This window comes from Neotabrizicola sp. VNH66 (assembly GCF_049445895.1).
GTDB lineage: Bacteria > Pseudomonadota > Alphaproteobacteria > Rhodobacterales > Rhodobacteraceae > Pseudogemmobacter.
This window is the reverse complement of record NZ_JBMSDW010000007.1, coordinates 56089-111697: the sequence shown is the minus strand read 5'-3', so window position 1 is coordinate 111697 and position 55609 is coordinate 56089. Positions and strand designations below refer to the sequence as shown.

Sequence of the window (55609 nt, the reverse complement as noted above, 5' to 3'; positions counted from 1 at the left end):
GGCGGATTTCGCGCTGATCGCCCATGATGCCCAGACCGAGAATTACGAGGCGCTGATCGAGCGTCTCCGCGCAGGCGACAGCGTCGGTCCGCTGGTGGATCAGCTGACGCTGGCCTGGGCCGAGGTGGGGGCCGGACGGATGTCCGAAGCTCTGGCTCATTTCGACGAAATGGCGCGCAACCGCGGGTTCGAGGCCTATGCGCTTTATCACAAGGCGCTGGCGCTGGCGCTGGCCGGCGATTTCGAAGGGGCGGAACATATCCTCTCGGGCAAGGCGGCCGGCCCGATCAACCTGAACCGCCGTGGCGTCATCGCGCTGGTGCAGATCCTGTCGCAGCTGGAGCGGAACGACGAGGCTTTGGCCCTGCTGGACAAGGCCTTCGGCAATGATCCCGAACCCCAGGCCGAGGCGCTGCGGGCAAGGCTGCGCGCCGGGGAGTCCATTCCCTTCGACACCGCGCGATCGGCCCGCGAAGGCATTGCCGAGGTGTTCTTCACGCTGGCAACCCTGCTGAACGGCGAAAGCGACCCGGCGCTGGTGCTGATGAACAGCCGCACCGCGCTGGTGCTGAAGCCCGACCATACCGAGGCGCTTTTGCTGACGGCGGCAACGCTGGAGCAATTGCAGCAATACGATCTTGCGGTCGAGGTCTATGCGACGCTGCCCGCCGACAATCCCGCCTATTACAGCGCGGAACTGGGCCGGGCCGATGCGCTTTATGCCGCGGGCCGCAAGGATGCCGCGGTCGAGGTGCTGCAATCCCTTGTCCGCAGCCACGGCAATCTGATCGGCGTGCAGGCCGCGCTGGCCGATATGCTGCGGCGTGAAGACCGCTGGCAGGAGGCGCTGTCGGCCTATGATGCCGCGCTGGCGCTGGCACCGCAGCCTGCGCGCGAACACTGGCTGCTGTTCTTCAGCCGCGGCATCTGTGCCGAACGTCTGGGCCGGTTCGACGCATCGGACGCCGATTTCCGCCGCGCGCTGGAACTGAACCCCGGACAGCCGCAGGTGCTGAACTATCTGGGCTACAGCCTTGTGGAACGCGGGCGCGATCTGGACGAGGCGCTGAAGATGATCGAACAGGCCGTCGCGGCGCAGCCGGATGCGGGCTATATCATCGACAGTCTGGCCTGGGCCTATTTCCAGCTGGGCCGCTATCAGGATGCGCTGGCGCCGATGGAAAAGGCCTCGCTCCTTGAACCGGTGGACCCGGTGGTGACGGACCATCTGGGCGATGTCTACTGGATGAACGGCCGCCAGCGCGAGGCCGAGTTCCAGTGGCACCGCGCCCTGTCCTTCGGGCCGGAAGAAAAGGATGCCGTCCGCATCCGCAAAAAGCTGGATCAGGGGCTGGAGGCCGTTCTGGCGGCCGAAGGCACCAGCAAACCGCCCGCCGTATCCTCGGCCGAGAATGGCAACTGAACCGATTACAGAATTCGCACCTGCCAAGATCAACCTTTGCCTGCATGTGACCGGGCGGCGGGCGGATGGCTATCACCTGCTGGATTCGCTGGTGGTGTTTGCCGGTGTGGGCGACCGGGTGACGGTGGCCCCCGGCGCCGGCTTTCGCGTCACCGGCCCACAGGCCGTGGCGCTGGCAGCTGAGGGGGACAACCTGTGCCTGCGCGCCGCCCGGGCCATGGGGGCCGAGGCCGCGATCACGCTGGAAAAAGTGCTGCCCGTCGCCTCGGGCATCGGGGGCGGGTCGGCAGATGCCGCAGCCGTGCTGCGGGCGCTGGCTCGGATGGGACATGCCCTGCCCGCCCCGGCGGCGGTGCTGGCGCTTGGGGCCGATGTGCCGGTCTGTCTGGCCGGGCGGCCGGTGCGGATGCGCGGCGTGGGCGAGGTGCTGGAGCCCGTCCGGCTGCCGCCGGTCTGGGCGGTTCTGGTGAACCCCGGCGTCGCCGTGTCGACGCCTGCGATCTTTCGCGCGCTGGCCCGGCGGGACAACCCGCCGCTGCCTGTCACGCTCCCCCCCCTGCCCGATGCCGCGGCACTGGCAGTTTTTCTGGCCAGTCAGCGCAATGATCTGGCCCCTGCGGCCGAGGGGCTGGCCCCCCTCATCGCCGAGGTCCGCACGGCGCTTGCCGCCACACCCGGTTGCCTGCTGGCCCGCATGTCGGGCAGCGGCGCCACCTGTTTCGGGCTTTACCGCGCCGAGAGGTCCGCGCGGGACGCGGCGACCGCCCTGCGCGCGGCCCGGCACGGCTGGTGGGTGGAACCTGCGCTTCTGGCCGGGTCAGACTGACCGCGCGCGCCAGCGGTCCAGAATGAAGGCCGCCGTCATCAGGTCCAGATGCGCCCCGCCGCCGTTCTTGGCAATGGTGATTTCGTCTTCGGAAGTCCGCGCGAACCGGCCCGAGGGGATATCGTAGTAATCCGCCAGAACATCGGCTTCCGTGATCGCCCCGGCGGCAAGCGGCCTCATCAGCTCTCCGATATGATGGACCGTGGTCGCGCGGGCGTCGACGAACAGCCGGCCGCGGGCGATGGCGGCGTCATCCACCTCACGCATGTCGGGGCGATAGGCGCCGATCAGGTCCAGATGCTGGCCCGGACGCAGCCAGTCGCCGCGGATCAGCGGATCTGTTGCCAGAGTGCAGGTGCAGATCACATCGGCCCCAGCCACCGCCGCCGCCAGATCAGTGGTGGACTTCAGGCCCAGCGGCCCGGCCAAAGCCTCGGCCGAGGCAAGGTTGCGCGACCAGACGGTGAATACCGCATCGGGGAAGATCGTCCGGTAGGCCTCGACCATGGACCGCGCCACATTCCCCGCCCCCACCAGAAGGATGCGGCGGCTGTCCTTCCGCGCCAGCTTCGAAGCGGCGAGCAGGCTGTCCCCGGCGGTTTTCCACTTGGTCACAAGATGGAAATCCACCAGCGCCGACAGCTCTCCCGTCACGTCATCATACAGCGTCACCGCGCCGTTCACCGTGGGCTTGCCGCGCTTCGCATTGCCCGGGACCACGGTCGCCACCTTCACAAGGGCGCCTATACCGTCGATCCATGTGGCGCGGTCCAGAATGGTATCCGGGCCCCGGTAGCAGAACAGGTCCTTGATATCCGGCTGCGGGCGGCGGTGGCCGTCCTCGAACGCCTGCATCAGGCCGCGCCAGTCCAGATGCGCCTCGGCCGCGAAGGGGATCAATTCGGGGGTCACAGCCCGGCCTCCTGTTTGGTCAGGAACCCATCCTCGACCAGCCGCCGGGCCCATCCCTGCCAGCCGGTGAACAGATGCGTTTGCCAGCCACGGGCCGCCGCGGCCTGAATGTTTTCGGCCTTGTCGTCGGTAAAGATCAGATCGGGACCGGACAGCCCGCTGTCCGTCTCAAGGATCTGATAAATGCGGGGATCGGGCTTCATCACCCGCAGATCGGCCGAAACCCAGGCCCGGTCGAACTCCCGCAGGAAGGGAAACACCTCCTGCGCGGTCACAAAGGTTTCGCTCCCGAAATTGGTCAGCGCGAAGACCGGCACACCCTTGGCCTTGAGCGCGCGCAACAGCGCGACCGAACCGTCGATGACCGGCAGCACCAGATCGGTCCAGCGGTCGCGCCACAGCATCAGCTCCGCCTCCCATTGCGGATGCCGCCGGGCCAGCCCCTCGACCGAGGCACGGAACGGCGCGCCATTGTCGATCTCTTCATTCAGCAGCAGGATGCCGGTTTCGGAAAACATCGCAACGCGACGATCCGCGCCGATCTCCCGGTCGAAGAACGCCTCGGGCTGCCATGTCACCAGCACATTCCCGATGTCGAAGACCACCGCCTTTGCCGTCATGCCCGCCCCTTCCGCCTGAGCTTTGCCTCGCGCCAGACGACATAGAGCCCCGATCCGCAGATCAGCGCAATCCCTGCCCATGAGGTCAGGTCCGGCCATGTGCCAAAGATCAGCACACCCCAGAAAATGGCCATCGGCATGCCTGAATATTCAAAAGGAGCGATCAGCCCGGCCTCGGTCGTCCGGTAGGCCTGCGCCACCATCAGCCCGCCGATCGACACCGAAAGCCCGGTCGCCAGAAGCCAGGGCCAGTCCTCGGCCGGGGGCCAGAACCACGGGCGCACCAGAAAGGACCAGAGCGGGTCGTCCGTCGCCAGATGACCGTCGCCCGCCACCAGCCCCATGGTGCCGGAGGCGAGGATAAATCCGGCCTGGACCCAGAACGACAGCGTCAGCGCGCTTTCCGTGCCGCCCATCCGGCGCGTCAGGAGGTTGCCCACGGCATAGAGAATGGCCGAGATCAGCACCAGAACCGCCGCCGGCTGCACCACCCCCGCCCCGGGCCGCAGCATGACGATCACCCCCGTCAGACCCAGCAGAATGGCGGTCCAGCGCCGCGGCCCCACCTTCTCGCCCAGAACGGCCATGGACAGCACCGTGATCACCAGCGGGCTGACATAGGCCACCGCCACCGCATCGGCGATCTCCATATAGGCCAGCCCGGTGAAATAGGTGACGTTCGAGATCAGGATCACCGCCACCCGCAGCGCATGCAGGCCGGGCCGCCCTGTGCGCACCTGACGAAATCCGCGCGGCGACCGGGCCAGCAGAACCATCAGGAAGGCCATGCCGATCAGCGCCCGGATCAGGATGATCTGATGCAGCGCATAGGCGCCGGACAGATGCTTGACCGCCATGTCATTGACGGAAAAGATCAGCGCGCCGCCGGTGATCAGCAGGATGCCCGTCAGGGCGGTGCCATTCTCGACAAGGCTGTTCTGGGCAGACGGATGCGCCATGGTGGCAGATCACCCGGGCCGCGGGGTCCTGTCTTGTCCGCCCGCGACATGAACACGCCGCAGAACGCGATCCAGCACATCCAGAAACCGCGACCGGTCCGCCTTGGAAAAGCTGCGCCCGCCGCCCTGCCGGAACGGATCGGCGCTGCGCAGATCGGCCATCAGGTCGCGCGTGGCCAGAACCTGCCCGATGTTGCGCGGCGTCAGTTCCTCGCCATCCGGCTTCACCACCGCCGCGCCCGCTTCGATGGCGCGGGCGGCCAGCGGAATGTCCGAAGTCACCACCACATCGCCGGGGCCGGTGTGGTCGGCGATATAGCGGTCCGCCTCATCCAGCCCCGCGCCGACATAGACCGACCGGACCAGGGGATTGGCCGAAGGCCGGATGCCGCCGTTCGAGACCAGCACCATCTCCACCCCCTGCCGGGTGGCGACCCGCTCTGCCTCGGCCTTCACCGGGCAGGCATCGGCATCAATCCACAGGGTCACGACCTTGCCTCCACGGGACCACCTGCCCCTTTCCAGTTTGCCCAAATATCCCGGGGGGTGCGGGGGGCTGGCCCCCCGCCTCCGCCCTCAGCCCATCAGCGCCGCGGCATGGAATCCGATGTGATCCTCGATGAAGGACGAGACGAAGAAATAGCTGTGGTCATAGCCCTTCTGCATCCGGAGCGTGCCGCCCTGCCGCCGCTCGGTCATCGCCGCGGCCAGTGCCTCGGGCTTCAGCAGGTCGATGAACTGGTCCGACGTGCCCTGATCGATCAGCACCGGCCCGTCGAAGCCCAGCCTGCGCATCAGGATGGAACTATCATAGCCCGCCCAGGTGCTCTCATCCCGGCCCAGATAGGCGCGGAACTGTTTGCGCCCCCAGTCCGAAGCCGTGGGGTTGCAGATCGGCGCAAAGGCCGAGACCGAGCGGAAGCGCCCCGGAAAGCTCATGGCGATGGTCAGCGCGCCATGGCCGCCCATCGAATGGCCGGTGATCGCCTGCGCTTCTTCCTCGACCGGAAAGGTGTTGAACAACAGACGCGGCAGTTCCTCGGTCACATAGTCCCACATGCGGAAATGCGGCGCCCAGGGCTTTTCGGTGGCATTGACGTAGAACCCTGCCCCCTGCCCCAGATCATAGGCGGCGTCATTCGCCACGCCCTCGCCACGCGGGCTGGTGTCGGGAAAGACCAGCGCGATTCCCGCCTCGGCCGCCCAGCGTTGCGCGCCCGCCTTCACCATCGCATTCTCATGCGTGCAGGTCAGGCCGGACAGATACCACAGCACCGGCACATGGTTGTCTTCCGCCCCGTCGGGAAGGAACAGGCCAAAGGTCATGTCGGTGCCGGTGGTCTGCGACGGATGGGTATAGACCCCCTGCACGCCCCCGAAGCAGCGGTTTTCTGACACGGTTTTCATGGCGGTCGTCCCTTCTCGGTTCAGGCTCCGGTCACCCATGCGATGACCAGGGGCACCGTCAGGATACTGAAAGCCGTGGAAATCAGGATCGCCGCTGACACGCGCTGCGGCGCGACCCCGTAATGCTGCGCCAGAATATAGATGTTTCCGGCAACCGGAAGAGCGGCCGCCGCGATCATCACCCCGGCATCGGCCGGGTTTACCGGAAACAACACCAGCGCGGCCAGCGCCACCGCGGCGGGATGCAGCACGAGCTTCGAGAACGACAGCCAGCCCGCCACCGCCAGCCGCTCGGCCGACCGCCCCGCCAGCGAGGCACCGATGGCAAAAAGGGCGCAGGGTGTGGCGGAACTGCCCAAAAGTACCAGCGTCTCATCCATCGCGGCCGGCACGGGAAGGCCGATGCCCGCCCAGAGGAATCCGGCGATCATCGACACGATCATCGGGTTCTTCACCAGCCCCAGGAGCAAGGGCCCCGCCACGGCCAATCCCGGCCGCCCGCCCCGCGCCGCCGTGATCAAGAGCGTGACGAGAGACGAGAAGACGATCATATCGATGGTCAGCACCGCCAGCAGCGGCGCAGCGGCGGCAGGCCCCAGCAGGACGCCCAGCATCGGAATGCCCAGAAAGCCTGTGTTGCCGATGGTGCCGACCTGCGCCTCGATCGTGGCCTCGGCCATCGACACCCCGCGCAGCCGCGACAATATGAACTGCACCGCGTAAAGGCCGCCCGTTGCCGTCAGATAGGCGGCAATGAAGACCGGGTCCCAGATCTCGGACAAGGGCAGGTTCACCGTCAGCCGGAACAGCATCGCCGACAAGGCGAAGTAGAAGACGAATTTCGTCAGCCAGCCCGTCGCCTCGGCCGGGAAGGCGCGCAGCCGCCCGGCGCCATAACCAAGCGCGATGACGGCAAAGAACGGCAGGGTCTTCAGAAAGATCGGCAGCATGGCATTCCGGCGGGCTCTTCCTGTTGCTTTCACGCGGCAGGGGCGGATGCAACCCGGAGCCTTGGCTTATCCGCCGCCAATCAGCGCCCCTGCCGCGAAAACCAGCGCCCCGCCCAGCACCACCTGCAACGTGGCCCGCAGGAAGGGTGTCTGCATATACCGGTTCTGGATCCAGACGATGGCCCAAAGCTCGATAAACACCACGGCGATGGCAAGGATCGTGGCGGTCCAGAAATCCGCGATCAGATAGGGCAGCGCATGGCCCAGCCCGCCCAATGTCGTCATCAGGCCCGAGGCGATACCCCGCTTCCACGGGCTGCCGCGGCCAGACAGCACACCATCGTCATGCGCGGCTTCGGTGAAGCCCATCGAAATGCCTGCCCCCACCGCGGCGGCCAGACCCACCGTCAGCGTGGTGGCGCTGTTCTGCGTGGCAAAGGCGGTGGCAAAGATCGGTGCAAGGGTCGAGACCGATCCGTCCATCAGCCCCGCCAGACCGGGCTGCACCCATGTCAGGATGAACTGCCGCCGTTCGGTAAAGCTCTCGGTCTCGGCCGCCTCCCCGCCCAGATGATCGGCGGTCAGGGATTCGGCTTTCCGCTCATGCCCGGCCTCGGCCGCGGCCAGATCGCCCAGCAACTGCCGCGTTGCGGCATCCGAAGTGCGCGTCGCAGCCTGCAGGTAGAAGCGCTCCGCCTCTTTTTCCATCGCCGCCGCCTCCCCCCTGATTGTCTCAAGGGGCAGGTTGGCGGTCAGCCAGACCGGGCGGCGGGCATAATATCCGGCAACATGTTCGCGCCGGATCAGCGGGATCACCTCGCCAAACCGGATGCGGTGCAGGTCAATCAGCCGCTGGCGGTGGCCATCTTCCTCGGCCGCCATACCTTCGAAAACCGCCGCAGTAGCAGGATAATCCGCCCGTAACCGCGCGGCATAGCTGCGGTAGATGCGGGCGTCATCCTCTTCGGACGAAATGGCCAGCGCCAGAATTTCCTGCTCGGTCAGGTCCGAGAAGCGGCGGCGGGAGGACAGGGAGGAAATCACGGCAGCCCCTCAATCTGGAATGATTCTAAAATAGCAGGGCGATTGGCGGCCGCAAGAGGGCTGCGCCGCGTTGCAATGCCGCGCCGTCACGGGCAGTATGATCACATGTCAGTGACCGAAGCCCCCGAAATCCGCCGCGGCCGCAAATATGATCAGGTGCTGGACGGCGCCCGCAGGGTTTTTGCCCGCGACGGGTATGAAGGCGCCTCGGTCGATGACATCGCGCGCGAGGCGGGCGTCAGCAAGGCCACGCTCTATTCCTATTTCCCCGACAAGCGGCTGCTGTTCACGGAGATCTGGCAGAGCGAGTGCCGCAATTCGGCCGAAGCCGCCGAATCGGACATGAACCCCGAGGCCTGCGCGCGGGAGTTTCTGACCTTCGCGGGCCACCGGATCGCTGCCTTCCTGATGTCCGAAACCGGGCGCAGCCTGTTCCGGCTGGTGGTGGCCGAGGTGTCGCGCTTCCCGGAACTGGCGCGCACCTTCCACGCCAATGGCCCGGCGCTGATGCGCGAACGGCTGGCGGGCCATCTGCGCATGCTGGTCGACCGCGGAGAGCTGCAGATCGGTGATTTCGGTCTGGCGGCGGAACAATTCGTGCAACTCTGCAAGGCCGGGTTCTATGACCGGCTGATCCTTGGCCTTGTGGATGACATCACCCCCGGAGAGGTGGACAGCTCCGTCTCCGCCGCGGCGGAGATGTTTCTGGCGCGCTACGGAAAAGCGCGTCCCTAGCCGTTTTCCCGCAGCACCTGCCCCGCAAGGTAAAGCGAGCCGCAGATCAGGACGCGGGCCTGCGGATTTCCGGCGGCGATGTCAGACAACGCCGCAGCAACCGAGGCGGCGGTGTCGGCGGGCAGACCTGCGGCACGGGCGGCATCGCGGGTCACCTCGGCGGGCAGGGTGTTCTTTTCGCCGGGGATTTCCACCGCATGCAGATGCACCGCATGGGCAGCCAGCGGGCGCATGTAGCCCGCCACATCCTTGGTGTTCAGCATGCCGCAGATCAGATGCGTCTCACGCGCGGGCATCCGGGCCAATGTGGCGGCCACCGCCTCGCCCCCGGCGGGATTGTGCCCGCCGTCCAGCCAAAGCTCCACCTGCGGGGCGCTTTCGGCCAAGGGGCCGGTTCGCAGCCGCTGCATCCTTGCGGGCCAGAAGGCGCGGGTCACAGCCGCCTCACAGGCGGCCTCATCCGCGCCCAGATGGCGCAGCGCGGCCAGCGCGGCCCCGGCATTCTGGATCTGATGCGGCCCGGGCAGGTTGGGCAGGGGCAGGTCCAACAGGCCGTTCTCGTCCTGAAACACCATGCGGCCGCGGTCTTCAAAGCAATGCCAGTGCTGCCCGAAGGCCAGAACCGGGGCGCCCAGCCGGGCGGCGCGCGCCTCGATGACCTCCAGCCCCTCGGGCGCCTGCGGGCCTATGATGACGGGAACGCCGCGCTTCAGGATCCCGGCCTTTTCGCCCGCGATTTCGGGCAGCGTCTCGCCCAGATATTGCTGATGGTCGATCGAGACCGGGGTGATGATGGTCAGCCGCGGCTGATCCACCACATTGGTGGCATCCAGCCGCCCGCCCAGCCCCACCTCAAGCAAGGTCCAGTCCGCCGGGGTGCGGGCAAAGGCCAGAAAGGCCGCCGCAGTGGTGATTTCGAAAAACGTGATCGATTCGCCGCCGTTCGCCGCCACGCATTCATCCAGCAATGCGGTCAGCGCAGGTTCGGAAATCAGCTCTCCCGCAAGCCGGATACGCTCATGGAACCGCGCCAGATGCGGCGAGGTATAGGCGTGGACCTTCGCGCCGCCCGCCTCCAGCCCCGCGCGGATCATCGCCTGCGTGCTGCCCTTGCCATTGGTCCCGGCAATATGGATCACCGGCGGCAGGCGCCGTTCGGGGTGGTCCAGCGCCGCCAGAAGGCGATGCATCCGGTCCAGCGTCAGGTCGATGATCTTCGGATGAAGCGTCATCATCCGTTCAAGAACGGCGTCCGACCCCGCGGCCATGGTTCAACCCTCGGCCGGGGCCTGCTCCGGCTCGGCCGGTGGAGGCGGCGCGGCCAGATCACCCTTGATGGCCGGCGGCTGGCCGGTCAGCATCCGCAGCACGGTGATCAGCTCATCCCGCATCTGCTTGCGGTGGGTCACCCGGTCCAGCATGCCGTGGTCCAGCAGATATTCGGCGCGCTGGAACCCTTCGGGCAGCTTTTCGCGGATGGTCTGCTCGATCACCCGCGGCCCGGCAAAGCAGATCAGCGCATTCGGCTCGGCAATCTGGACATCGCCCAGCATGGCATAGCTGGCCGTCACACCGCCCGTCGTCGGGTGTGTCAGCACACAGATATAGGGCAGCCGCGCCTCTTTCAGCATCTGGATCGCCACCGTGGTGCGCGGCATCTGCATCAGGGCCAGAATCCCCTCCTGCATCCGGGCGCCGCCGGCGGCGGAGAAGACGACGAAGGGCCGCTTCAGCTCCACCGCACGCTGCGCACCGGCAATGAAGGCATTGCCGACATACATCGACAGCGATCCGCCGATGAAACCGAAATCCTGCGCGGCGGCCACGATGGGGGTGCGGCCCATCTCGCCCTCAGCCACCAGCATGGCCTCTTTCTCGCCGCTGGCCTTCTGCGCCGCGCGCAGGCGGTCGGGATATTTCTTCTGGTCGCGGAAATGCAGCGGGTCGGCAATGGGTTCGGGCACCTTCACCTCGGTGAATATCCCGCCATCAAACAGCGCCGAAAACCTGTCCCGGGGGGTGATCGCCATGTGGTGATCACAGTTCGAGCACACGTTCAGATTCTGCGCCAGTTCGCGGTGGAACAGCATGGTCCCGCATTCGGGGCACTTGGTCCACAGGTTCTCCGGCACCTCACGCCGCGAGAAGAGCGAGTTGATCTTCGGGCGGACGTAATTGGTGATCCAGTTCATGCGCGTGCCTTTCGGGCGGGTCCTCGGGTCGGTCCTGAGATAATCCGCAGGGACCGCAAATGCAATGCAAGGGCGCGGACAGGGCGGTCAACCGGCGGGCCGGTCCGGCGTCTGCATTGCACTGGCCCCGATCAAAGCTAAAATCCTGCGGGTCCGAAGGTCCGGCCATGCGGCCTTCTTAAGGGATATGAAAGGTCTGGTGCCCAGTCTCGCGTCAGACGGAGGTGAAGGCATGCAGGGACCAGAGGCGATGAAAGATCCGGCACAGATCGCCGCGGGCGGGCGCATCCGGATACGCGACCTGCTGCCGGCGGGGGGCTTGCTCTGCGCCGGGCTGGCCGGGCTGGCAGCGGCCTCGCTGCAGGGGGTTGCGGGCAATGGCGCCTGGCTGGTCGTCGCGCCACCGGGATACAGCCTGCCCGAAACCATCGGCATGGTCGGTGCAGCCGATGGCGGCCTGATCGACACCGGACGCTTCGGCAATATCGTTATCGCCGCTTCCGCAGAACCCGGGTTCTCGGACCGTCTGCGCGCGGCGGGGGCATGGCTGGTCGTGCCCGCCCCCGTCACGCTTGGTTGCGGCGCCGCCCCTGCGGAAGGACAGACGTCATGACTTCGGAACTCGACCTTCTGCGCCTGCGCTTCGGGCAATTTCTGGTGGTGCTTCTGTGGTGCCATGTGCCCCTGCTGGCGATGGTGGCCTATTGGACCGGACATTCCATCGCGGGGGCCGCACTGTCGGGCGGCCTGTTGGCCACGGCCTATCATCTGACCTTCGCCCGGACCGGGATTGCGCCCGCCACCCGCTACCTCTCTGCCGTCGCTTTGGTGGGGGAGCCTGCGCTTCTGCTCTATCTGCTGCGGGGCCATCCGTGGCAGATGGACATGCATATGTATTTCTTCGCGCTGCTGGCGTTGATGATCGCATGGTTCGACCGGCGGGTGCTTCTGGTGGCCGCCGTCACCATCGCGCTGCATCACCTCTTGCTGCTGTATCTTCTGCCCTATGCGGTGTTTCCCAATCAGGCCAATGTGATGCGTGTGCTGCTGCACGCGGTCATCGTGGCCTTTCAGGCCGCTGTCCTCGTCTGGCTCAGCGACCGGGTGGTGCAAAGCTTTGAGCGCATCGGCAGGATGAGCGCCGAGATCGCACTGCAGAACGACGCACTGGAAACCCGCACCCACGAGGCGGAAGAGGCGAGCCGCGCGAAAAGTATGTTCCTTGCAAACATGAGCCACGAGATCCGCACGCCCATGAATGCGATTCTCGGCTTCTGCCATCTTTTGCAGCGCACCACGCTGGATTCGCGGCAGCAGGATTATATCTCGAAGATCAACGGCGCGGGCGTCTCGCTTCTGCGGCTGATCAATGACATCCTCGATTTTTCCAAGAACGAGGCCGGCAAGCTGAAGCTGGAGTCGCGGGCCTTCGATCTGCGCAGTTCGGTGGAAAGCCAGATCCAGATGGTGGCCTCGGATGCCACGGCCAAAGGGCTGCGGGTCGAGGCGCGGATTGACCCGCGCGTCCCCGCCCAGCTTCTGGGGGATGAGCTGCGCTTCAATCAGGTGCTGCTGAACCTGCTCAGTAATGCGGTGAAATTCACCGATACCGGCACCGTCGGCGTTGCAGTCCGGCTGATCTCGCAAGAGGGTCAGGGCGCCGACGAACGTGCCACGGTGGAAATTGAGGTACGCGACAGCGGCATCGGCATGACCGCAGCCCAGCAGGCCAGCCTGTTCAGCTCGTTCACCCAGGCCGACAGCTCCACCACGCGCCGCTTCGGCGGCACCGGGCTGGGGCTGGCGATCTGCCGCCAGATTGTCGAACTGATGGGCGGCCGGATCGGGCTGGAAAGCGAACCCGGAAAGGGCAGCACCTTCCGCTTCGCCGTCACCCTTCCGGTGGACCACGGGCCGGGCGCTGCGGCGCGCATGGCATCGCCGGCGCTGCGCGGGCTGCGGGTGCTGGCGGCCGATGACAACCCTGCCGCGCGCCAGATCATCGAAGAGATTTTTCGCGCCTGGGGCATTCCGGTCGATCTGGTGGCCTCGGGGACCGAGGCCGTCAGCGCTGTCACCACGGCGGCCCGGCAGGGCCAGCCCTATGACCTGATGCTGCTGGACTGGAAAATGCCCGGGCTGGACGGGATGGAGACGGTGCGCACCCTGCGCGCCGATCCGCAACTGCCGAAGATGCCGGTCACGCTGATGGTTACCGCCTATGGCACGGATGAATTCATGTCCGAAGTCGGGCGAACCGAAGTCGCCGCCTTCCTGACAAAACCGCTGGAGCCGCGGGCTCTGTATGACACGGTGGCGGAACTGTTCTCGGAAACGGCCCCCGGCCGCCCCTCTGCCGCACCCGAGGCCGCAGCCCTGCCGCGGCTGACCCCGGCACTGCAGGGGCTGCGGGTGCTTCTGGTCGAGGACAACGACATCAACCGCGAAATTGCGCTGGAACTGCTGGGCGATGCCGGGCTGGTGGTGGATTCGGCCGAGAATGGTGCCGTGGCCTGCGACCGCATGGCCCGCGACGGGGCCGGATATGCCGCAGTGCTGATGGATGTGCAGATGCCCGTGATGGACGGGATCGAAGCGACGCGGCGTATCCGCCAGACCTGGCCCGCAAGCCGCCTGCCGATCATCGCCATGACCGCCCATGCCTATGAAGAGGAACGGCAGCGCTGTCTTGATGCCGGGATGAACGATCATGTGTCGAAGCCGGTCGATCCCGACGCGCTGATCCGCACCCTTGGCAAATGGCTGATCCGGAACGTTCCCGCCGCGGCGCGGGTTACCCCACCGGCCGAGGCGACGCCTGAAGGCGAACTGGTCCTTCCCGGCAGCCTGCCCCCGTTCGACCTGCCATCGGCCCTTGCCCGGGTGAACGGCAAGACGCGGCTGCTGCGCAAGCTGATCATTTCCTTTGGCGAAACGCAGGCCGGCGCCGCGGAGGAGCTGACCGGGCTTCTGGCCGCAGGCCGTGTGACCGAGGCACGGCGGCTGGCCCATACGCTGAAAGGTGTGGCAGGCGCGCTGGCGCTGACAGAGGTCGAGGCCGTTTCTGCCGGAATCGAACGGCAGCTTGCAGAGGGCAGTCCCGACGGGCTGGAGCAGGAGATCAAGGCCCTGGCAGAGGCGCTGGCCCCCGCGGTGAAGGCCGCGCAGGACCTTGCGCATTCAACGCTGCCGCCGTCTTCCGCCCGACCGCCCCTTCCGCCCGAGGGAGAGCGCCTCGCCTCGCTGAACCGGCTGCGCGACGACCTGCGCCGCAACAGCCTGCGCGCCCGTGCCAGCTTTGACGCGCTTGGCGCCGCCTGTGGCCTGTCACGCGGCGAAATCGACCGTCATCCGCTGCGCGAAGCGCTGGAGCATCTTGACTATGCCCGCGCGCTGACCCTGCTTGAGAGCATGCCGCTCCTGCCGCCGGGCGGCACCGACGGGCTGAGGGAAGTGTCATGACGGAGCGGCCGACCATTCTGATCGTGGATGATGAAATCTCGAACATCGAGATCATGAATGCCATTCTGGAGGACGATTATGAGGTGTGCTTTGCCACCTCGGGCCATCAGGCGCTGGAAACCGCGCGCAATGCGCTTCCGGATCTGATCCTTCTGGACATCCTGATGCCCGGGATGGACGGCTACGAGCTTTGCGGCCATCTGAAACGCGAGGCGATGCTGGCCGATGTGCCGGTGATCTTCACCACCGGCCTGGGCGACACCGAGGATGAGGTGCGCGGCCTTTCGCTCGGCGCCATCGACTATGTGACGAAACCGGTGCAACCCGTGGCGCTGCGGGCGCGGGTGGGCAATCACATCCAACTGAAGCGGATGCGCGACCGGCTGGCCGAAATGGCGGTGACCGATGCGCTGACCGGCCTCAGCAACCGGCGCCGGATGGAAGAGGTGCTGCGGCTTGAAACGGCCCGACTCGCCCGTGGCAGTGACTGGCTGTCGGTCATCCTGCTGGATATCGACTTCTTCAAACAGTTCAACGACACCTACGGCCATCCTGCCGGGGACCGCTGCATTACCATGATCGCGGCCGCGCTGAACCGCGCGCTGCGGCGCAGTTCGGATCTGTCGGCCCGTTACGGCGGCGAGGAATTCGCCTGCATCCTGCCCGGCACTGACGAGGCGGGCGCCATGGTTGTGGCCCGCGAAATAGGCGAACAGGTGCGCAAACTTGCCATCCCGCATGAAAGATCCGGGGTGGCCCCCGTCGTCACCATCAGCATGGGGGTGGCCACAGCCCGCTGCCTGCCGGGCATGGCGGCCGATCTCTGGGTGCGCGAGGCGGACCGGCAGCTCTATCTCAGCAAGGCGCAGGGCCGGAACCGGATCAATGCCATGGCCTTCTGACCCCTGAAGGCTGCGCGACAAGCGCAAGGCCCTTTGCTAAGCTGTCCGCATCCTTAGCCAGCAGATGGTCATGCCCGGTCTTCTTCTGCGGATCTGCCTGTGGATTGCGCTTTGCGCCCTGCCGGGGCTTGCCGCGGGCGAAGGGCGCTATGCGCTGGTCATCGGGATTGAAACCTATGATTCGGCCCGGGATCTGGTCAATCCTGTGGCCGATGCAATGGCGGTGGCCGGGCACCTGCGCGATCTGGATTTCATCGTCACGACCGAGACCAACCGGGACAAACGCCGCCTGCGCCGCGCGCTGGAGGATTTCGCGCAGGATGCCGCGGGTGCCGATCTGGCCCTGGTCTATTATGCCGGGCACGGGGTGGAAATCGGGCGCGAGAACCGGCTGTTGCCCACCGATGCCGCGATGAACTCTGTCGAAGCGCTGCGGGCCAGTTCGGTTTCTCTGGCCGAGGTGGTGGAAACCCTCCGCCGGACCGCGCCGGCCGCGATCCTGTTGGTCGATGCCTGCCGGAATGACCCGTTCGAAGGCACGCCGTTGGCCGACCTGTCGCAGCGCGCAGCCAAGGCGCTGGAGGATCAGTCCGCGCCGCAACTGTCTCCCGGTTTCGGTCGGGTCGGACGGGCCGATGGCTTGGTCTATGCTTTCGCGACCGCGCCCGGTGCCACGGCAGAGGATGGCCGGGGGCCGAATTCCCCCTTTGCCGAGGCGATCCTGCGCCACCTTGGCACCCCCGGCCTTGAACTGCGCGGCGCGCTGTCCCTGATCCAGCAGGATGTCTATGACCGCACCCGCGGCAAGCAGCTGCCCTATGTCGAATCCGCCCTTCCCGATCTGATCTTCGTCTCCGGCACGCCGGGTGCCGTGTCAGAGCGGGATCGCCTTCTTCTGGCCATGGCAGGCCTTGCGCCTGAGACCCGGGCCGAGGTGGAGCGGGTCGCCGCGGCGGACGATCTGCCGCTGGCCCCGCTTTATGCCGCGCTTCTGGCCGCGGGTGAGCTGACCGCGACCGAACGCGAAGCCACACTGGCGGAAGCCGCGAGGCAGTATCGGCGTTTCCAGAATGCCGTTGCCGCGCTGGACGGCGCCGATACCGCAGTCTCGGCCCTGCGGGACGAAGCCGCCCGGCTGATGGATCTGGGCGCCTATCGTGAAGCGCAGGAAAAGCTGCAGGCGGCGGCCGATCTGGACGCCGCGGGCATTGCAGGAGCCGCTGAACTCCTGCTGACACGCAGCCTGTCGCAGGTGGAAACCCTGCGCATCAGCGCGCTCGCGGCCGAGGCGGCACTGGACTATCCGACCGCGCTGGCCCGCTGGCGAGAAATTTCCGCCACCCTGACCCGGCTGGAACCGCTTGGCCTGCCGGAAGAGGCGCTGCTGACCCAGACCACGGCCCTGTGGTGGGAGGGGTATCTGCTGATCCGTCTGGGCGAAGGGGCCACCGCCGTTCCGGTCTATGAGGACTGGAATCGCCGGGCCGCCGCCCGGGCCGCCGCGCATCCGGCCAGCACTGCGCTGCAGCACGATCTGGCCAACAGCCTGCGCGAACTGGGCAATCTCTTGCACCGCCGCGGGCAGACCACCCGTGCACGAGAGATGCTGACCGGGGCGCAGGACATCTGGCGGCGCCTGTCGGAGGCAGAGCCGCAGGATCCCGTCTGGCTGCGCCATCTTGGGTTCACCCAGACCGACCTCGGGAATATCGCGCTGACGCTGAACGATCTGCCCGCCGCCGAGGCCAGCTTTCGCAGGGGGCTGGACATCTGGCAACGGCTGACCGCCGCGGACATGGAGAACCCGGATCTGCGCAACGATCTTTCGGTCGGGCATGAACGATTGGGCCGCATCTTCTATCTGACAGGCAATCTGGCCGGGGCGGAGGCTGAATATCTTGCCGTGCTGGACCTGCGCCTGACGCTGGCCGGGCAGATGCCGGACAAGGCGCTGTTTCAGGCCAACCTGTCCGTCGCGCATTTCCTGCTGGCGCAGGTCCGGCTTCAGATGGGGGATACCTCCCCGGCCGAGGCCTCGGCCCGGGCGGCGCTGGATATCCGCCGGATGCTTGCGGAAAAAGATCCGGCGGATGCGGGGCGGCAGGCCGATCTGGCCGCTTCTCTGGAACAGCTGGCAAATATCCTGCGGGCCAAGGGGGATCTGGCGGGGGCTGTCGCGGAATATACCGCCGCGCTGATGGTCCTTGATCCTCTGATCGGGCAGGATACGGGCGTTCTGGGGTGGCTTGACCGCAAAAAGACCATTCTCGACAACCGTGGCTTTGCGCAGGTCCTGCTGGGCGATCTGGCGGCCGCGGAATCCGACTACCGCGCCGCGCTCGCTCTGGTCGAGGCGCTGATCAGCCAAAACCCGGAGACGGCCTATCTTCGGCACAATCTGGCGGTGTCCTATACCAAGCTGGGCCAGAACCTGCTTGATCAGGGTCATTGGGCCGAAGCCGGGGGCTATTTCCAGACCGCGATTGACACGCTTGAGGCGCTGAACGCGGCCGGGGCAGACCAGCGGCTCTGGCCGCAGACATTGGCGCGGTCGCATGTGGGCCTTGGCGATGCCATGATGCAGCAGGGCGATCTTGCCGCAGCAAAGGCGCACTACCAGCGCGGGCTGGAATTGCGGCTGGCCTTGTCGCAGGACGATCCCGCCGATGCCGATCTGCGCGATGATCTTGCACTGTCCTACAGCCGCCTGGGCGAGGTGCTGGAGGCCGAGGGCGATCCGGCCGGGGCGGAGAAGGCCTATGCCATGGGGTTGGATCACCGCCGGGCGCTGGTGGCGCAGGACCCGCTGAGCCGCCTGAAAGCCATGAACCTTGCCGTTGCGCAGGGCCGTCTTTGCGAATTGCTGCGCAAGGCCGGGGATTTCACCGCGGCAGAGCCTTATTGCCGGGACCGGCTGACCGGCCGGCGGGCGCTTCTGGCCCTGACGCCCGAAGATACTCGCGCGCGGGAGCAACTGGCAGAGGCCCTTGCCGCGCTTGGCCGTGTCCTGCGGGAAACCGGACGGCTTGGCGATGCGGAGGATCTGTTCCGCGAAGAGCTGGCCCTGCGGCTTGATCTGGCGGCCGCGGACCCCGGCGGGGCAGAACCGCAGCGGGCATTGGCCTGGGCCTGTCGCCGGATCACCGGCATCCTTCGGCAACGGGGGGCCGATCCCGCCCTGATCGCCCGATACAATCTGGCCGAGATGGAAGCCTGGCTGCGGGTCGAGGCGCGGCTTGGATATGATGCGGAGGCGGATGAAGAGATCATGACCGTTTTCTTCCGCATGGAAGAGGATCAGCCGGACACCGCGCGGGTGGAGCAGGACGTGCTGGCGCTGCTGCTGCGCCTGCGCGATTCGGGCGAACTGACCGAAGACCGGGCACAATGGATAGAATTCATGCAGGGCGATCCGGCAGCAGGCGACATCGTCGTCGAGTGACGGCCCCGGTCAGAACCTTTGCGCCGAGAAGGCCGCGGCATCGACCGGCGGGGCCGCGCCCGTCACAAGGGCGGCCACGATCTCTGCCGTCATCGGGGCGGCGGCCAATCCGGTATGGCCATGGCCGAAGGCATGGATCACCGCGGGGCAGGCCCGGGCCGGGCCGATCACCGGCAGGCCATCCGCCGGGGACGGCCGGTGTCCCTGCCAGCGCTGCATCCGGGCGAGGTCGAAGCGCAGCCCGGGATAGGTGGATCGCAGATTTTCCACCAGAATCGCCGCCCGGCGCCAGTCCGGCGCAGCGGCGGTCGAGGCCAGCTCCACCTGACCGGAGGCCCGCAAGCCCCCTTCGACCGGGGTATTCGCCATCTTCCCGTCGCTGGGCAGCACCGGGCGCGAGGGGCCGCCCGAGGCATCGGCCAGCTGGACGTGATACCCCCGTTCGCTGATCATCGGGATGCGGTCGCCCAGACCGGCGGCCAGATCGGCAGAATGGATGCCGGAGGCGATCACCGCGGCGGTGCAGGGCACCTCCCCCCGTGTCGTCTGCACCGCCAGAAGCCGTGTGCCCTGCCGATGAAAACCGGTCACGGCTGCGCGCAGAAATGCGGCGCCTCGCGCTTCGGCCGCCTGCGCCAGCGCGGCGACATAGGCGCCCGGATCGTGGCAATGGACCCCGCGGTCCACCACCGCGGCAAAGCCGTAGCCCGGGCCAAGCGCAGGTTCATGCGCGCGCAGATCCTCCCCCTCGATCTCGCGCCAGATCAGGCCGTTGTCGCGACGGATGGCCCAGGCCAGCGCGTCACGGGCAAAGGCAGCGCGGTCGGGGTAAACATAGGTCAGCCCCTGATGCCGGATCAGATCGGCCCGGCCGATCCCCGCAGCCAGCGCCGTATGGCGCTCTGGCGCATCGGCCAGCAGGCTGTTCAGCAGACCCGCGGTGCGGCGGACCTTCGCCTCGGTCCTGCCCGCCGCCAAGAACCGGATAAGCCACGGTGCCAGCGACGGAAGATGCCGCCAGCGGATGGTCAATGCGCCGCGCCGGTCCAGCAGAAAGCCCGGCACCTGCCGCCACAGGCCGGGCATGGACATGGGAATGATCGAGGCCGGGCTGATAAAGGCGCCGTTGCCATAGCTGGCCGCCTGTTCACCGCCGGGCGGGGCGGGGTCGATCAGCGTCACCCCGCAGCCGCGGTCCAGCAGCGCATGGGCCACCGCCACCCCCACGATGCCCGCGCCGATCACGGCCACATGCTGCGGTCCGCCGCTGCGCATCGCTTTCTCCCTGTCTGCTGCCCGGAAACCAAGCGCGACACAACGCAGGCGGGCAGAGGCGATCCTAGTCTTGCGGAAAGGCGGCACGGAAATCTTGAAAAATTCGTTCCGGCATGAGTTTTGGTCATCACGAACAGTCAGGGTCCCCGATGCGCCGTTTCCTTCCTTCGCTTTCCGCCCTGCAGGCCTTTGATTCCGCCGCCCGGCATCTGTCCTTTACCCGCGCGGCCGAGGATCTGATGCTGACGCAAAGCGGGGTCAGCCGGCAGATTTCCAATCTGGAAACCTATCTGGGCGTGCGGCTGTTCGAACGGATCGGGTCGCGGCTGGTCCTGACCGATGCGGGCGCCGCCTATGCCGCCGATGTGCGGCAGACGCTGGACCGGCTGGAGGAGGTGTCGATCGACGCGGTGCGCGGGCGGAAGGCCGACAAGTCGCTGATGCTGGGGGCGCATCCGACCTTTGCCCTGCGCTGGTTGATCCCGCGGCTGCGCGCCTTTGGCCGTGCCTTTCCCGGCCTGCCGGTAGAGGTGATGACCATGCCACAGGGCGCGACCCCCGCCGATGCCGAAACAGACCTGTGCATCCTGCGGGGGGTCGGGTCGTGGCAGGCCGCACGGGTGCGGCCGCTGATGCCAGAGCGGCTGGCCGTGGTGGCGGCGCCCGCATTGGTGGAAAGCCTTGGCCCGCTGCCCGAAGAGCTGGACTTCCGCCGCCTGCCCACGCTGCAGAATGCCAGCCGCCCCAGTCTCTGGCTGCAATGGCTGCGCGCTGCGGGGCGGCGGTATGAGGGGGCTATTCAGGGCAACCGGATGCCGCAGACCGAAATGCTGATCCGCGCCGCGGTCGAAGGCTTGGGTCTGGCCGTGGTGCCCGACATCTATATCGAAGACGAATTGCGGCAGGGTCTGCTGATGCTGCCCTTCGGCCCACCGGTGCCCTCGGGCGAGGGCTATTGGACAGCCATTCCCGAAACCCGGGCGCACCGGCCCAATCTGGTGGCGGTGCGCGACTGGCTGCTCCGCTCTGCTGATGGGCCGCGTCATGAATAATAATCATACAGGACCGTAAATATCGCGGTTCCCATCGGCTTTCCCCGCCTCCTAGACTTGCCGGATGCAACCGGCCGGGCGCAATCCGGCCGGACCAATGAAATCCAACCAACATGGGGTCGCAGATGAACATGAAGACCATGGCGCGCAGCTTCGGACTTGCGGCCGCCCTGATGCTTGGCACCGCGGGTTCGGCGGTCTGGGCGCAGTCCATCACCGTGGCCATCGGCTCGGAGCCTTCGACCCTGGACCCGCAGCTCCGCGATGACGGGGGCGAGCGGCAGGTGAACGACAATATATATGAGGCGCTGCTGGCCCGCACCCCCACCGGGGAACTGGTTCCCGGTCTGGCCGCCGACCTGCCCAAGCAGGTGGATGAGCTGACGTGGCAGTTCAAGCTGCGTGAGGGGGTGACCTTCTCGAACGGGGCGCCGTTCAATGCGGCGGCCGTGGTCGCCTCGGTCACGCGGGTGATCGACCCGGCCAACAATTCGGAACAGATGGCCTATTTCGGCACCATCGCCGGGGCCGAGGCGGTGGATGACCTGATCGTCAACATCAAGACCAGCGGCCCGGACCCGATCCTGCCGTCGCGCATGTATTGGATGAAGATGATCGAGCCGGGCCATGCCGGATCGGCCGATCTCGCCTCGGTCCCCGTGGGCACCGGGCCCTATATGCTGGACAGCTGGAACCGCGGGTCGGACCTGAAGCTGGTGGTGAACCCCACCTACTGGGGCACCGCGCCGCAGGTGGATGAAGTGACCTATCGCTTCGTGACCGAGCCGGGCACCCGCCTGTCGGGCCTGCTGGCGGGTGAGTTCGACGTGATCACCAACCTTCTGCCGGAATTCACCGCCAGCGTGCCGAAATTCGCCGCGGTGGCGGGGCTGGAAACCTCGGTCTTCGTTCTGGGCACGGACAATGAGGTGACCGGAAATCCGAAGGTGCGTGAGGCGCTGAACCTTGCCATCGACCGGCAGGCGATGGCCGACAGCCTGTTCATGGGCTATGCCCAGATCGCCAAGGGCGTGCACATCAACCCCGCCGCCTTCGGCTTCAACGCCGACCTGCCCTATTACGAATACAACCCCGACAAGGCCCGCGCCCTGTTGGCCGAAGCCGGGCTGGAAGGCGCCGCCATCACCGTGGTGGGCGAAAGCGGCCGCTGGCTGAAGGACCGCGAACAGATCGAGGCGGTGTCGCAATACTGGGCCGAAATCGGCCTGACCGTGACCACCGACATTCAGGAATTCTCGGTCTATCTGGACAGCCTGATGGGCGACGGACCGCGCCCGGATGCGATCTTCATCGCCAATTCGAACGAATTGCTGGATGCGGACCGCGAAATGTCCTTCATCTATCACAAGGACGGGGCGGCGGCCTCGAACTCGGACAGCTGGATGGCCGAACAGATCGACGCCGCGCGGGTGGAGACCGATCCGGCGAAGCGCAAGGCGATCTATGATGAGATCGAGGCGAAGATCCACGCCGAGAATTATGCTGTGCCGCTGTTCAACCTGCAGGACATCTATGGCATGTCGGAACGGATGGACTGGCAGCCCCGCGCGGATGCCAAGCTGATCATCGCCGAAATGAAGGTGGCAGAGTAAGATACGGGCCGGGGCGGTCCGCCGCCCCTTCCCCTGACGCCCGGAAAGACCGCCGCCCGTGTTGCCCTTTCTTCTTCACCGTCTGATGCAGGGTGTGCTGGTGGTCTTCGGTGTGACCGCCACCGTCTTTGTCGTCACGCGACTGGCGGGCAATCCGGTGGATCTGATGCTGCCGCTGTCGGCCACCGCTGAGCAGCGCGCCGCCTTTGCCGCGCAGATCGGGCTGGACCAGCCGCTGCCGGTGCAGTTCCTGCGCTTTTGCGGCGATATCCTGACGCTGGATTTCGGGCAAAGCATGTGGCAGCGCCGCCCCGCGGTCGAGGTGGTGTTTGAACGTCTGCCGAATTCGCTTTTGCTGATCGGGGCCGCCCTTGGGTTGGCCGTCGCGCTGTCCCTGCCGCTTGGCGCGATTGCGGCGCTGCGGCCAGGCGGGCTGGTGGACCGGCTGACCACATCGGCCGGGCTTCTGGGGCTAGCCATGCCCCAGTTCTGGGTCGGGCTGATGGCGATCATGGTCTTCGGCGTCTGGCTGAAATGGCTACCGACTTCCTCCATGGGGACGGTCTGGCACCTGATCCTGCCCGCGGTCACCATGGCGCTGGCCCCCTTGGCGCGGTTCACGATGATGGTGCGCGCCAGCATGATCGAGGAACTGAACAAACCCTACGTGAAAACCGCCCGGTCCAAGGGGCTGGGCCTGTCGGTGATCCTGCACCGCCACGCGCTTCGCAACATCATGGTGCCGTTCATCTCCATCTCGGGGTGGGAGATGATCACGGCGCTGTCGGGCTATACGGTGGTGGTGGAGACGGTGTTTGCATGGCCCGGCCTTGGCAGCACCGCGGTGCAGGCGATCCAGAAGGGTGACCTGTTCCTGATGCAGGCCATCGTCTTCATCGTCTCGGGCCTGATCGTGCTGATCGGCATTGCCATGGATCTGCTGGCGAAAACCGTCGATCCGCGGATCGAGCTGAACTGATGGCCGCGTCCGCCCCCTCGCCCGCCGCGGCCCGCACAGGCGGATTTCTGGCCGAGCTTTGGCAGGACAAGACCGCGGCGATCAGCCTGCTGGTGATCGTGGCCATCGCACTGATGGCAATCTTCGCGCCGCTGATCGCACCGCATGAACCCCAGTTCCAGTCGCTGACCTCACGGCTGACGCCCCCCGCGTGGATGCCCCGCGGCAACTGGGAGCATCTGTTCGGCACTGACAATCTGGGCCGGGACGTGCTGTCGCGGCTGATCTGGGGCGCGCGGGCCACGCTGACGGTGGGCCTGCTGACCAGCCTTCTGGCCGCCACTTTGGGCACCCTAGTCGGGCTTTGGGCGGGCTATGCGGGCGGGCGCACCGATGCCGTGCTGATGCGGCTGGTGGATATCCAGATCTCCTTTCCCGGCATCCTTTTGATCCTGCTGGTGGTGGGCGTTGTGGGCGCGGGGATTTGGACGCTGATCCTTGTCCTGTCGGTGACGAACTGGATGGTCTATGCGCGACTGGTGCGCGGTATCGTCTCCTCCACCCGCGCGGCGCCCTATGTCGAAGCGGCCGAGATCGTGGGCTGCCGCCCGTCGCGGGTGATCTTCCGGCATATCCTGCCGAACCTGATCTCGCCCCTGATGACCCTTCTGATCCTTGAGTTCACCAATATCGTGCTGGCCGAGGCCGCGGTATCCTTCCTTGGCTTTGGCGTGCAGCCGCCCGCCACGTCATGGGGCCTCGATGTGGCCTCGGGGCGGGATTACCTGTTCATCGCATGGTGGGTGATCACCTTCCCCGGGCTGGCCATCGTGGCCACGGTGCTGTCGATCAACCTCTTTGCCAACTGGCTGCGGGTGACGACCGACCCGGAGGAACGAGAGAAACGTTTCGCCCGGGCCGAGGCCGCGCGGCGGCGGCGGATAGAACGGCGCGCCCGGCGGCGGGGGGTGCGGTCATGACGCCCCTTCTGGAGGTGGAAAATCTGGAGGTTGCCTTCGATACCCGCGCGGGCACCGTGCAGGCCCTGCGCGGCGTGTCCCTGACCGTGGCCCGGGGTGAGACTTTGGGGCTGGTCGGCGAAAGCGGGTCGGGCAAATCGGTGACGGCGCAGGCGATCATGGGGCTGATCGACATCCCCGGGCGAATTGCGGGCGGTCAGGTGCGCTGGCAGGGGCATCCTCTGGTGGGAGCAGGCGCCCCCCGCGCGCCGCGCGGCGTCTGGGGCAAGGACATCAGCATGGTGTTCCAGAACCCGATGACCTCGCTCAACCCGCTGATGACCATCGGCGACCAGATCGCCGAGGGGATCACCCTACATCTGGGCCTGCCCCGCGCCGCGGCGCTGGACCGCGCCGCAGAACTGCTGGCGGCGGTCGGCATTTCCGGCGCGCGGCGGCGGCTGGCGCAGTTCCCGCATGAGCTTTCGGGCGGGATGCGGCAGCGCGTGATGATCGCCATGGCCGTCGCCTGTGAGCCGAAGCTGGTCATCGCCGATGAACCCACCACCGCGCTGGATGTGACCATTCAGGCGCAGATCCTTGAACTGATGGCCGAGTTGCAGGACCGGCTGGGCCTGTCGATCATCCTGATCACCCATGATCTGGGCATCGTGGCGGGCCTCTGCCACCGGGTGGCGGTGATGTATGCGGGCCAGATCGTCGAAGTGGCCCCGGTCGAGGAGATCTTCGCCGCGCCCGCGCATCCCTATACTCAAGGCCTGATCCGCTCCACCCCGCAGCTGGAGGCGGGGGAGGAGAGGCTGGTGGCCATCGACGGCATGCCGCCGGGCCTGCTGCATCCGCCCGAAGGCTGTGCCTTCCGCGCGCGCTGCCCGATTGCGGGGCCGGATTGCGCAAAGATGCCGCCCCTGCGCGCATGGGGCGCCGGTCAGGTGGCCTGCTGGAAGGCGGGCACGCCCGCATGGGGGGCGGCATGACGCCCACCCTTTCGGTCCAGAACCTGTCCGTTGATTACGAACTGTCCGCCGCGGGCCTGTTCCGCCGCCGCCGTGCGGTCAATGCGGTGGCCAATGTCTCCTTTGACATCGCGCCGGGTGAGACTTTGGGGCTGGTCGGCGAAAGCGGGTCGGGCAAGACCACCGTGGGCCGCGCCGTGCTGCGCCGTCTGGCCGCGGCGCAAGGGCGGATCCTGTTCGAGGGGCAGGATATCACCCGGTTGCAGGGCGATGCCCTGCGCCGCTTGCGCGCGCGGATGCAGATCGTGTTGCAGGACCCCTATACCTCGCTGAACCCGCGCCACCGGGTGGGGGAAATCGTGGCAGAGCCGCTGCTGGTCCACGGCATCGCCGCCACCCCCGAGGAAGCCCGCGCCACGGTGCGCGATCTACTGACCCGGGTCGGCCTGCCCGCCGATGCGGCGGACCGTTATCCCCACAGCTTCTCCGGCGGGCAGCGGCAAAGGATCGGCATTGCCCGCGCACTGGCGCTGAAGCCCGCGCTGATCGTTGCGGATGAGCCGGTCTCGGCGCTGGACGTGTCCGTCCGGGCGCAGGTGGTGAACCTGATGCAGGATCTGCAGCGCGATCTGGGGATTTCCTTCCTGTTCATCGCCCATGATCTGGCCATCGTCCGCCACATCAGCCACCGCGTCGCCATCATGTATGCCGGGCGTCTGGTTGAGGTGGCCCCGCGCGAGGATGTCTATTCCCGCCCGATCCATCCCTATACGCGCGCGCTTTTGTCGGCGGTCCCGGTGGCCGATCCGAAGGTGCAGCGGACACGGCGTCGGATCGTGCATCCGGGCGAAAGCGTGGACATCGCCAACCCGCCGACCGGCTGCCGCTTTCATCCGCGCTGCCCCTTGGCCACCGAACAATGCCGCAATGCCGAGCCACCGCTGTTGCGGCGAGAGGGCGCGCGCTTTGCCGCCTGCTGGAACAGCGGCGCATGACCGAGCTTTTGTTCAGCTGGCCGGGCCTTGCCGCCGTGATTGCCGTCTTCTGCGCGGGCGCGGTGCAGGGGTCCACCGGCTTTGGCTTCAACATGTTGGCCGCCCCCCTGCTGGCGATCATTGATCAGGCCTTTGTGCCCGGCCCGATGCTGGTCATGGCCACCGCGGTCTGCATCGGCGGCGCGGTGGCCGAGCGGTCACAGGTCAACCGGCGCGATCTGGCCTTTGCGCTGTCGGGCCGCGCCGTGGCCGCCGCGGGCGCCGCGCTTGTGGTGGGTCTACTGTCACCCGAAGGTTTTGCCGGGCTGTTCGGCTTCGCCATCCTCTTGGCCGTCGCGCTCAGCCTGTCGGGGCTGAAGGTGCAGACGACGCCCGGCACGCTGTTCGGGGCAGGGCTGATTTCGGGCTTCATGGGCACGCTGACCTCGATCGGGGCGCCACCGATGGCGATTGCCTATCAGAATGCCGCACCTGCGCGGATGCGGGCGACGCTGAACGCCTATTTCTTCGTGGGCGGTCTGATTTCCATTGCCGCCCTGCTGGCCGCGGGGCGGTTCGGGCTGCACGATCTGGCGCTTGGCGCGATGATGACCCCCTTCGCGCTGGCGGGCTTCCTCGCCTCGGGCTGGGGGCGGCGGCTGATGGACAAGGGGCGGGTCAAGCCGGTGGTCATCGCGGTCTCTTCCGCCTCGGCCATCGTGCTGCTGGCCCGCGCTTTTGCATGAGGAGAGTGAGATGGACGCGGTTCTGCTGATCACGGGTGCCGCCACCGGTATCGGCGCAGCCATTGCCCGGCGGATGGCGCAGCCCGGCGCGCGGCTGGTACTGCACACCGGCAGGAATGCCGCGGGGCTGGAGGCGCTGGCCGGGGAATTGCGCGCCACCGGGGCGCAGGTGGCCACAGCCCTGGGCGATCTGGCCGATCCCGCCACCGCGCCCGCGCTGGTTGAGACGGCGCACGAGGCCTTTGGCCGGGTGGACGGGATCGTATCCAATGCAGGCCGGGCGCAGCGCGGCAATTTCGGCACCATCACACCCGCCGATCTGGAGGCCGCCTTCGCCATGATGCCGGTGGCCTTCCTGCGGCTGATCAATGCGGCGCTGCCCGATCTGACGACCAGCCGTCAGGGCCGGGTGGTGGCGATCAGTTCCTTCGTGGCGCATGGCTTTGGCACCAACGGGCTGCATTATCCGGTGTCCGGCGCCGCCAAGGCCGCGCTGGAGGCGCTGGCGAAATCCTTGGCGGTGCAGTTGGGGCCGCACGGGGTGACGGTGAACTGCATCGCCCCCGGTTTCGTCCGCAAGGACAGCGGCGGCCATACAGCCACATCCTCGGCCACGATGGAAAGCGCGGCCGCCATCACCCCCACGGGCCGGATCGGCGAACCCGCGGATGTGGCGGAAACGGCGGCCTTTCTGCTGTCGCCCGCGGCGCGGCAGATCACCGGGCAGGTGATCCATGTCGACGGCGGGCTGCTCCTCCCCTGACGCTCAGGTCCGGTAGCCCAGATTGGCCGAGATTTCCCGCGCTGCAGCGGTGATCTCGGCAATATGTTCGGCGGATGGGACCGGACCCAGATACTGGATCGAGTCCACCATGGACACCACGCCGACGAAATGGCCAAGTGCATCGCGGATGGGCGCGGCCAGCGCGTTCAGCCCGACCATGATCTCATTCGGCGCGACGGCCCAGCCCTGACGGCGGATCGTGTCGATCTCGGCCTTCAGCTGTTCGGGGTCAAGGATCGTATAGGCCGTGTGGCGTTCCAAGGGCGCATCGCAGATCTGCGGCAGCAGGATCGCATCGCCGAAGGCCAGCGCGATCTTGCCTTGCGCGCTGGCGTGATGGCTGAGAAGCGAGCCGGGCTTCACGCTGATTTCGATATTGGACCGGCTGGGCACCAGCAAAAGCACCCGCACCCCGCCTGTATCCGGCTGGCTGACGGTGACGGCATGGCCCATCCGGTCGCGCAATTCGCGCGCGACGAAACGGGCGGCAGTGGCGAGTTCAAAGTTCTCGCCCACCGCCTGCCCCAATGCGATCAGCCGCGCGCTGATCCCGTAGCGTTCGGTATCGGCATCGCGCAGCAGATACCCGGCCGAGACCAGCGTCTGCAGATGGCGGTGGATGCGGCTTTTCGTGGTGCCGAACTGCCGGGCCAGTTCCGATACCCCGACCGAGCCCTGCGCCTGCACCATGAACTCCAGAATATGCAGGGCGAATTCCACCGCCTGCACGCTGCTGCCGCGCCCGCCGGATTTGGCGTCGCCGTCGTCACTCATCTCAGGGCCTCTCCCGGGGCTGCGGTCCATCACCTTCAGTCCGGCATAGGATAATCATTCGCATTCAAGACCCAACCGGCTTGTTGCGAGAAATCCTCGCGGGGCGGGGCAAAAATGTCGATCAGCTGGTTCACGCCCTGATCCACCCCGCGCGAGGTGTGGATGGCCGGGGCCGGAATGACGGTCAGCGAGGGGGAGCCCACCTCCGGGTGCCGGTCTTCACGCCAGTCGTTCAGGTTCACCGTCCAGGGCCAGCGCAGATGGTGGACGAAGCGGCCCTCGACCGACAGCGAGCCCTGTTCGAAATCGTCGTGGTGATGCGGCGACAGTTTGGTGATGTCACGCGGCCCGACCTGCGGGTCCAGTACGTTTATCATCAGCGTGGTGCAGCGGAAAATCCGGCCGAAGCGGCCCGGTGTGGGCGGCACGTCAAGGCTGTAGCTGCGGATGCGGTAACCGCCGGGCGGCGCGGGCCACGGGCGGAACGGCGGGATCTGCGGGCGGCGCGTGACGAAAGAGGCCGCGTTGGAGGCCAGCGCCGACAGGTCTTCCTGCACGGTCGAAAAGATGCGCTCGGCCGGGCCGCCGTCGGGCAGTTCGATCCGGCTGTCGCCGGGCGGCAGGATGGTCAGCGAATGGCCTGCCACCTCGGTGGTTTCACCGCCCGCGGTCACGATGGCGCGGCTGTCGCGCCGGGGCAGGATCAGCACATATTCATCAGGCTGCGTGCTGCGGGTCAGCACAGCGCCGGGCTGCGCATCAGTATGGGCCACAAGGAAATTCTGGCCGCGGGTGATCCATGTCGGCGCCAGATCGTCGGCGATCTGCGGCGCGGTTTCGTAGAACAGCCCGAGGTCGGCATCGGCAAAGCCAAGCCCAGCGGCGGTGGCCGGGGCGGCGCTTCCGGCAAGACGGCTGCGGGGATCGCTGGTGTCATACATATGAGCCTCCTCCTGTCGTTCTTTCTGTCAGAACACTTGTACCGTTATTTTTACATTCCCAAACTGTCAACGTCAGTTTCCCGATTGTTTCCAGCCTCTTTCCGCCGAGAAACGCCCGCACTCCATGCAGAAAAGAATCGACTTGACAGTCATGCGCAACATCATTGTAAATTGCGATACAGTGTTCTGCAATACGAAACGGGAGGATAGTTATGCTGAACCGCCGCCAGATGATGGCAATGTCGGGCTCTATGGCCGTCGCACTGGCTGCGCCGTCGATTGTCCGGGCGAATGCGATGAAACTGATGCTGGCCCATGCCACGGCCGAGAGCCATCCGGGCCATATCTTCGCGCTGGAATTCCAGAAGGCGATGGAAGCCCTGCTGCCCGGCGCCGTGAACATCCAGATCTTCCCCAACCGCCAGCTGGGCGATGACAAGCAGAATCTGGAATCCACCGTGGCGGGCACGGTGCAGCTGTCCATGGTCTCGGGCGTGATCTTCCCGCTGGTCACCGGGCGCGAGGCGCTGAACGCCTATCAGCTGCCCTTCCTGATCCGCGACTACGACCACATGGAAAAGATGGCGAAAAGCGAAGTCGGCGCCAAGCTGCTGGCCGATCTGGACGAAGCCGGTCTGGTGGGCCTGTCCACCGTCGACATCGGCCAGCGCCATTTCCTGTCGACCAAGAAGGCCGTCACCACGACCGCCGATTTCGCCGGTCTGAAGACCCGGATCGTGCCGGTGCCGCTGCACAAGGAAATCTGGGAAAAGATCGGCACCGCCCCGGTGGGCCTGCCCTATGGCGAAGTCTATGGTGCGATGGAAACCGGCGTGCTGGATGCGCTGGAGACCAATATCTCGTCCATCATCGGTGAAAACCTGTGGGAAGTCGGCAAGCAGATGACGCTGACCGGCCATTACCCGTGGCATGCGATCATCTCGGCCAACAAGATGATCTTCGACACGCTGCCGGCCGAGGTGCAGGCCGCGATGCGGCAGGCCGGGACGGATGCCATCGGCCCGACCATCGCCTATGCGAAAGAACAGGACGCCACGGGCCGCGAGGCGCTGCAGGCAAAGGGGCTGGAGATCCACGAGCTGTCTGATCTGGACAAGCTGCGCGGCGATCTGGCGCCGATCCTGTCGGAATGGTCGGCCAAGTCACCGCTGATCGACGAATTCGTCAAGGCCGCACAGGCCGCCTGACGCCTTTCCGGCCGGTCCCTGCGCACCCCGCTCCGGGGCCGGCCCCGAACCATCGGGCCTTTCTCAGATGAACCAATCCGCTTCCCCGCCCGCCGGCGGGGTTGCCCGGACGGCCGCGATGCGGCTGTGGTCGGGCTATGTTCTCACGCTCAAATTCCTGGCCGGTTTCTCGACGCTGGTGATCGTGGTGGTGATGGTGGCACAGGTCGCCGCCCGCTACGTCTTCGGCACCTCGATCATCTGGGCCGAGGAATTGTGCCGCTACATCCTGATCTGGCAGACATTCCTGCTGATCGGCATCGCCTATCACCGCGGAGAGCTGGTGGCGCTGGATATTCTCAGCCATCGCCTGTCGCGCGGCGGTCTGCTGGCGCTGCGGCTGGTGGTATCACTGCCGGTCTGGATGTTCCTGTGGCTGATGATCACCGCAGGCTGGACCTTTGCCGGGCGGTTCACCGGGCAATCCGTGCCCGCCTTCGATTTCATCTGGGAAAGCCTGACCGGCCATGCCGCGGGTGTCACCGTGTTCTGGATCTATGTCTCGGTGCCGGTCGGCTGCGGCCTGCTGCTGGCCCATGTGGTGGGCCATTATCTCTGGGACCTGTGGCTGTTCCTGACCGGCCGGCCCGATCCGCACGGCGGCAACCTGCCCGGCCCCGGGGCCGGGCCGCAATCCGACATTTCCACCGGCGGAGCCGCGCAATGACCAGCTTTCTTGGCATCTTCATCGTCCTTCTGGTGCTGGGCATCCCGATCTCGCTGGCGCTTGGCGCGGGGGGCATCCTCTATCTCTGGCTGACCGACAACTGGATGCTGGTTCAGGCCATGCCGCAGCGGATGCTGGCGGGGGTGGATCAGTTCGTCCTGCTGACGATCCCGCTGTTCCTGCTGGCCGGGTCGCTGATGAATCTGGGCGGCCTTTCCAGCCGGATGATCGGCTTTGCCAATGCGCTGATCGGCCATTTCAAGGGCGGCATCTCGCTGGTGACGGTGCTGGCCTCGATTCTTTTCGCGGGCATCTCTGGCAGCGCCATCGCGCAGGCTTCGGCCATCGGGTCGCTGATGATCCCGGCGATGGACAAGCAGGGCATCCCCAAGGCCTATGGCGGCGCGCTGGTGGCCATGTCCTCGGTCATCGACCCGCTGATCCCTCCGTCGATCACCATGATCATCTTCGGCGTGCTGTCGGGCGTGTCCATCGCGCAGCTGTTCGTGGCGGGCATCGTGCCCGGCATCCTTCTGGGCGTGGCGCTGCTGATCTATGCCGGCTGGCAGGCGCACCGGCACAATTACCCCGCCATGCCCCGGGCCAGCTGGGGCGAACGGGGCCGCGCGCTGGTGGCCGCCATTCCGGCCCTGATGCTGCCCGTCATCATCGTGGGCGGGGTGAAATCCGGCATCTTCACCATGACGGAATCCGCCGCCGTGGCCGTGGCCTATGCGCTGATCGTGGGCGCGCTGCACCGGGAACTGTCCTGGGCCAAGATCTGGGATGCGCTGGTCATCACCGCCATCGCCACCTCGGGCCTGTTGTTCATCCTGGCCATGGCCTCCATCGTGGCCTTTGCCCTGACCGTGGAACAGGTGCCCACCACATTCGCCGAGGCGCTGCTGTCCATCTCGGACAACAAGCTGGTCGTGCTGCTGATGGTCAACATCATGCTCCTGATCCTGGGCAAGTTCCTGGAGCCGATCTCGGTCATGATCATCACCATGCCGATCCTTCTGAAGATCGCCGCGATGATCGAGATGGATCTGGTGCAGTTCGGGGTCATGGTCACGTTGAACGTGGTGATCGGCATGGTCACGCCGCCGGTGGGGGTCTGCCTCTTCGTGGTCTGCGCAATCTCGGGCGCCTCGCTGGGGGCTGTGTCGAAGGCCGTGTTCCCGATGTTCCTGATCTGCCTTGGCCTTCTGGCGGCCATCGCCCTGATCCCCGCCATCACGCTGGCGCTGCCGCATCTGATGATGCCCGCGCCCTGACGCCAGAACCGTAAGGAAACGCTCATGACCGGATACACCACCTTCCGCCGCCGCCTTCTGGCGCAAGAGCCGCTGATCGGCACTTTCTGCAAATTCCCCGTCCCCCATGCGATCGAGCTGCTGGGCGGGGTCGGCTTCGATTTTGTCGTGATCGACGAAGAGCACGGGCCGTGGGACCGCATCACCATCGACACCGCCATTCTGGCCGCCCGCGCCGCGGGTATCGCCGGGCTGGTGCGGGTGTCGGACCCCATCGCCTCGCGCATACTGTCTGTGCTGGATGACGGGGCGGCGGGGGTGCTGGTGCCGCATGTGCTGAGCGCGGAAAAGGCGCGCGACATGGCGGCCGCCTGCCGCTACCGCGGCGGCAAGCGGGGGTTCTCCAACACCACCCGCGCGGGCAATTTCGGGGGCCTTGGCCTTTGGGACCATGTGAAAAAGCATGACGAGGAAGTCTCTTTCATCGCCATGATCGAGGATGCCGAAGCGCTGGAGGATCTGGATGGCATCCTGTCCACCCCGGGGCTGGACGCCGCCTTCATCGGCCGGGGTGACCTGACCGTCGCACTTGGCGCCAGCGGTCCGGAATCGCCCGAGGTGATCTCGGCCTGCGCGCAGATCATGGCCGCCGCCAAGCGTCACGGCAAACCCGTGGCCATCATGTCCGGCGGCACAGAGGACACCCGCCGCTACCGCGAGATGGGCGCCTCGGCCTTCATCGTCTCTTCCGATCAGGGGTTCCTGCGCAACGGCGCGCTGAAATCCCTGTCCGACGTGCGCCTTGGCGCGAACTGAAAGGAAATTCCCATGGCTGGCCCTTCCGCCCTCCCGACCATCGTTCCGCTGCCGGATTACACGGCTGAGCGCACCGCCCATATCGCACGCCTTTTGCAGGGCGCGGTGGATCTGCACTGCCATTCCGGCCCCGCCGCCATGCCGCGGATCATCAGCCATGCGCAGGCCATGCGCGAGGCGGATGAGGCCGGTTTCGACGTGCTCCTCTACAAAGATCACTATTACAGCGGGATGAACCACGTCACCGTTCTGGACGAGGTGTTCCCGGACAAGAACGTCCGTCTGATGTCCGGCATCGCGCTGAACAATGCCGAAGGCGGGATCAACCCCTTCGCGGTGGACCATTGCATCGCCACCGGCGGGCAGATCGTCTGGATGCCCACCTTCTCGGCCACCAACCACATCGAGGCCTATGCGGCCAAAAGCTTTCCGAAGACCGCGCGGCCGATGCTGCCGCCGGTGGGGCTGTCGGCGGTTGACGCGAACGGGCGGCTGACCGACGATACGCTGAAGGTGATCGACCTGATCGCCGCCGGAAACATCATCCTGTCGGGCGGCCACCTGCCGGTGGGTGAATTGCATCTGCTGTTCGACGAGGCGAAAAAGCGCGGCGTGCAGAAGATGATGGTCAACCACCCGACCTATCTGATCGGCTGCTCGGACGAAGATATCCGGCAGATGGTGGCGCAGGATGTCTATATGGAGCATTCGATCTGCATGTTCATCGAAAGCCGGGTGAAACAGCATGACACCGCCGATCTGGTGCATCTGATCAACGTGGCCGGGCCGGATCATACGATCCTCGGCTCTGACCTCGGGCTGACGCAGGCGCCGAAGCCGGTCGATGGCTACCGGATGGTCGTGTCGGACCTGATCGACGCGGGCGTGACGGATGAGGTGATCCGCCAGATCACCGCCACCTCGGCCAAGACCCTGTTGGCCAAGGGGGCCTGAGCCATGGCAGCCCCGGCCAAGAAGGTCATCATCACCTGCGCCGTCACGGGCGGCATCCACACCCCGTCCATGTCGCCGCATCTGCCGGTGACGGCGGCCGAGATTGCCGAGGCCGCCATCGGCGCGGCCGAGGCCGGGGCGGCGATCATCCACCTGCACGCCCGCAACCCCGAAGACGGCCGCCCGGACCAGACACCGGCCCTGTTCGAGCCGTTTCTGAAGATCATCCGCCAGCGCAGCGACGCCGTGCTGAACCTGACGACCGGCGGCGCGCCTACCATGACGGTGGAGGAACGGATGCAGCCCGTGGCGCATTTCGCGCCCGAGGTCGCCTCGCTGAACATGGGGTCGATGAACTTTGGCCTCTACCCGATGCTGGCGCGGTTCAAGGACTTCCGCCACGACTGGGAACCCGCCTATCTGGAATCCACCCGCGACCGGGTGTTCAAGAACACCTTCGCCGATATCGAAACCATCCTGCGGATCGGCGCCGACAACGGCACAAGGTTCGAGGTGGAATGCTATGACATCGGCCACCTCTACACGCTGGCCCATTTCGCCGACCGCGGGCTGATCAAGCCGCCGTTCTTCGTGCAGTCGGTCTTTGGCATTCTGGGCGGCATCGGCACCCACCCCGAGGATGTGGCCCATATGCGCCGCACGGCCGACCGGCTGTTCGGCACCGATTACCACTGGTCCGTTCTGGGTGCGGGGCGGATGCAGCTGCCCATCGTCACCATGGCCGCGGCCATGGGCGGCAATGTCCGCGTGGGGCTGGAGGATTCGCTCTGGGGCGGGCCGGGGCGGCTGGCGGAAAGCAATGCCGAACAGGTTACCCGGGTGCGCGGCATTCTGGAAGGTCTGGGCCTTCAGGTCGCCACCCCGGCCGAGGCACGGGAGATGCTGGCCCTGAAGGGCGGCGATCAGGTGAATTTCTGAGGCGATGATGACAGATCCGAAGACGGTGCTGATCGTCACCGCCCACCCCGAGCCCACGTCCTTCAACCATGCCCTGTCGGCCCGCGCCATCGCGGCACTGGAAGGCGCGGGCCACCGCGTCCTGCATTCGGACTTGTATGCCGAAGGCTTCAACGCCGAGGGCGGTCGGGGCGATTTCACCGATACGGCCGATCCGGCCCGGTTCCACTACCAGTCGGAACAGACCCATGCCTGCCGCACCGGCAGCTTTGCCCCCGACATTGCCCGTGAACAGGCGCGGCTGTTGCAGGCGGATCTGCTGATCCTGCAGTTCCCGCTGTGGTGGGGCGGCCCGCCCGCCATCCTGAAGGGGTGGATCGACCGGGTGCTGGCCTATGGTTTCGCCTATGTGGACGGCGCGCGGTTCGACACCGGCCTCTTCGCCGGGCGCCGTGCGGCGCTCTCGGTGACCACCGGCGGCACGCCCGCGCGGTTCTCGGACGAGGGCGTCTATGGCCCGATCGAAACCGTCCTCTGGCCGGTGCGGCGGCTGGCGCTGGAATATATGGGCTTCACGGTCGAGCCGCCCTTCGTCAGCTACGGCGCGCCCCGCATCGGTGACGACGCCCGCGCTGCACTGCTGGACGACTGGGCCGCCCGGGTCGTGGACCTGGCCGCCCTGCCCACCGACCGCAACCGCCGCCCCGAAGACCCGCTGGCCCTGGTGCCCGAGGGCGCATGGTCGCGCGCATGATCCCCTGCCCCGAGGTTTCGCTGCGGTTGGAGGGCCGCGCCGGGCGCATCACCCTGACCCGGCCCAAGGCGCTGAACGCGCTGACCCACGCCATGTCCCTGGCGATAGAATCCGCGCTGGACCTGTGGCGCGACGATCCGGCGGTGGAGCTGGTCATGATCGATGCCGCGGGCGACCGGGCCTTCTGCGCAGGCGGCGATGTGGCCGCGGTCTGGCGCGCGGGCATGGCCGGAAACCCGCAGGCGGGCCGCGATTTCTGGCGGGACGAATACCGGATGAACGCCAAGCTGGCGGAATATCCGAAACCGGTCATCGCGCTGATGCAGGGCTTTGTCATGGGCGGCGGCGTGGGTCTGGCCTGCCATGTTGCGCATCGCATCGTCGATGACAGCGTACAGATGGCCATGCCCGAGGCGGGGATCGGCCTGATCCCCGATGTGGGCGGCACGCTGCTGCTGGCCCGCGCGCCCGCCGGACTGGGTCTCTGGCTGGGGCTGACGGCCGACCGCATGGGTCCCGGTGATGCCATTGCCGCGGGCTTTGCCGATCATCTGATCCCGCGGCAGGACTGGCCCGCCCTGACCGCCGCCCTGTGCCGCGGCGATCTGTCGATGATCACGGCAATGGCCCGCCCGGCGGGGGAAACCCCGCTTCTGGACCTGTGCCGCCGGATTGCGCCCGCGCTGGACGCCCCGGATGTGGCAGGCATTCTGGCCGGGATCGCCGCCTGCCCGGAAGACCGGGCACAGGTGGGCGCCGCAGCGATGCGCCGGAACTCTCCACTGTCGATGGCGGCCACGCTGGCGCTGATCCGCGCCCTGCCTGCTGACGCCGATATCCGCACCGCGCTGCGCGCCGAATACCGTTTCACCTTCCGCGCCGCCCAGCCGGGGCTGACCGATTTTCACGAAGGCGTCCGCGCCCAGCTGATCGACAAGGACCGCCAGCCAAACTGGCGCCCGGTGCCCGATGCAACCGAGGTGGCGGCGCTTCTGGCCGATCTGGGAGAGGATGAGCTGATCTTCAGCCGCTAACGCGGCAGTGGATGCCCCGTCGCGCCCATGACGGGCGCAGCCCGCCGGTGAAGCTCTGCCGCCAGCGCGGCGGTCAGCGCATCCTGCCCCGCCCGCGCCAGCAGCGTAAGGCTGCCGGGCCGCCCGTCTGCCCGCGGCCCGGTGGGCACGGCAATCCCGCACAGATCCAGCAGGTTGACGAAATTCGTATAGGTGCCCAGACGGCTGTTCGGCCCGATGGGGTCCGCCTCCAGATCGGCCAAGGTGTAAAAGGTGGGGATCGTCGGCACCGCCAGCAGGTCGAGCCCGGCCATGGCGGTCTCTGCCACCCGCTTCAGCGCGGCCAGACGGTAGATGCCGCGAAATGCATCCGCCGCCGAAAGCCGGTCCGCCGTGCCGATGATCTGCGCCGTCACCGGATGGAACGCCCCGGGATTGGCGCGGAAGAGCGGCTCCACCGCCGCCATCCGCTCAGCCACCCAGGCGCCTTCATAGAGCATCCGCGCCACGTCATAGAACGGGGTGAAATCCACCTCCTGCACCGTAGCGCCCCCGTCGCGCAGCCCCTGCACCGCCGCGGCAAAGGCAGCGGCCTGCGCAGAATCGCCGAAGAACTCGATGCTGGCCGCATCGGGAATGCCGATCCGCAGCCCGCCCGAGACCGGCGCCAGAACCGGCGCGGGCATCGCGCGCGACCACGGATCCGCATCGTCATAGGCCGCCGCCGCCCGGAACGCCGTCCACGCGTCCCCCACTGTCAGCGCAAAGATGGAAATCGTGTCCAGCGTCCGGCAGGCCGGCACCATGCCGCTGCCCGACAGCGCCCCGAGCGAGGGCTTCAGCCCGACGATATTGTTCAGCGCGGCAGGCACCCGCCCCGAACCCGCCGTGTCGGTGCCCAGCGAAAAGCTGACCAGCCCCCGCGCCACCGCCACGCCCGATCCGCTGGACGACCCACCCGGCACGATCTGCGGGTCCAGAGCATTCCGCGGCACCCCATAGGGCGACCGCACCCCCACCAGCCCGGTGGCGAACTGGTCCAGATTGGTCTTGCCGATCCAGATCGCCCCCGCCGCGCGCAGCCGCGCCACCACAAAGGCATCCGCCGCGGCGCAATAGGCAAAGGCCGGGCAGGCCGCGGTCGTCGGCACAGCGCCCACGTCGATATTGTCCTTCACCGCGAAGGGCACCCCCCACAAGGGATAGGCCACGGGGTCAAAGGGCGGCAGATCGGCCGCCTCCGCCGCTGCCTCCGCCGCGGGGCGCAGATGCAGGAAAATGGCCGGATCATCGGCGGCGCGGATGCGGGCGAAGACCTCCTCCATCACCGACGATGGCGCCGTGCCCGCGGCATAGGCGGTATGAAGGGCGCCGATATCAAAGGACAGCGCGGCAAGCGGGGTCTTGGTCATGGCTTCTCTCAAATCTCCGGCGCGCCGTTGTCCGGCAGGAATTCCACCGGCCGGTTCCACTGGATCAGCACGGTGCAGCCCGGCCCGGACCAGACCGCATGCGCTGTGCCCTCGGGGTTCAGGATCAGCGACCCGGCCGGATAATCGCCGCGCTCGTCGCTCTGCACACCTTCCAGCACCAGAATGGTCTCCATCCCCGGATGCCGGTGCCGCGGCACGCCCGCACCGGGGGCATAGCGCAACAGCGCGACACCGGGCGCCCCTTCCAGAAGCGGGCAGATTTCCACCCCGTCGCGGAAGGGCAGAAAGGCGCGCTCCCGCCAGTTCTGCAAAAGGTTCGGAACATGCAGCGGATCAGCCATGCAGCGCATCCAGAATTTCGGCGGTGCGGGCGGTCCAGCCGACAATCGCCCCCTGCGCCCGGATCATGGCCAAAGTCGCGGCCTTGAAGTCGGGGAAATAGCTTTCCGTCGAATCCTCGGCCAGCAGACAGCTGAACCCCCGGTCATTTGCCTCGCGCATGGTGGTCTGGACGCAAACCTCGGTGGTGACCCCGGCAAAGATCAGCGTCTTCACCCCCAGCCGGGCCAGATCCTCAGACAAGGAGGTGGCGTAGAACGCGCCCTTCCCCGGCTTGTCCAGCACGATCTCTCCGGGCAGCGGCGCCAGCTCGGGCACGATATCGGCACCCGGCTCTCCGGCGATCAGCACCCGCCCCATCGGCCCAAGATCGCCAATCCGCAGCGCGGGACTGCCCCGGTCGCGCTTCGCGGGCGGCAGGTCCGACAGGTCCGGCCGGTGACATTCGCGGGTGTGAATCACCGGCACCCCCGCCGCCCGTGCCCCCGCGATCAGCGCGGCCACCGTCGGAATGATCGCCTGAAGCCGGGTGACATCGTTGCCAAGCGACGCACCGAACCCGCCCGGCTCGACAAAATCGCGTTGCATGTCGATGACGATCACCGCCGTCATTGCCGGATCCAGATCAAAGGCAAAGGGCAGCGCACCCGCAATCAAACCCATCACACTACCCCTTTCATCTGTTCATAAATATCCCGGGGGAGTCCGCCAGAGGCGGACGGGGGCAGCGCCCCCGCGGCAACGGCACCCATCAGGCATGCCCTCCCATATGGTGCCCGATCTCGGCAAGGTTCGCTTCTGCGGCTGCCACCTCATAGCCGATCCGCCCCTCGCTCATCACCAGAATGCGGTCGGACAATTCCATGATCTCGTCCAGATCCTCGCTCATCAACAGGACCGCGGCGCCCGCATTGCGGGCTGCCACGATCCGGGCGCGGATCTCGGCCACGGCAGCGAAATCCAACCCGAAACAGGGGTTCGAGATGATCAGGAGCCGCACCTCCCCGGTCAGTTCGCGGGCCAGAACCGCGCGCTGGACATTACCGCCCGACAGCGCCGCAATCGGCCCCTCCGGCTCAGCCGCCTTGACCTTGAAGGCAGCGATCAGCTCGCGCCCGCGCCGTTTCATTCCGGCGGGGTCCAGCCAGAACCGCCCGCCCGTGCCGCTGCGGTCGAAATCGCGGAAAGCGATGTTGTCGGTGACGCTCATCCGGGCCGCGCAGGCGTTCTTCAGGGGTTCCTCGGGCAGGTAGCGCACGGCATGGGCCTGCGCCTCTCCCCTCGTGGCGCGGTAGGGCTGGCCTTCCACCCGGATTTCACCGCTGCGAAAGGGGCGCTGGCCGGTCAGCACCTCCATCAGCTCCATCTGCCCGTTGCCCGAGATTCCGGCGATCCCGGCAATCTCACCGGCGCGGACGACAAGGCCGTCGATGGCAATCTCCTTCAGGCCGGACCGGTCGGTGGCGCGAATACCTGTCAGCTCCAGCACCGGGGCGCCGGGGGTGCCGTGGCGTTCCACCGGCCGCACCTCTTTCTCGGCGCCGATCATCATGGCGGCCATCTGCTCGTGGGTCAGATCGGCCACCCGGCCCTGCCCCACCAGCCGCCCGCGCCGCAGGACTGAGACGTCGTCGGCAAAGGCCGTCACTTCGCGGAATTTGTGGGTGATCATCAGGACCGAGATTTCGCCCGCGCTGCACAACCCGCGGACATGGCCCAGCACCTCATCCGCCTCATCCGGGGTCAGGACGCTGGTCGGTTCGTCCAGGATGACGAAACGGCTGCCCAGATACAGCTGCTTCAGGATCTCCAGCTTCTGCTTTTCGCCCGCGGCCAGACGGTTCACCGGCTGATCCAGCGGCACCCGGAACGGCATGGCGGCCATGAACGCCTCCAGCGCGGCGCGTTCGCGGGTCCAGTCGATGATCCCGGGCGCATCGGCGCGGCTGATCACCAGATTCTCAGCCACGGTCAGCGAGGGGACCAGCGTGAAATGCTGGTAGACCATCCCCATCCCAAGCGCGCGGGCATCGCGGGGATCGGCGATCACCGCCTCGCGCCCGCCGATCAGCAGTTGGCCCTGCGTGGCGTGGTAGAACCCCATGATGCATTTCACCAGCGTGGACTTGCCCGCGCCATTCTCACCCAGAAGCGCATGGAACGTGCCCGGCGCCACGCGGATCGACACATCCTCCAACGCGGTGAAGCTGCCGAAGCGCATGGTCATGCCGATGGTCTCCACCTCCAGCGCCCCGGGGGGCAGGGGATCGGCGCCGATGCCGGCGACGGGGGGCTTCATGACAGCGCCTCAATAAGGCTGGCGCTGTCGCTGACGGCCCCGAACACGCCGCCCTGCATCTTCACCATGTTCAGCGCGGCGGCGTGGTTCGCCGGGTCGGTCGCACCACAGCAATCCGACAGGATCAGGCATTCGAAACCGCGGTCGTTCGCCTCTCGCATCGTGGTGGAAACGCAGACATCGGTGGTGATCCCGGTCAGGATCAGGTTGCGGATGCCCCGGGTGTTCAGGATCAGCTCTAGATCGGTCGCGCAAAACGACCCCTTGCCCGGTTTGTCGATGATCGCCTCGCCCGGCAGGGGGTAAAGTTCGGGGATGATGTCCCAGCCGGGTTCGCCGCGGATCAGGATCTTGCCACAGGGGCCGGGGTCGCCGATGCCCGCGCCGATCTGCTGGCTGCGCCAGCGCTTGTTCGGCGGCAGGTCGGCCAGATCGGGGCGGTGGCCTTCGCGGGTGTGAATGATGTGAAAGCCCTTTTCGCGCATCGCAGTCAGCACCGCCTTGATCGGGCCGATGGGGGCCTGCGTCAGGCTGAGGTCGTAGCCCATCATATCGACATAGCCGCCCTTGCCGCAGAAATCGGTCTGCATGTCGATGATGATCAGCGCGGTATTCTCGGGCCGCAGGTCGCCGTTCCAGGGCCAGGCATAGGGGGTGGAGTGAACCGTGGTCATCTGGCCCTCATTTCGTGATGGAAAGTTCACCCGGCGCGCCGGTCATGGCCCGCGTGGGGGAGGAGGTGGCGATCAGAACGCCCAGCGTCAGGACATAGGGTGCGGCATAGAACAGGTAATACCCTTGGGTAACGCCCACCGATTGCAGCGCCGGGCCAAGCGCGCCTGCCCCGCCGAACAACAGCGCCGCCCAGAAGCAGTTGACCGGCGACCAGCGCGCAAAGATCACCAGCGCCACCGCCATCAGCCCCTGCCCCGAGGAAATCCCCTCGTTCCAGCTGCCCGGGTAATAAAGCGAGAGATAGGCGCCCCCGACCCCGGCAAAGGCCCCGCCCACGGCGGTGGCGATGGTGCGGATCACCGCCGGGCGCAGGCCCATGGCACGGGCCGCATCGGTGCTGTCACCCACGACGCGCAGGATCAGCCCCGGCTTCGTCGACCGCAACACCCATGCGATGACAAGGGCAGAGACAATCCCGAGGAGGAACAGCACGTTCACATTCAGCGCCGCCTGCACCTGGGGCAGATCGCTCCACCAGCCCAAGGGGATGGCGGGCAGGTCGGGGGCCACCGGCTGGATGAAGGGCTTGCCGAAGTAAAACGCCAGACCGGTGCCCAGTAGCATCATGGCGATGCCGATGGCGATGTCGTTCACCCGTGGCATGGAGCAGATCAGCCCGTGGACCAGCCCGAAGACCGCCCCCGCGATGGCTGCGACCACAACGCCGGCCCAGGGGCTGCCGGTCAGGACGGCGGTGGCGTATCCGGCCATGGCGCCGAAGACCAGTGTGCCCTCCAGCCCCAGGTTGATGCGGCCCGACCGTTCGGTCAGAGTCTCGCCCAGCGAGACGAAGAGGATGGGGGTAGATACCCGGATCGCGCCGCCGATCACGGCAAGGGGCACGGCCCAGAGGCCAAGGTCATTGTCCATCTCAGCCCCCCTTGGGTTTGAAGATCGCCAGACGGCCATAGGCGGCGTCGGACATCAGGATCGCCATGAAGACGATGCCCTGCAGCACGGCCATGGTGGCATCGGGCAGGTCCATCCGCCGCTGCACAAGGCCCGAGGAGGCATCGAACCCCGCCAGAAGGATGGCCACGGGAATGATGGCCAGCGCATTGTGCCGCGCCAGAAAGGCGATCAGGATGCCGGTATAGCCATAGCCCGCGGCAAGGCTGGCATTGGCGGAACCGTGGATCGCCGCCACCTCGAAGAATCCGGCCAGCCCGGCAAAGGCCCCGCCCAAGGCGGTGAAGCCAAGGATCAGCTTGCCCACCGGCAGGCCCTGCACCTGCGCCGCGCGGACATTGCCCCCGGCGATGCGGGCGGCAAAGCCCCAAGTCGTGCGTTCGATCAGCACCCAGCACAGGATGCAGGCGAGGATACCGAAGGCCAGCCCCCAATGGACCGACAGGCCGGGCAGCATGCCCACCCGCAATGCCTCATCCAGCGGCGCGGTGGAGGGTTTGTTCAGGCTGGCGGGATCGCGCAGCGGACCTTCGACCAGATGGTTCATCAGCGCGATGGCGATGTAAGACAGAAGGAGGCTGGAGATTGTCTCGTTCACCCCGCGATAGTGGCGCAGCGCCCCGGCAAGGCCGATCCAGATCCCGCCCGCGACCATCGCGGCCAGCGCCATCAGCGGAATGCCGACCGGCCCGGGCATCCCCGCCAAGGGTAGCGCCATCGCCCCGGCGGCCACGCCGCCCAGCACGATGGCGCCTTCGCCGCCGATCACCACCAACCCCAGCCTTGCGGGCAGCGCCACGCACAAAGCCGCCATCAGCAGGGGCGCGGCGCGGCTGAGCGTGTTCTGCCATGAGAAGGCCGACCCGAACGCCCCCTGCCAAACATAGGCCAGAAAGGCGAAGGGCGACCTGCCTTGCGTCAGCAGGAACAGCCCGAAGACCGCCAACCCCGCCAGAAGCGCCAGCACGGGGATCGCCACCGGCTCGGCCCGGCGGAGCCATGCCCCGCCGCCGCCCGTCTGCACCATGGTTTCCGCAACCGCCATCGGCCCGGCCCTTACGAGGTGGAGCCGATGACGCCCTCGACAAGGTAGCCCATCCCCTCAAGCACCGGATCGGTCTCAAGGAAGGCCTGCCCTTCGGTGGCGACGACATTGCCGGCATTGTCCTTCAGCGGGCCCTTGATGACGCTGAAGCTGCCCTTCTCGATCTCGGCCTTCACGGCCTCGAACTGGGCGCGCCCGGCCTCGGGCACGGCGGGGCCAAGGGGGGACATCTTGATGAAGCCGTCTGCCAGACCGCCGCGGACGAAATTGGGGATCGGCGTTCCGGCCAGTGTGGCGGTGACCATGTCGGTATAGACCTTGGCCCAGTTCCATTCCGCCCCGGTCAGATATTTCTCCGGTGCCAGCGCGGATTGGTCAGCATGATAGCCGCAAACAAAGGCGCCGCGACCGGCCGCGGTTTCGACCACGACCTTCGGCCCGTCCACATGGCAGGTGATGACATCGCAGCCCGCATCCACCAGCGCATTCGTGGCCTCGGCCTCTTTCACCGCCAACGACCATTCGCCGGTGAAGATCACCTGACAGGTGATCGTCGGGTCCACCGCCCGCGCGCCCAGCAGGAAGGAGTTGATGTTCAGAAGGACCTGCGGAATGGGCTTGGCCGCCACAAAGCCGATCTTCTTGGTCTTCGACGCATGGCCCGCGGCGATGCCGTTCAGATACTGGCCCATGCCGACATAGCCGAAGTAGCTGCCCACATTCGTGGGATGCTTTCCTTCGGTCCACATGCCGCCGCAATGTTCGAACCGCACCTCGGGGTATTTGGCGGCCAGCGTCAGGATATGGGGGTCGAAATAGCCGAAGGAGGTTGGGAAGATCAGCCGCGCGCCATCGAAGTTGATCATGGATTCCATCGACTGTTGCACGTCGCTGGTCTCGGGGACGTTCTCTTCCTCGACCACGGTGACGCCTTCGATGGCCTTCACCGCCGCCGCACCAAGGGCGTGGGACTGGTTATAGCCGAAGTCGTCCCGCGGACCGACATAGATGAACCCCACGGTCAGCGCCCCCTGCGCCCGGGCGGACAGCGGCAGGCCGGACAGCGCCGCCATCCCGCCCAATGCCGCCGCACCGCGGAAAAGGCCACGCCGGGTCAGGGTGGGGCGGGTCAGGGTGGACGGGGACAGATCGGAACGGGCAAGGACAGGTCGGAAGTCGGTCATTCGGCGTCTCCATGTCAGGGGTCCGGGGGCGCTTTCCGGCTGTGCGACTCGCCCCGCTCGTCTCTCTGCGGTGCAGAATGAGGAATTGAACCGATGCTGTCTTGTGCTAACTTTGCAGCCAACCGCTGCAAGAAACGCACCACTTATGCACAGCCTGTCGCCGCATCAATTTATCGACGTCATTGCCCGTGCCGGGTCGATCCGCAAAGCGGCCGAGGCTTTGGCCATCACCTCCACCGCGCTGAACCGGCGGGTTCTGGCGCTGGAGGAGGAACTGGGCCTGCCGATCTTCGAACGGCTGCCGCGTGGGGTGCGGCTGTCCACCGCGGGCGAGCTGCTGGTCACCCATCTGCGCAACCAAGCCTCCGATTTCGAGCGGTTGCGCAGCCAGCTGGCCGATCTGGCGGGCGAACGGCGCGGGCATGTGGCGCTCGCCTGTTCGCAGGCGCTGCTGCCGTTCTTCATGCCGGAGCAGATCGGTCGCTACCGGCGCGACCATCCCGGCGTCAGCTTTGCCGTCCATCTGCGCGACCGTGCCGCGGCCGAGGCGGCGCTGGTCGAACATGCGGCCGACATCGCGCTGATCTTTGAACCGATCCGCCTGTCCGAGGTGCAGATCCTGTCCACCGTGCGGCAGACCATTCATGCGGTGATGGCGGCGGATCACCCCTTGGCCGGGAAAGAGGTGCTGCGCCTGCGCGATTGCGCGGCCTTTCCGGTCGGCCTGCCTACCGCGCAATATGGCGTGCGGCATCTGATTGACCTTGCACTTCAGCGCGTCTCGGTCCGGTTGCGGGTGGCGCTGGAATCCGACAATTTCGACTTCCTCCGCCGCTATCCCGCGCAGGAACAGCTGATCAGCTTCCAGATCCCCATTGGCCTGCCCGGCGGGGCCAGCGCCGAAGGCGTGATCTCTCGCCCGGTGGACACCCGCGATGTGCCCGAGGGGCGGCTTTATCTGTGCCAGCTGCGCGGCCGCACCCTGCCCGTGGCCGCGGCGAAATTCGCGGCACAGGTCGAAGGCGCGCTGGAAAGCCGGTTCGACGGTTAGGGGCTACAGGCTGTCGGGAATCGGCTGCCACGGGGCCGCAGGGTCGGGCCGGGTGAATTGCGGAATATGGGCCAAAGCCCGCACCAGCGCGGCATCGGGGCCTAGCCTCTCGCGCCAGTCATGCGCCTCGGTCAGGATGGTGCCGATGCCGACGACCTCGGCCCCGGCCTGCCGCACAAGGGCCAATGCGCCCGACAGGCTGCCGCCGGAGGCGACCACATCATCCACCACCACCGCCCGCTTTCCCGCCAGCAGGGGCAGCGCCTGACGGTCCAGCAAGAGCCGCTGTTCCCCCTTGGAGGTGATGGCGGTGATCTTCTGTTCCAGCGCATCGCCCAGATGAATCTTGGGCGATTTCTGCAACACGACATAGCGGTCCAGCCCAAGCGCCCGCGTCACCTCGATAGCGACCGGAATGCCCAAGGTCGCAGGCCCGACGATCACATCGGGGCGCAGGGGCGCGAGCACCTCGGCCAGTTTCGCGCCGATATGGGCGCCAAATTTCACCCCCAGATCGATGACCATCATCAACGAGATGGCGAAATCCGGCTTGATCGGCACGATGGGCAGGTCAAGCGCATAGCCCTGAACATCGACGGTCCAGATCTGGCGGTCAGCGGGGTCGGCCATCGGCGGCTCCTTCAGCGGGGGGAAAGGTCAGGCGAGGTTCGACCATCAGGCCCACCTCGCGCCATGTCGTGCGCTTGCGGCCAAGGTCAAAGCCATAGATCGCCAGCGAAAAGGATATGGCATGGGCCATGCGCACCGCCTGCACCAGCAACGGTACCCCGCGGGCCAGCGCGAAGCGCAGCCGGGTGACGAAGCCCACGTCGTCAATCTCCATCCCGCGGGCGCGCTGCGCATCGGCGATCCGCTCGAACTCATCCCGCAGCATGGGGATGATGCCGAAGGTCAGCGACAGCACCAGCGTCACCACCGGCGGCAGGCGCGCGGCGGAACAGGCGCCAAGAATGGAACCGGGGGAAGAGGTCTCCATCACGAAGAAGAACGCCGCGGTGGTGGTCACCAGCCGGGCCGCAGCACCCACGGCCACCGGCAGCGCCGCGGCGGGCGCCATGCCCTGCAGCCAGAGGTTCAGCACCCAGCTGGCCACGACCAGAAGCGTCAGAAGCCCCGCCCCCTTCAGATAGCCCCGCAGGCCCGGCACCCGCAGCACGACCAGCGCGGCAAGGCTGAGCAGCGCCAAGGGCAGGCCAAAACGCCAGTCGGGCACCAGCCATGCGATGGCCATGACCGCAAAGGCCCCGGCCAGCTTCACGAAGAAATTCAGTTCATGCAGGCCGGTCATGCGGGGGCTTTCTGCAATCCGGCGGGCAGGTCCCAGCCAAGCGCGGCAAAGGCGGGCGAGGACCAGCCCGCATCGACCGGCCCGTCATAGGCGATGCCGCCGCCGCCCACGATCACCAGCCGGGTGGCAATGTCATCGGCCAGCTCCAGATCATGGGTGATCACCATGACCGCGCGGCCCGTGTCGCGCATAGTGGTGATGAAGCTTTCCAGCAGCGCCCGGCCACGCAGGTCACGGGCCAGAAGCGGCTCATCCACGATGGCGACAGGCGCGCCCGCGGCATCGGCGCAGGCCAGACCCAGCTGGCCCTGCTGGCGGGCGGAGAGGGCAAAGGGGTTCGCTTCCTCCATCCCGGCCAAATCGTAGCGGGCCAGAATTTCGGATGCGCGGACGCGCAGGGCGGGATCGGCCCCGCCGGTGCGGGCGGTCATGGCGAACAGCATCTCATCCGCCAGCGTCAGGTTGAACAGGATCTGCCGCATGTTCTGCGGCACATAGGCGATGCGGCGGGCGCGGCGGGCGGTGGTCCAGCCCTCGGCCGCGGTGCCTTCGATGGCAATACGCCCGGCGGCCACCGGCAAAAGGCCCAGCAGCGCCTTGAAGAGCGTGGTCTTCCCCGCCCCGTTGCGGCCCAGAACGGCGACCGTCTCTCCCGCCTGCAAGGACAGCGCCACGTCGCGCAGCACCGGCGTTCCGTCCGGGCGCGCGAGCCGTGTGGTCAGCCCGTCTATCCGCAAAAGCTCCGCCCCCTTTGTGGCCATGGAGCGGCTGCGACGGTCCGGGAACGGCGGCAGCAGCCCCGCCTCGCGCCAGCGCTGCGGTTCCTGCATCAGGCCCGCCGCAGGTTCTGCAGGTGGCAGGTGCCTGCCGGACAGAAGCGCGATCCGGTCCACCGCGCCCGCAAAGGCGGCGGCGTCCTGATCGGCGATCAGAACGGCAGTCTCGGGCCCCAGATCGGTGGTCAGCACGCCCCGCAGCCGCGCCCGCGCCTCTGGGTCCAGCCCGGTGGTCGGTTCGTCCAGGACCAACGCCTGCGGCCCGGCGGCCAGTGCCGCGGCAATGGCGACCATCCGCCGTTCCCCGCCCGACAACGTCAGCACCCGTCGCCCGGCCAGATGGGTCAGTTGCAGCCGGGTCAGCACCGCCGCGACCCGCGCACGGACCTGCACCCGCGGGAGCGCCCGGTTCTCCAGCGGGAAGGCGACGATATCCTCCACCCCCAGGTCCCAAAGCTGATCCTCGACATTCTGCGAGACATAGCCCAAGGCCGCGAAGAGGCGATCCTTCGGCAGATCGGCCAGCGGCACCCCGGCAAGCGACACCGAACCCGAGAACCCCGGGTTCGGCACCAGCCGCGGTATCACCCCGGTCGCGGCGGCCATCAGCGTGGTCTTGCCGCTGCCGGTCGCCCCGCAGACCAGCAAACTTTCGCCCGGCCCCACCTCGAATGTCGCGTCAAGGATCACGGGCTTTGACGGATCAAAGCCAAGGGTCAGTCGGTCGGCCTTCAGCATGGTCTTGGTCTTCTGTCCGGTCTCAGAACCGCTTGAACCCGGCGGGATGGGCGGCGGTCAGGATCTTGATGGCGGGCAGGATCAAGAGCGGCGTTCCGATGATCATGGGCACGATATCCGACAGGCCCAGATAGAGGACGGCCCACCAGAACGGGAAAATCCCCAGCCACGCCAGGCTGGCCGAAACAGCGGCGACCATGACCAGACCGACGAGGAGACAGACGACGGCGATCTTCACCAGAACCGGCGTGGTGATGGGCGTCTTCTTCGGGTCGAACATCAGGCCCGGCACAAGGCCCGTCAGCCCGACCATGATCCCGTCCACGATCAGCGAATGCGCGGGAATGAAGGTGCCCGCCAGCAGCGACCAGACGATGGTGCCCAGATAGCCGGTGATGAAGCCGCTTTTCGCGCCCAGCAGGATGCCGATCAACGGCGGCAGAAAGGCGAAGATACGCCACTGGATGACGCCCGGCACCAGCTGAATCGGGTTGGCATAGGCCCAAAGCACGCCTGTCGCCGCGGCGGCGACGATGGACAGAACAAGCGGGAACAGAGTGTTCCCGTCAGAGGCGGAGGTGGTGGTCTGCATGGTGATTGTCCCTGTTCCCTGAATGGACGGATGTTGCCTTGCGTGGCGGTACGGGTCCGGTTCCGGCCCCGGTCTTCTGCCCCGCCGCCGCCTCCCCGGCGCAGGGGTCTTTCCGGACCGGCCGCCACGGACCGGCCCGGAAAGGGATCAGCCCGCCGGTTCCGGCAGCTCCAGACTGTCGGGCAGGGGTTCAGCCCGGCCGCGGGTTATGCTGAACTGCGGGATATGGCCCAGCCGGTGCACCAGCGCGGCATCGCGGCCAAGCGCGTTGCGCCAGCCGCGCCCCTCGGTCAGGATGGTGCCCGCGGCCAGAACCTCGCCCCCGGCGCGGCGGACCAGCCGCATGGCGGCGGCCATGCTGGAGCCGGTGGCGATCACATCATCCACCACCACCACCCGGCGGCCCTGCAACCGCTCTATCGCCTGCCGGTCCAGAAGCAGGCGCTGCGGCCCGCGCGAGGTAACGGAGCGCACCTCCTCGACCAAAGCATCGGAGAGGTGGAATTTCGGCGATTTCTGCAGGATCACATATTGGTCCAGCCCAAGCGCGCGGCTGACCTCCATGGCCACGGGAATGCCAAGCGTGGCGCTGCCCACCACCACCTCTGGCGCCAGCGGTCGGAACATCTCGGCCAGTGCACGACCCGTGCGTTCAACGAACCGCAACCCGCGGTCGATGACCATCAGAAGCGCAATCGCCCCGCCGTCATCCGCCGCGAAAACCGGCAGATCGACGGATTCCCCCGCCACATCGACGGGCCAGACATAGGGCAGGATCGGCTGCATCGGCGCATTTCCGGGCAATTGCACAGGTTGCCCGCAGAAAACGCCGATCCGGCCCGGCTGACAAACGGTGAAAACTCGACATTGCGTTGCATAAAATTCAACGCTTTCCCGTATCCCTTGTTTGGAAAGGCCGACGGGTGAAACGGGTCTTCTTCTCGCGTTTCAGCAATTATCTCGATGAAATCGTGCGCCAGGGGTCGGTCCGCAAAGCCGCCGACAGTCTGCACATCTCAGCCTCGGCCATCGACAAGCAGCTGATCCGGGCCGAGGATGAGCTGGGCGTTTCCCTTTTCGAACGGTTGCCGCGGGGCATGCGGCTGACCTCGGCCGGCGAGGTGCTGATCCACAGGCTGCGCGGCTGGCACAAGGATCTGGCTTCGATCCGCCGCGAGATCGACGAATTACAGGGCCTCAGCCGGGGCGAGGTGCGCGTGGCCGCCCCGCAGGAAATCGCCTCCGGCCTGTTGCCGCAGGCGCTGGCCGCCTTCAGCCGCGACAATCCGCGGATCACCCTCCAGGCCACCGTGGCCGAGCCGGAGCGCATCCGTCAGATGGTGCTGGACGGGCAGGCGGATCTGGGCCTGACCTTCAGCCCGATGCCGCTGCCCGGGGTGACCGTGGCGCGCGAGATGGTGTTCCTGCCCCGCGCCGTGGTGCCCGAAGCCGAGGCGACGCCGGGCCAGATGCCGCTGGACCGCTTCTTTGCCCGGCCCACGGTGGTGCCCGATGCCAGCACCCATTTGCGCGACATCATGGATATTGCCGCCGCCCGGTCGAAGATCCGCCGCGCGCCGGTCCTGACCACGAACAGTCTGGAACTGATGCGCGCCATGGTCCGCGCGGGCACCGGCTATGGCATGGCCGCCGCGCAGCCGGATGCGCCGTTGCAGGGCGCAGAGGGACTGGCCTTCCTGCCTTTCCCGCGCGGGACGATGCCCGCCATGACGCTCTCGCTGATCACCGCCACCGACCGCACGCTGCCCGTCGCGGCCATTCTGGCCAAACGCAGCTTCGAGGCGGTGTTCGATACTCCGCCGGTGGCGTGACCCCAATACCGCTCAGAACAGATGTGTCACCTCGGGCGCGGCGACAAAGCGCCAGTTGCGGCGCGGGCCGGCCATCACATTCAGATAATAAAGCTCGAACCCGTGCGGGGCGCCACAGGGGTGATGGCCGCGCGGGACCAGCACCACGTCACCGTCGCGGACGGCCATCACCTCGTCCAGCGTGCCGTCGTCGGTGTAGACACGCTGAACCGCCCAGCCCCCGGCGGGGTTCAGGCGGTGGTAATAGGTTTCCTCCAGATAGGTGATGCGGGGGAAGTCGTCCTCGTCATGGCGGTGGCTGGGGTAGCTGGACCAGTTGCCCGCGGGGGTAAAGACCTCGGTCACCAGAAGGCTGTCGGCCACATCCTCGGCCTCCATGGCGATGTTGTTGATCCAGCGGGTGTTCGGCCCTTCGCCCCGCTGCGTCAGGGCAATGCCGTCGGGCCCGATCCGCCGTGCCGCATGGCCGCCGCCCTCTCCGGCGGTCTTGCCCGGGGCCGAACAGACGGCGATGACGCAATCCGTCTCGGCCATTGCACGCCAGCCCTGGGCGGGCGGCAGATACAGGCAATGCGGCGGCGTCTTTTCAAAGACATTCATCCTGTCGCCCAGAATGCCCCAATCCTGTCCGGCGGCGGTGACCGAGGCCTTGCCCTCGACCATCACCAGAATGACCTCGCGGTCGCCGGTCGCCTCCTCTGCCGTCTCGCCCGCCCGCAGCCGGTAGAGAGAGAAGCCGACATATCGCCAGCCCGCCGAAACGGGCGTGATCTCATGCACCTTGCCGGTGCGTCCAAAGGGTTTGCGCTGCAAGGGGCTCATCCGGCCCTCCCTTCATCTGTTCAGAAATATCCTCTTGGGTGCAGGGGGGGCAGACGGCCCCCCTGCGGCGGCGTCAGATCAGCCCCGCCTCGCGCGACAGCCGCTTCAGCGTGGCAAGGCCAAGGGTCTGATACAGCAGCGGGTTGCGCCGGTCGGGGTCCTGCTCCGCCTCGATCACGATCCAGCCGTCATAGCCCGCACTTTTCAAAATCCGCAGCAGCGGACCGAAGTCGATCTCGCCCTCCTGATCGCCCGGCACGGTGAAGGCCCCGGCCAGAACCCCCTGCAGAAAGGACATGTCCTCGGCCCGCACCCGGTCGCAGACCGCGCGGCGGATGTTCTTGGCATGGAAATGCGCGACACGATCCGCGTGACGGGTCAGCACGGCCACGGGATCGCCGCCCCCAAAGCGGCAATGCCCGGCATCGAACAGCAGATGCGTGGCAGGTCCGGTCGCCGCCATGAAGGCGTCGATCTCCTCCGGGCTTTCGACCACGGTGCCCATATGGTGGTGATAGGCCAGCGTGATGCCCTGCCCCGCCAGATAAGCGGCAAAGGCCTCCATCTTCGCGCCGAAAGCCGCCATTTCCGCCGCGCTCAGCCGGGGGCGGGCGTTCACCGGCACATCGGGGCTGCCATGCACCGTGTTCGAGCATTCGCAGACGATACAGACCTTGCTGCCGTTATGCTTCAGCTTGGCCAGATGGCCCTGCACCGCGGCAATCTCGTCTTCCACCGACTGCACCAGCAGGTTGGTCGAATACCAGCCCGAGATGAAAACCAGCCCGGAACCGGCCAGCAATGCCCGCAGCGCCTCCGGGTCGTCCTGCGGCCAGCGGTGGCCGTTCTCGATCCCGTCAAAGCCGATCTGCCGCCCCGCCTCGTCCAGAATGCGGGCGGTCGGAATATCGGCGCCGATGGAGGGATCGTCATCATTGGCCCAGGCAATGGGATTTGTGCCGAAGCGGATCATGGGGGAAGTCCTTGGGTTTTGCCGGGCAGGCCCGGAAGCGTCTTTCATACTGGTGCAAATATCCCGGGGGTGCGGGGGCTGGCCCCCGCCTCCGGCCTCAGTTGGTCAGCCGCACGGTGGCAGCCTGTTCGATGTAGCGCGCATAGGCGCGGGCCAGCCGGTCGGGCGTCCCGTCCGGGCCACCGGTTTCCGGCACCGCCACATCCCACCACTGGCCTGCGCCTTCCAACCCCGCGCCGGGGCCGGGCACGGCCGTGGTGTCGATGACGATGACCGTCGGTGTCATCCGGCCGCGTGCGGCACGGATCGCCTCCTGCAACGCGGGCAGGGACCCTGCCTTCACCGCATGCGCCCCCATGCTGGCCGCATGGGCGACATAGTCGATCTCGGGCTGCGCCTCGACGGTGCAATCCTTGTAGAGATTGTTGAACTCCACCCCGCCCGAGGCCTGCTGCAGCCGGTTGATGCAGCCATAACCCCGGTTGTCGGTCAGCACGACCGTGAAGGGTATGCGCCGCATGACCGCCGTGGCCAGTTCGGCATTGGCCATCATATAGCTGCCGTCGCCCACGAAGCAGATCACCTCGCGGTCGGGGCAGGCAAGCTTCAGGCCCATGGCCCCGGCAATTTCATATCCCATGCAGGAATAGCCGTATTCCATATGATAGCCGCCCTGCGACGGTTGCCACAACAGCTTCAGCGCGCCGGGCATGGTGCCCGCGGCGCACATGGCAATGGTCGCCTCCGTGCTGACCGCCTGCACCGCGCCGATCACCTGCGCATCGGTGGGCAGGTCGTCAGGCTGTGCCGGGGTCTGGCATTTGGCATCCACCGCGGAAAGCCAGGCCATGCGCGCCGCCGCATCGGGCCGTGCGCGGTAATCGCCGATCAGCCCGGACAGCCGCTCCAGCGCCACTTTCGCATCGGCCACCAGCGCCGTGGCCCCGTGCTTGGCCGCGTCATAGCCATGGATATTGACCGAAACCAGCCGTGCCTCCGGCGCGAACAACGTGCGCGATCCGGTGGTGAAATCCTGCAGCCGTGTGCCCACCCCGATCACCAGATCCGCCGCCCGCAGCGCCGCATTCGCCGCGGCGGAGCCGTCCACGCCCGCCGCGCCGAAGTTCATCTCATGCGCCTGCGCCAGTGCCGATTTTCCGGCCTGCGTCTCGGCCACGGGAATGCCGTGGCGGGTGGCGAAGTCGCCCAAGGTCGCCTCGGCCCCGGAATAGATCACCCCGCCGCCGCAGATGATGGCGGGCCGTGCGGCCCCGCGGATCAGCGCCGCCACCTCCTCCAGTTCGCGCAGATCGGGTTCTGGGCGGCGGATATGCCAGACCTTCGGCGCAAAGAACGCCTCGGGCCAGTCGAAGGCCTCGGCCTGCACATCCTGACAGAAGGCCAGACAGACCGGCCCGCAATCCGCCGGATCGGTCATCACCCGCAGCGCCCGGGGCAGCGCGGTCAAGAGCTGCTCGGGCCGCTGGATCCGGTCGTAATAGCGCACCACCGGGCGGAAGCAGTCGTTCGCGCTGACCGTGGCATCGTCAAAATCCTCGATCTGCTGGAGGACCGGATCGGGCCGGCGGCTGGCGAAGACATCGCCCGGCACGAAGAGGACCGGCAGCCGGTTCACATGGGCCAGCGCCGCCGCCGTCACCATATTCGTCGCCCCCGGCCCGATGGAGGAGGTCACCGCATGGGCCTGGCGCCGCGCCCGGCCCTTGGCGAAGGCAATCGCCGCATGGGCCATGGTCTGTTCGTTCTGCCCCCGCCACGTGGGGAAGGGCGCATTGCCGCAAAGCGAGCCGTGCTGGCCCTGCTGCAGGGCCTCGCCCAGACCGGCCACATTGCCGTGGCCGAAGATCGCCCACATCCCCTCGATGAACCGCCCCCCCTCGGGCGTCATCTGCACCGAGAGCCATTTCACCATCGCCTGTGCGGCGGTCAGCCGGATCGTTGCCATCTTACGCTCCCTTCACTGCGGCGCGGGCCGCATCCCAAAGCCCTGCCAACCGGG

General features: G+C 67.0%; 54 protein-coding genes (2 of these 54 running past the window's edge). 25 read left to right on the top strand and 29 right to left on the bottom strand.

What is annotated here, in order from left to right; translation table 11 throughout:
• On the top strand, positions 1–1423 hold the 3' portion of the coding sequence (locus ACO2Q5_RS12075) for a tetratricopeptide repeat protein (protein ID WP_423291315.1). 332 nt of this gene lie to the left of the window's left edge; the window shows 1423 of its 1755 coding nt (coding positions 333–1755); its start codon lies off the left edge, out of view; the stop codon is at positions 1421–1423.
• Complete coding sequence (locus tag ACO2Q5_RS12070) at positions 1413–2249, top strand: 4-(cytidine 5'-diphospho)-2-C-methyl-D-erythritol kinase (RefSeq protein ID WP_423291314.1); 837 nt, start codon at positions 1413–1415, stop codon at positions 2247–2249. The genes ACO2Q5_RS12075 and ACO2Q5_RS12070 overlap by 11 nt, the downstream gene beginning before the upstream one ends.
• Here the strand turns inward: ACO2Q5_RS12070 and ACO2Q5_RS12065 are convergent.
• The 7 genes from ACO2Q5_RS12065 to mbfA form a co-directional block, all read right to left on the bottom strand.
• Positions 2241–3161 (bottom strand): ornithine cyclodeaminase family protein, encoded by a 921-nt coding sequence (locus ACO2Q5_RS12065; RefSeq protein WP_423291313.1) that lies wholly within the window; start codon positions 3159–3161, stop codon positions 2241–2243. The two genes, ACO2Q5_RS12070 and ACO2Q5_RS12065, sit on opposite strands and share 9 nt — an antisense overlap.
• Complete coding sequence (locus ACO2Q5_RS12060; protein WP_423291311.1) at positions 3158–3781, bottom strand: HAD family hydrolase; 624 nt, start codon at positions 3779–3781, stop codon at positions 3158–3160. The genes ACO2Q5_RS12065 and ACO2Q5_RS12060 overlap by 4 nt, the downstream gene beginning before the upstream one ends.
• A complete protein-coding gene (locus ACO2Q5_RS12055) occupies positions 3778–4740 on the bottom strand; it encodes a DMT family transporter (protein ID WP_423291309.1) in 963 nt (320 codons plus the stop codon). Before ACO2Q5_RS12055 ends, ACO2Q5_RS12060 begins: the two co-directional genes overlap by 4 nt.
• A 9-nt stretch (positions 4741–4749) precedes the next feature.
• Positions 4750–5229 (bottom strand): YaiI/YqxD family protein, encoded by a 480-nt coding sequence (locus tag ACO2Q5_RS12050; RefSeq protein ID WP_423291307.1) that lies wholly within the window; start codon positions 5227–5229, stop codon positions 4750–4752.
• Between the two features lie 87 nt (positions 5230–5316).
• The gene (gene fghA / locus ACO2Q5_RS12045; protein WP_423291305.1) at positions 5317–6147 is read right to left on the bottom strand and encodes an S-formylglutathione hydrolase; all 831 of its coding nucleotides are present in this window, start codon (positions 6145–6147) and stop codon (positions 5317–5319) included.
• Between the two features lie 20 nt (positions 6148–6167).
• Positions 6168–7097 (bottom strand): AEC family transporter, encoded by a 930-nt coding sequence (locus tag ACO2Q5_RS12040; RefSeq protein WP_423291303.1) that lies wholly within the window; start codon positions 7095–7097, stop codon positions 6168–6170.
• Between the two features lie 66 nt (positions 7098–7163).
• Complete coding sequence (gene mbfA / locus ACO2Q5_RS12035) at positions 7164–8141, bottom strand: iron exporter MbfA (RefSeq protein WP_423291301.1); 978 nt, start codon at positions 8139–8141, stop codon at positions 7164–7166.
• A gap of 105 nt (positions 8142–8246) precedes the next feature.
• On the opposite strand from mbfA, the gene ACO2Q5_RS12030 reads away from it, so the two are divergent.
• The gene (locus tag ACO2Q5_RS12030; RefSeq protein WP_423291299.1) at positions 8247–8876 is read left to right on the top strand and encodes a TetR/AcrR family transcriptional regulator; all 630 of its coding nucleotides are present in this window, start codon (positions 8247–8249) and stop codon (positions 8874–8876) included.
• On the opposite strand, the gene ACO2Q5_RS12025 is transcribed toward ACO2Q5_RS12030, so the two are convergent.
• Positions 8873–10144, bottom strand: a complete 1272-nt coding sequence (locus ACO2Q5_RS12025) for a bifunctional folylpolyglutamate synthase/dihydrofolate synthase (protein WP_423291297.1) — start codon at positions 10142–10144, stop codon at positions 8873–8875. The genes ACO2Q5_RS12030 and ACO2Q5_RS12025 overlap by 4 nt on opposite strands.
• A gap of 3 nt (positions 10145–10147) precedes the next feature.
• On the bottom strand, positions 10148–11068 hold the full coding sequence (gene accD, locus ACO2Q5_RS12020; protein WP_423291295.1) for an acetyl-CoA carboxylase, carboxyltransferase subunit beta: 921 nt from the start codon (positions 11066–11068) through the stop codon (positions 10148–10150).
• A 232-nt stretch (positions 11069–11300) separates the two neighbouring features.
• Between accD and ACO2Q5_RS12015 the strand changes: the two genes are divergently transcribed.
• From ACO2Q5_RS12015 to ACO2Q5_RS12000, 4 genes are all read left to right on the top strand, one after another.
• Positions 11301–11681, top strand: coding sequence for a hypothetical protein (locus tag ACO2Q5_RS12015; protein WP_423291293.1), 381 nt, complete (start codon positions 11301–11303; stop codon positions 11679–11681).
• Entirely contained in the window at positions 11678–14530 is a 2853-nt protein-coding gene (locus ACO2Q5_RS12010) for a response regulator (protein ID WP_423291291.1), read from the top strand. The genes ACO2Q5_RS12015 and ACO2Q5_RS12010 overlap by 4 nt, the downstream gene beginning before the upstream one ends.
• Positions 14527–15432 (top strand): GGDEF domain-containing response regulator, encoded by a 906-nt coding sequence (locus ACO2Q5_RS12005; RefSeq protein WP_423291289.1) that lies wholly within the window; start codon positions 14527–14529, stop codon positions 15430–15432. The genes ACO2Q5_RS12010 and ACO2Q5_RS12005 overlap by 4 nt, the downstream gene beginning before the upstream one ends.
• A 70-nt stretch (positions 15433–15502) precedes the next feature.
• Positions 15503–18874: a caspase family protein gene (locus ACO2Q5_RS12000; protein ID WP_423291287.1), complete on the top strand. Its 3372-nt coding sequence runs from the start codon at positions 15503–15505 to the stop codon at positions 18872–18874.
• Positions 18875–18883: 9 nt separating this feature from the next.
• Here ACO2Q5_RS12000 and ACO2Q5_RS11995 read toward each other — a convergent pair whose 3' ends face one another.
• Positions 18884–20149, bottom strand: a complete 1266-nt coding sequence (locus ACO2Q5_RS11995) for an NAD(P)/FAD-dependent oxidoreductase (protein WP_423291285.1) — start codon at positions 20147–20149, stop codon at positions 18884–18886.
• A gap of 149 nt (positions 20150–20298) precedes the next feature.
• Here ACO2Q5_RS11995 and ACO2Q5_RS11990 point away from each other — a divergent pair, with 149 nt between their 5' ends.
• From ACO2Q5_RS11990 to ACO2Q5_RS11955, 8 genes are all read left to right on the top strand, one after another.
• Positions 20299–21201, top strand: a complete 903-nt coding sequence (locus ACO2Q5_RS11990) for a LysR substrate-binding domain-containing protein (RefSeq protein ID WP_423291283.1) — start codon at positions 20299–20301, stop codon at positions 21199–21201.
• Positions 21202–21326: 125 nt separating this feature from the next.
• The gene (locus tag ACO2Q5_RS11985) at positions 21327–22814 is read left to right on the top strand and encodes an ABC transporter substrate-binding protein (protein ID WP_423291281.1); all 1488 of its coding nucleotides are present in this window, start codon (positions 21327–21329) and stop codon (positions 22812–22814) included.
• 61 nt (positions 22815–22875) lie between these two features.
• Positions 22876–23793, top strand: coding sequence for an ABC transporter permease (locus ACO2Q5_RS11980; protein WP_423291279.1), 918 nt, complete (start codon positions 22876–22878; stop codon positions 23791–23793).
• Entirely contained in the window at positions 23793–24752 is a 960-nt protein-coding gene (locus ACO2Q5_RS11975) for an ABC transporter permease (RefSeq protein WP_423291277.1), read from the top strand. Before ACO2Q5_RS11980 ends, ACO2Q5_RS11975 begins: the two co-directional genes overlap by 1 nt.
• Positions 24749–25729: an ABC transporter ATP-binding protein gene (locus tag ACO2Q5_RS11970; RefSeq protein ID WP_423291275.1), complete on the top strand. Its 981-nt coding sequence runs from the start codon at positions 24749–24751 to the stop codon at positions 25727–25729. Before ACO2Q5_RS11975 ends, ACO2Q5_RS11970 begins: the two co-directional genes overlap by 4 nt.
• Positions 25726–26703: an ABC transporter ATP-binding protein gene (locus ACO2Q5_RS11965; RefSeq protein ID WP_423291273.1), complete on the top strand. Its 978-nt coding sequence runs from the start codon at positions 25726–25728 to the stop codon at positions 26701–26703. Before ACO2Q5_RS11970 ends, ACO2Q5_RS11965 begins: the two co-directional genes overlap by 4 nt.
• A complete protein-coding gene (locus ACO2Q5_RS11960) occupies positions 26700–27428 on the top strand; it encodes a TSUP family transporter (protein ID WP_423291271.1) in 729 nt (242 codons plus the stop codon). Before ACO2Q5_RS11965 ends, ACO2Q5_RS11960 begins: the two co-directional genes overlap by 4 nt.
• Positions 27429–27438: 10 nt before the next feature.
• Entirely contained in the window at positions 27439–28191 is a 753-nt protein-coding gene (locus ACO2Q5_RS11955; RefSeq protein ID WP_423291269.1) for an SDR family NAD(P)-dependent oxidoreductase, read from the top strand.
• A 3-nt stretch (positions 28192–28194) separates the two neighbouring features.
• On the opposite strand, the gene ACO2Q5_RS11950 is transcribed toward ACO2Q5_RS11955, so the two are convergent.
• Together ACO2Q5_RS11950 and ACO2Q5_RS11945 are read right to left on the bottom strand one after the other, a co-directional pair.
• On the bottom strand, positions 28195–28986 hold the full coding sequence (locus tag ACO2Q5_RS11950) for an IclR family transcriptional regulator (RefSeq protein ID WP_423291266.1): 792 nt from the start codon (positions 28984–28986) through the stop codon (positions 28195–28197).
• A 35-nt stretch (positions 28987–29021) separates the two neighbouring features.
• Complete coding sequence (locus ACO2Q5_RS11945; RefSeq protein ID WP_423291264.1) at positions 29022–29927, bottom strand: hypothetical protein; 906 nt, start codon at positions 29925–29927, stop codon at positions 29022–29024.
• A 212-nt stretch (positions 29928–30139) separates the two neighbouring features.
• Between ACO2Q5_RS11945 and ACO2Q5_RS11940 the strand changes: the two genes are divergently transcribed.
• From ACO2Q5_RS11940 to ACO2Q5_RS11905, 8 genes are all read left to right on the top strand, one after another.
• Positions 30140–31135 carry a TRAP transporter substrate-binding protein gene (locus ACO2Q5_RS11940; protein ID WP_423291262.1) on the top strand — a complete coding sequence of 332 codons (996 nt, stop codon included), beginning with the start codon at positions 30140–30142 and terminating at the stop codon, positions 31133–31135.
• A 118-nt stretch (positions 31136–31253) separates the two neighbouring features.
• On the top strand, positions 31254–31841 hold the full coding sequence (locus ACO2Q5_RS11935; protein WP_423291260.1) for a TRAP transporter small permease: 588 nt from the start codon (positions 31254–31256) through the stop codon (positions 31839–31841).
• Positions 31838–33118, top strand: a complete 1281-nt coding sequence (locus tag ACO2Q5_RS11930; RefSeq protein WP_423291258.1) for a TRAP transporter large permease — start codon at positions 31838–31840, stop codon at positions 33116–33118. The genes ACO2Q5_RS11935 and ACO2Q5_RS11930 overlap by 4 nt, the downstream gene beginning before the upstream one ends.
• 24 nt (positions 33119–33142) lie before the next feature.
• Positions 33143–33913, top strand: a complete 771-nt coding sequence (locus ACO2Q5_RS11925; RefSeq protein ID WP_423291256.1) for an HpcH/HpaI aldolase family protein — start codon at positions 33143–33145, stop codon at positions 33911–33913.
• A 12-nt stretch (positions 33914–33925) separates the two neighbouring features.
• A complete protein-coding gene (locus ACO2Q5_RS11920; protein ID WP_423291254.1) occupies positions 33926–34867 on the top strand; it encodes a DUF6282 family protein in 942 nt (313 codons plus the stop codon).
• A gap of 3 nt (positions 34868–34870) precedes the next feature.
• Positions 34871–35806, top strand: a complete 936-nt coding sequence (locus ACO2Q5_RS11915) for a 3-keto-5-aminohexanoate cleavage protein (protein WP_423291252.1) — start codon at positions 34871–34873, stop codon at positions 35804–35806.
• A 7-nt stretch (positions 35807–35813) separates the two neighbouring features.
• Positions 35814–36539 (top strand): NAD(P)H-dependent oxidoreductase, encoded by a 726-nt coding sequence (locus tag ACO2Q5_RS11910; RefSeq protein WP_423291250.1) that lies wholly within the window; start codon positions 35814–35816, stop codon positions 36537–36539.
• Positions 36524–37573 carry an enoyl-CoA hydratase/isomerase family protein gene (locus ACO2Q5_RS11905; RefSeq protein ID WP_423291248.1) on the top strand — a complete coding sequence of 350 codons (1050 nt, stop codon included), beginning with the start codon at positions 36524–36526 and terminating at the stop codon, positions 37571–37573. Before ACO2Q5_RS11910 ends, ACO2Q5_RS11905 begins: the two co-directional genes overlap by 16 nt.
• On the opposite strand, the gene atzF is transcribed toward ACO2Q5_RS11905, so the two are convergent.
• The 8 genes from atzF to ACO2Q5_RS11865 form a co-directional block, all read right to left on the bottom strand.
• The gene (atzF, locus tag ACO2Q5_RS11900) at positions 37570–38964 is read right to left on the bottom strand and encodes an allophanate hydrolase (RefSeq protein WP_423291246.1); all 1395 of its coding nucleotides are present in this window, start codon (positions 38962–38964) and stop codon (positions 37570–37572) included. The two genes, ACO2Q5_RS11905 and atzF, sit on opposite strands and share 4 nt — an antisense overlap.
• Positions 38965–38972: 8 nt before the next feature.
• Positions 38973–39326: a cupin domain-containing protein gene (locus tag ACO2Q5_RS11895; protein WP_423291244.1), complete on the bottom strand. Its 354-nt coding sequence runs from the start codon at positions 39324–39326 to the stop codon at positions 38973–38975.
• Positions 39319–39987, bottom strand: coding sequence for a cysteine hydrolase family protein (locus ACO2Q5_RS11890; protein ID WP_423291242.1), 669 nt, complete (start codon positions 39985–39987; stop codon positions 39319–39321). Before ACO2Q5_RS11890 ends, ACO2Q5_RS11895 begins: the two co-directional genes overlap by 8 nt.
• An 88-nt stretch (positions 39988–40075) precedes the next feature.
• Positions 40076–41623, bottom strand: coding sequence for an ABC transporter ATP-binding protein (locus ACO2Q5_RS11885; protein ID WP_423291240.1), 1548 nt, complete (start codon positions 41621–41623; stop codon positions 40076–40078).
• Positions 41620–42297: a cysteine hydrolase family protein gene (locus tag ACO2Q5_RS11880; RefSeq protein ID WP_423291238.1), complete on the bottom strand. Its 678-nt coding sequence runs from the start codon at positions 42295–42297 to the stop codon at positions 41620–41622. Before ACO2Q5_RS11880 ends, ACO2Q5_RS11885 begins: the two co-directional genes overlap by 4 nt.
• 7 nt (positions 42298–42304) lie before the next feature.
• A complete protein-coding gene (locus ACO2Q5_RS11875; RefSeq protein WP_423291236.1) occupies positions 42305–43228 on the bottom strand; it encodes an ABC transporter permease in 924 nt (307 codons plus the stop codon).
• A gap of 1 nt (position 43229) precedes the next feature.
• The gene (locus tag ACO2Q5_RS11870) at positions 43230–44312 is read right to left on the bottom strand and encodes an ABC transporter permease (RefSeq protein WP_423291234.1); all 1083 of its coding nucleotides are present in this window, start codon (positions 44310–44312) and stop codon (positions 43230–43232) included.
• Positions 44313–44323: 11 nt separating this feature from the next.
• Positions 44324–45496: a BMP family ABC transporter substrate-binding protein gene (locus ACO2Q5_RS11865; protein WP_423291232.1), complete on the bottom strand. Its 1173-nt coding sequence runs from the start codon at positions 45494–45496 to the stop codon at positions 44324–44326.
• A 145-nt stretch (positions 45497–45641) separates the two neighbouring features.
• Between ACO2Q5_RS11865 and ACO2Q5_RS11860 the strand changes: the two genes are divergently transcribed.
• Entirely contained in the window at positions 45642–46547 is a 906-nt protein-coding gene (locus ACO2Q5_RS11860; RefSeq protein WP_423291230.1) for a LysR family transcriptional regulator, read from the top strand.
• Between the two features lie 3 nt (positions 46548–46550).
• Here the strand turns inward: ACO2Q5_RS11860 and ACO2Q5_RS11855 are convergent, their stop codons facing one another.
• From ACO2Q5_RS11855 to ACO2Q5_RS11835, 5 genes are all read right to left on the bottom strand, one after another.
• Entirely contained in the window at positions 46551–47177 is a 627-nt protein-coding gene (locus ACO2Q5_RS11855) for a phosphoribosyltransferase family protein (protein ID WP_423291228.1), read from the bottom strand.
• Complete coding sequence (locus tag ACO2Q5_RS11850; RefSeq protein WP_423291226.1) at positions 47161–47856, bottom strand: energy-coupling factor transporter transmembrane component T family protein; 696 nt, start codon at positions 47854–47856, stop codon at positions 47161–47163. Before ACO2Q5_RS11850 ends, ACO2Q5_RS11855 begins: the two co-directional genes overlap by 17 nt.
• Positions 47853–49370, bottom strand: coding sequence for an ABC transporter ATP-binding protein (locus ACO2Q5_RS11845; protein ID WP_423291224.1), 1518 nt, complete (start codon positions 49368–49370; stop codon positions 47853–47855). The genes ACO2Q5_RS11850 and ACO2Q5_RS11845 overlap by 4 nt, the downstream gene beginning before the upstream one ends.
• Before the next feature lie 22 nt (positions 49371–49392).
• Positions 49393–49962, bottom strand: coding sequence for an aminotriazole resistance protein (locus tag ACO2Q5_RS11840; protein WP_423291222.1), 570 nt, complete (start codon positions 49960–49962; stop codon positions 49393–49395).
• Between the two features lie 147 nt (positions 49963–50109).
• Complete coding sequence (locus ACO2Q5_RS11835; protein WP_423291220.1) at positions 50110–50748, bottom strand: phosphoribosyltransferase family protein; 639 nt, start codon at positions 50746–50748, stop codon at positions 50110–50112.
• A gap of 137 nt (positions 50749–50885) precedes the next feature.
• Here ACO2Q5_RS11835 and ACO2Q5_RS11830 point away from each other — a divergent pair, with 137 nt between their 5' ends.
• On the top strand, positions 50886–51794 hold the full coding sequence (locus ACO2Q5_RS11830) for a LysR family transcriptional regulator (RefSeq protein ID WP_423291218.1): 909 nt from the start codon (positions 50886–50888) through the stop codon (positions 51792–51794).
• 12 nt (positions 51795–51806) lie between these two features.
• Here ACO2Q5_RS11830 and iolB read toward each other — a convergent pair whose 3' ends face one another.
• The 4 genes from iolB to ACO2Q5_RS11810 form a co-directional block, all read right to left on the bottom strand.
• Positions 51807–52616, bottom strand: coding sequence for a 5-deoxy-glucuronate isomerase (gene iolB, locus ACO2Q5_RS11825; RefSeq protein WP_423291216.1), 810 nt, complete (start codon positions 52614–52616; stop codon positions 51807–51809).
• A 73-nt stretch (positions 52617–52689) separates the two neighbouring features.
• Positions 52690–53589, bottom strand: coding sequence for a myo-inosose-2 dehydratase (iolE, locus tag ACO2Q5_RS11820; protein ID WP_423291214.1), 900 nt, complete (start codon positions 53587–53589; stop codon positions 52690–52692).
• 97 nt (positions 53590–53686) lie between these two features.
• Positions 53687–55555, bottom strand: a complete 1869-nt coding sequence (iolD, locus tag ACO2Q5_RS11815; RefSeq protein ID WP_423291212.1) for a 3D-(3,5/4)-trihydroxycyclohexane-1,2-dione acylhydrolase (decyclizing) — start codon at positions 55553–55555, stop codon at positions 53687–53689.
• A gap of 1 nt (position 55556) precedes the next feature.
• On the bottom strand, positions 55557–55609 hold the final stretch of the coding sequence (locus tag ACO2Q5_RS11810; protein WP_423291210.1) for a bifunctional 5-dehydro-2-deoxygluconokinase/5-dehydro-2-deoxyphosphogluconate aldolase. Its footprint extends 1864 nt past the window's final position; the window shows 53 of its 1917 coding nt (coding positions 1865–1917); the start codon falls outside the window, past its right edge; the stop codon is at positions 55557–55559.

Coding starts and splice junctions, on each gene's coding strand:
- ACO2Q5_RS11925 (WP_423291256.1), top strand. CDS start 33,143: ATGACCGGATACACCACCTTCCGCCGCCGCCTTCTGGCGCAAGAGCCG.
- fghA (WP_423291305.1), bottom strand. CDS start 6,147: ATGAAAACCGTGTCAGAAAACCGCTGCTTCGGGGGCGTGCAGGGGGTC.
- ACO2Q5_RS11920 (WP_423291254.1), top strand. CDS start 33,926: ATGGCTGGCCCTTCCGCCCTCCCGACCATCGTTCCGCTGCCGGATTAC.
- ACO2Q5_RS12030 (WP_423291299.1), top strand. CDS start 8,247: ATGTCAGTGACCGAAGCCCCCGAAATCCGCCGCGGCCGCAAATATGAT.
- ACO2Q5_RS11970 (WP_423291275.1), top strand. CDS start 24,749: ATGACGCCCCTTCTGGAGGTGGAAAATCTGGAGGTTGCCTTCGATACC.
- ACO2Q5_RS11965 (WP_423291273.1), top strand. CDS start 25,726: ATGACGCCCACCCTTTCGGTCCAGAACCTGTCCGTTGATTACGAACTG.
- ACO2Q5_RS11885 (WP_423291240.1), bottom strand. CDS start 41,623: ATGAAGCCCCCCGTCGCCGGCATCGGCGCCGATCCCCTGCCCCCCGGG.
- ACO2Q5_RS11930 (WP_423291258.1), top strand. CDS start 31,838: ATGACCAGCTTTCTTGGCATCTTCATCGTCCTTCTGGTGCTGGGCATC.
- ACO2Q5_RS12000 (WP_423291287.1), top strand. CDS start 15,503: ATGCCCGGTCTTCTTCTGCGGATCTGCCTGTGGATTGCGCTTTGCGCC.
- ACO2Q5_RS11910 (WP_423291250.1), top strand. CDS start 35,814: ATGACAGATCCGAAGACGGTGCTGATCGTCACCGCCCACCCCGAGCCC.
- ACO2Q5_RS11850 (WP_423291226.1), bottom strand. CDS start 47,856: ATGACCGGCCTGCATGAACTGAATTTCTTCGTGAAGCTGGCCGGGGCC.
- ACO2Q5_RS11995 (WP_423291285.1), bottom strand. CDS start 20,149: ATGCGCAGCGGCGGACCGCAGCATGTGGCCGTGATCGGCGCGGGCATC.
- ACO2Q5_RS11975 (WP_423291277.1), top strand. CDS start 23,793: ATGGCCGCGTCCGCCCCCTCGCCCGCCGCGGCCCGCACAGGCGGATTT.
- ACO2Q5_RS12010 (WP_423291291.1), top strand. CDS start 11,678: ATGACTTCGGAACTCGACCTTCTGCGCCTGCGCTTCGGGCAATTTCTG.
- ACO2Q5_RS11840 (WP_423291222.1), bottom strand. CDS start 49,962: ATGCAGACCACCACCTCCGCCTCTGACGGGAACACTCTGTTCCCGCTT.
- ACO2Q5_RS11895 (WP_423291244.1), bottom strand. CDS start 39,326: ATGGCTGATCCGCTGCATGTTCCGAACCTTTTGCAGAACTGGCGGGAG.
- ACO2Q5_RS11905 (WP_423291248.1), top strand. CDS start 36,524: ATGGTCGCGCGCATGATCCCCTGCCCCGAGGTTTCGCTGCGGTTGGAG.
- ACO2Q5_RS12070 (WP_423291314.1), top strand. CDS start 1,413: ATGGCAACTGAACCGATTACAGAATTCGCACCTGCCAAGATCAACCTT.
- ACO2Q5_RS12060 (WP_423291311.1), bottom strand. CDS start 3,781: ATGACGGCAAAGGCGGTGGTCTTCGACATCGGGAATGTGCTGGTGACA.
- ACO2Q5_RS11935 (WP_423291260.1), top strand. CDS start 31,254: ATGCGGCTGTGGTCGGGCTATGTTCTCACGCTCAAATTCCTGGCCGGT.
- ACO2Q5_RS11985 (WP_423291281.1), top strand. CDS start 21,327: ATGAACATGAAGACCATGGCGCGCAGCTTCGGACTTGCGGCCGCCCTG.
- atzF (WP_423291246.1), bottom strand. CDS start 38,964: ATGACCAAGACCCCGCTTGCCGCGCTGTCCTTTGATATCGGCGCCCTT.
- ACO2Q5_RS11865 (WP_423291232.1), bottom strand. CDS start 45,496: ATGACCGACTTCCGACCTGTCCTTGCCCGTTCCGATCTGTCCCCGTCC.
- ACO2Q5_RS11960 (WP_423291271.1), top strand. CDS start 26,700: ATGACCGAGCTTTTGTTCAGCTGGCCGGGCCTTGCCGCCGTGATTGCC.
- ACO2Q5_RS12005 (WP_423291289.1), top strand. CDS start 14,527: ATGACGGAGCGGCCGACCATTCTGATCGTGGATGATGAAATCTCGAAC.
- ACO2Q5_RS11950 (WP_423291266.1), bottom strand. CDS start 28,986: ATGAGTGACGACGGCGACGCCAAATCCGGCGGGCGCGGCAGCAGCGTG.
- ACO2Q5_RS11835 (WP_423291220.1), bottom strand. CDS start 50,748: ATGCAGCCGATCCTGCCCTATGTCTGGCCCGTCGATGTGGCGGGGGAA.
- ACO2Q5_RS11855 (WP_423291228.1), bottom strand. CDS start 47,177: ATGGCCGACCCCGCTGACCGCCAGATCTGGACCGTCGATGTTCAGGGC.
- ACO2Q5_RS11880 (WP_423291238.1), bottom strand. CDS start 42,297: ATGACCACGGTTCACTCCACCCCCTATGCCTGGCCCTGGAACGGCGAC.
- ACO2Q5_RS11940 (WP_423291262.1), top strand. CDS start 30,140: ATGCTGAACCGCCGCCAGATGATGGCAATGTCGGGCTCTATGGCCGTC.
- ACO2Q5_RS12015 (WP_423291293.1), top strand. CDS start 11,301: ATGCAGGGACCAGAGGCGATGAAAGATCCGGCACAGATCGCCGCGGGC.
- ACO2Q5_RS12040 (WP_423291303.1), bottom strand. CDS start 7,097: ATGCTGCCGATCTTTCTGAAGACCCTGCCGTTCTTTGCCGTCATCGCG.
- ACO2Q5_RS11915 (WP_423291252.1), top strand. CDS start 34,871: ATGGCAGCCCCGGCCAAGAAGGTCATCATCACCTGCGCCGTCACGGGC.
- ACO2Q5_RS11870 (WP_423291234.1), bottom strand. CDS start 44,312: ATGGCGGTTGCGGAAACCATGGTGCAGACGGGCGGCGGCGGGGCATGG.
- ACO2Q5_RS11845 (WP_423291224.1), bottom strand. CDS start 49,370: ATGCTGAAGGCCGACCGACTGACCCTTGGCTTTGATCCGTCAAAGCCC.
- iolE (WP_423291214.1), bottom strand. CDS start 53,589: ATGATCCGCTTCGGCACAAATCCCATTGCCTGGGCCAATGATGACGAT.
- iolB (WP_423291216.1), bottom strand. CDS start 52,616: ATGAGCCCCTTGCAGCGCAAACCCTTTGGACGCACCGGCAAGGTGCAT.
- ACO2Q5_RS11860 (WP_423291230.1), top strand. CDS start 45,642: ATGCACAGCCTGTCGCCGCATCAATTTATCGACGTCATTGCCCGTGCC.
- iolD (WP_423291212.1), bottom strand. CDS start 55,555: ATGGCAACGATCCGGCTGACCGCCGCACAGGCGATGGTGAAATGGCTC.
- ACO2Q5_RS12055 (WP_423291309.1), bottom strand. CDS start 4,740: ATGGCGCATCCGTCTGCCCAGAACAGCCTTGTCGAGAATGGCACCGCC.
- ACO2Q5_RS11890 (WP_423291242.1), bottom strand. CDS start 39,987: ATGGGTTTGATTGCGGGTGCGCTGCCCTTTGCCTTTGATCTGGATCCG.
- ACO2Q5_RS12025 (WP_423291297.1), bottom strand. CDS start 10,144: ATGGCCGCGGGGTCGGACGCCGTTCTTGAACGGATGATGACGCTTCAT.
- accD (WP_423291295.1), bottom strand. CDS start 11,068: ATGAACTGGATCACCAATTACGTCCGCCCGAAGATCAACTCGCTCTTC.
- ACO2Q5_RS11990 (WP_423291283.1), top strand. CDS start 20,299: ATGCGCCGTTTCCTTCCTTCGCTTTCCGCCCTGCAGGCCTTTGATTCC.
- ACO2Q5_RS11875 (WP_423291236.1), bottom strand. CDS start 43,228: ATGGACAATGACCTTGGCCTCTGGGCCGTGCCCCTTGCCGTGATCGGC.
- ACO2Q5_RS11945 (WP_423291264.1), bottom strand. CDS start 29,927: ATGTATGACACCAGCGATCCCCGCAGCCGTCTTGCCGGAAGCGCCGCC.
- ACO2Q5_RS11955 (WP_423291269.1), top strand. CDS start 27,439: ATGGACGCGGTTCTGCTGATCACGGGTGCCGCCACCGGTATCGGCGCA.